This is a genomic window from Variovorax sp. Sphag1AA (assembly GCF_014192575.1).
Taxonomy (GTDB): domain Bacteria; phylum Pseudomonadota; class Gammaproteobacteria; order Burkholderiales; family Burkholderiaceae_C; genus Variovorax.
The window spans coordinates 1-51920 of the sequence record NZ_JACHYC010000016.1; the positions used below are offsets into that span (position 1 = coordinate 1).

At 63.2% G+C, this 51920-nt stretch carries 57 protein-coding genes and 1 pseudogene; 39 read left to right on the top strand and 19 right to left on the bottom strand.

The genetic code is table 11. The features are described from left to right. The 5 genes from FHW64_RS33835 to FHW64_RS33855 all read left to right on the top strand — a co-directional run. Nucleotides 1–618 (top strand): IS3 family transposase (locus FHW64_RS33835; protein ID WP_184533826.1); only part of this gene is annotated, 618 nt, incomplete at its 5' end. A 643-nt stretch (nucleotides 619–1261) separates the two neighbouring features. After that, nucleotides 1262–1891 carry a DJ-1/PfpI family protein gene (locus FHW64_RS33840; RefSeq protein ID WP_184533829.1) on the top strand — a complete coding sequence of 210 codons (630 nt, stop codon included), beginning with the start codon at nucleotides 1262–1264 and terminating at the stop codon, nucleotides 1889–1891. Between the two features lie 145 nt (nucleotides 1892–2036). Then, complete coding sequence (locus FHW64_RS33845; RefSeq protein ID WP_184533831.1) at nucleotides 2037–2618, top strand: hypothetical protein; 582 nt, start codon at nucleotides 2037–2039, stop codon at nucleotides 2616–2618. Between the two features lie 121 nt (nucleotides 2619–2739). Continuing rightward, nucleotides 2740–3228, top strand: coding sequence for a hypothetical protein (locus tag FHW64_RS33850; RefSeq protein WP_184533833.1), 489 nt, complete (start codon nucleotides 2740–2742; stop codon nucleotides 3226–3228). 97 nt (nucleotides 3229–3325) lie between these two features. After that, entirely contained in the window at nucleotides 3326–3490 is a 165-nt protein-coding gene (locus FHW64_RS33855) for a hypothetical protein (RefSeq protein ID WP_184533834.1), read from the top strand. Between the two features lie 119 nt (nucleotides 3491–3609). Here the strand turns inward: FHW64_RS33855 and FHW64_RS33860 are convergent, their stop codons facing one another. Next, a complete protein-coding gene (locus FHW64_RS33860; protein ID WP_260306561.1) occupies nucleotides 3610–4218 on the bottom strand; it encodes a CocE/NonD family hydrolase in 609 nt (202 codons plus the stop codon). 500 nt (nucleotides 4219–4718) lie between these two features. Further along, nucleotides 4719–5579, bottom strand: coding sequence for a LysR family transcriptional regulator (locus FHW64_RS33865; RefSeq protein ID WP_184533836.1), 861 nt, complete (start codon nucleotides 5577–5579; stop codon nucleotides 4719–4721). A gap of 132 nt (nucleotides 5580–5711) precedes the next feature. On the opposite strand from FHW64_RS33865, the gene FHW64_RS33870 reads away from it, so the two are divergent. The 9 genes from FHW64_RS33870 (at nucleotide 5712) to FHW64_RS33910 (ending at nucleotide 14122) form a co-directional block, all read left to right on the top strand. Next, entirely contained in the window at nucleotides 5712–6011 is a 300-nt protein-coding gene (locus FHW64_RS33870; RefSeq protein WP_184533839.1) for an EthD family reductase, read from the top strand. 8 nt (nucleotides 6012–6019) lie between these two features. Next, the gene (locus FHW64_RS33875; protein WP_184533840.1) at nucleotides 6020–6877 is read left to right on the top strand and encodes an NAD(P)-dependent oxidoreductase; all 858 of its coding nucleotides are present in this window, start codon (nucleotides 6020–6022) and stop codon (nucleotides 6875–6877) included. A 43-nt stretch (nucleotides 6878–6920) separates the two neighbouring features. Then, the gene (locus FHW64_RS33880) at nucleotides 6921–8339 is read left to right on the top strand and encodes an MFS transporter (protein WP_184533842.1); all 1419 of its coding nucleotides are present in this window, start codon (nucleotides 6921–6923) and stop codon (nucleotides 8337–8339) included. Nucleotides 8340–8395: 56 nt separating this feature from the next. Continuing rightward, on the top strand, nucleotides 8396–8998 hold the full coding sequence (locus FHW64_RS33885; RefSeq protein WP_184533844.1) for a DUF308 domain-containing protein: 603 nt from the start codon (nucleotides 8396–8398) through the stop codon (nucleotides 8996–8998). 212 nt (nucleotides 8999–9210) lie between these two features. Beyond that, a complete protein-coding gene (locus FHW64_RS33890) occupies nucleotides 9211–10308 on the top strand; it encodes an ABC transporter ATP-binding protein (protein WP_184533846.1) in 1098 nt (365 codons plus the stop codon). Further along, nucleotides 10305–11243, top strand: coding sequence for an ABC transporter permease (locus FHW64_RS33895; RefSeq protein ID WP_184533847.1), 939 nt, complete (start codon nucleotides 10305–10307; stop codon nucleotides 11241–11243). The genes FHW64_RS33890 and FHW64_RS33895 overlap by 4 nt, the downstream gene beginning before the upstream one ends. Next, the gene (locus FHW64_RS33900; protein WP_184533849.1) at nucleotides 11236–12066 is read left to right on the top strand and encodes an ABC transporter permease; all 831 of its coding nucleotides are present in this window, start codon (nucleotides 11236–11238) and stop codon (nucleotides 12064–12066) included. Before FHW64_RS33895 ends, FHW64_RS33900 begins: the two co-directional genes overlap by 8 nt. 78 nt (nucleotides 12067–12144) lie before the next feature. After that, nucleotides 12145–13251, top strand: coding sequence for a TauD/TfdA family dioxygenase (locus FHW64_RS33905; protein ID WP_184533850.1), 1107 nt, complete (start codon nucleotides 12145–12147; stop codon nucleotides 13249–13251). A 109-nt stretch (nucleotides 13252–13360) separates the two neighbouring features. Further along, nucleotides 13361–14122 carry a GntR family transcriptional regulator gene (locus FHW64_RS33910; RefSeq protein WP_184533852.1) on the top strand — a complete coding sequence of 254 codons (762 nt, stop codon included), beginning with the start codon at nucleotides 13361–13363 and terminating at the stop codon, nucleotides 14120–14122. A gap of 198 nt (nucleotides 14123–14320) precedes the next feature. On the opposite strand, the gene FHW64_RS33915 is transcribed toward FHW64_RS33910, so the two are convergent. Continuing rightward, on the bottom strand, nucleotides 14321–14719 hold the full coding sequence (locus tag FHW64_RS33915; RefSeq protein WP_184533853.1) for a RidA family protein: 399 nt from the start codon (nucleotides 14717–14719) through the stop codon (nucleotides 14321–14323). Between the two features lie 24 nt (nucleotides 14720–14743). After that, on the bottom strand, nucleotides 14744–15340 hold the full coding sequence (locus tag FHW64_RS33920) for a nitroreductase (RefSeq protein WP_184533855.1): 597 nt from the start codon (nucleotides 15338–15340) through the stop codon (nucleotides 14744–14746). Nucleotides 15341–15420: 80 nt separating this feature from the next. On the opposite strand from FHW64_RS33920, the gene FHW64_RS33925 reads away from it, so the two are divergent. The 10 genes from FHW64_RS33925 (at nucleotide 15421) to hemC (ending at nucleotide 25734) form a co-directional block, all read left to right on the top strand. Further along, the gene (locus tag FHW64_RS33925) at nucleotides 15421–16473 is read left to right on the top strand and encodes an extracellular solute-binding protein (RefSeq protein ID WP_184533857.1); all 1053 of its coding nucleotides are present in this window, start codon (nucleotides 15421–15423) and stop codon (nucleotides 16471–16473) included. Between the two features lie 8 nt (nucleotides 16474–16481). Further along, nucleotides 16482–17300 carry an alpha/beta fold hydrolase gene (locus FHW64_RS33930; protein WP_184533859.1) on the top strand — a complete coding sequence of 273 codons (819 nt, stop codon included), beginning with the start codon at nucleotides 16482–16484 and terminating at the stop codon, nucleotides 17298–17300. Nucleotides 17301–17358: 58 nt separating this feature from the next. Further along, nucleotides 17359–18465 carry an amidohydrolase family protein gene (locus FHW64_RS33935; RefSeq protein ID WP_184533861.1) on the top strand — a complete coding sequence of 369 codons (1107 nt, stop codon included), beginning with the start codon at nucleotides 17359–17361 and terminating at the stop codon, nucleotides 18463–18465. Further along, entirely contained in the window at nucleotides 18462–19784 is a 1323-nt protein-coding gene (locus FHW64_RS33940; RefSeq protein ID WP_184533862.1) for an amidohydrolase family protein, read from the top strand. Before FHW64_RS33935 ends, FHW64_RS33940 begins: the two co-directional genes overlap by 4 nt. Nucleotides 19785–19792: 8 nt before the next feature. Then, complete coding sequence (locus tag FHW64_RS33945; RefSeq protein ID WP_184533863.1) at nucleotides 19793–20797, top strand: PDR/VanB family oxidoreductase; 1005 nt, start codon at nucleotides 19793–19795, stop codon at nucleotides 20795–20797. A gap of 109 nt (nucleotides 20798–20906) precedes the next feature. Beyond that, nucleotides 20907–21695, top strand: a complete 789-nt coding sequence (locus FHW64_RS33950) for a fumarylacetoacetate hydrolase family protein (RefSeq protein ID WP_184533864.1) — start codon at nucleotides 20907–20909, stop codon at nucleotides 21693–21695. Continuing rightward, a complete protein-coding gene (locus FHW64_RS33955) occupies nucleotides 21692–22669 on the top strand; it encodes a tripartite tricarboxylate transporter substrate binding protein (protein WP_184533865.1) in 978 nt (325 codons plus the stop codon). The genes FHW64_RS33950 and FHW64_RS33955 overlap by 4 nt, the downstream gene beginning before the upstream one ends. Nucleotides 22670–22808: 139 nt before the next feature. Further along, the gene (locus tag FHW64_RS33960) at nucleotides 22809–23780 is read left to right on the top strand and encodes a tripartite tricarboxylate transporter substrate-binding protein (RefSeq protein WP_184533866.1); all 972 of its coding nucleotides are present in this window, start codon (nucleotides 22809–22811) and stop codon (nucleotides 23778–23780) included. Nucleotides 23781–23806: 26 nt separating this feature from the next. Continuing rightward, nucleotides 23807–24814: an isopenicillin N synthase family oxygenase gene (locus FHW64_RS33965; RefSeq protein ID WP_184533867.1), complete on the top strand. Its 1008-nt coding sequence runs from the start codon at nucleotides 23807–23809 to the stop codon at nucleotides 24812–24814. Further along, nucleotides 24811–25734, top strand: coding sequence for a hydroxymethylbilane synthase (gene hemC / locus FHW64_RS33970; protein WP_311733434.1), 924 nt, complete (start codon nucleotides 24811–24813; stop codon nucleotides 25732–25734). The genes FHW64_RS33965 and hemC overlap by 4 nt, the downstream gene beginning before the upstream one ends. 15 nt (nucleotides 25735–25749) lie before the next feature. On the opposite strand, the gene FHW64_RS33975 is transcribed toward hemC, so the two are convergent. Further along, on the bottom strand, nucleotides 25750–26340 hold the full coding sequence (locus FHW64_RS33975; RefSeq protein ID WP_184533869.1) for a nitroreductase family protein: 591 nt from the start codon (nucleotides 26338–26340) through the stop codon (nucleotides 25750–25752). 205 nt (nucleotides 26341–26545) lie between these two features. Between FHW64_RS33975 and FHW64_RS33980 the strand changes: the two genes are divergently transcribed. Next, nucleotides 26546–27592: a TauD/TfdA family dioxygenase gene (locus FHW64_RS33980; protein ID WP_184533871.1), complete on the top strand. Its 1047-nt coding sequence runs from the start codon at nucleotides 26546–26548 to the stop codon at nucleotides 27590–27592. A gap of 43 nt (nucleotides 27593–27635) precedes the next feature. Next, nucleotides 27636–28610 carry a tripartite tricarboxylate transporter substrate binding protein gene (locus FHW64_RS33985; protein WP_184533873.1) on the top strand — a complete coding sequence of 325 codons (975 nt, stop codon included), beginning with the start codon at nucleotides 27636–27638 and terminating at the stop codon, nucleotides 28608–28610. A gap of 338 nt (nucleotides 28611–28948) precedes the next feature. Here FHW64_RS33985 and FHW64_RS33990 read toward each other — a convergent pair whose 3' ends face one another. Continuing rightward, nucleotides 28949–29869: a patatin-like phospholipase family protein gene (locus FHW64_RS33990; RefSeq protein WP_184533875.1), complete on the bottom strand. Its 921-nt coding sequence runs from the start codon at nucleotides 29867–29869 to the stop codon at nucleotides 28949–28951. Between the two features lie 57 nt (nucleotides 29870–29926). Continuing rightward, nucleotides 29927–30739, bottom strand: coding sequence for an SDR family oxidoreductase (locus tag FHW64_RS33995; protein WP_184533882.1), 813 nt, complete (start codon nucleotides 30737–30739; stop codon nucleotides 29927–29929). A 122-nt stretch (nucleotides 30740–30861) separates the two neighbouring features. Here FHW64_RS33995 and FHW64_RS34000 point away from each other — a divergent pair, with 122 nt between their 5' ends. Together FHW64_RS34000 and FHW64_RS34005 are read left to right on the top strand one after the other, a co-directional pair. Next, complete coding sequence (locus FHW64_RS34000; protein ID WP_311733435.1) at nucleotides 30862–31812, top strand: AraC family transcriptional regulator; 951 nt, start codon at nucleotides 30862–30864, stop codon at nucleotides 31810–31812. A 3-nt stretch (nucleotides 31813–31815) separates the two neighbouring features. After that, a complete protein-coding gene (locus FHW64_RS34005) occupies nucleotides 31816–32796 on the top strand; it encodes a LysR substrate-binding domain-containing protein (RefSeq protein WP_221210637.1) in 981 nt (326 codons plus the stop codon). Nucleotides 32797–32814: 18 nt separating this feature from the next. Here FHW64_RS34005 and FHW64_RS34010 read toward each other — a convergent pair whose 3' ends face one another. The 8 genes from FHW64_RS34010 to FHW64_RS34045 all read right to left on the bottom strand — a co-directional run bounded on the left by FHW64_RS34010 (nucleotide 32815) and on the right by FHW64_RS34045 (nucleotide 39238). Continuing rightward, complete coding sequence (locus tag FHW64_RS34010) at nucleotides 32815–33465, bottom strand: flavin reductase family protein (protein WP_184533886.1); 651 nt, start codon at nucleotides 33463–33465, stop codon at nucleotides 32815–32817. Nucleotides 33466–33468: 3 nt separating this feature from the next. Continuing rightward, nucleotides 33469–34200, bottom strand: coding sequence for an ABC transporter ATP-binding protein (locus tag FHW64_RS34015; RefSeq protein WP_184533888.1), 732 nt, complete (start codon nucleotides 34198–34200; stop codon nucleotides 33469–33471). Further along, nucleotides 34197–34940, bottom strand: a complete 744-nt coding sequence (locus tag FHW64_RS34020) for an ABC transporter ATP-binding protein (RefSeq protein WP_184533890.1) — start codon at nucleotides 34938–34940, stop codon at nucleotides 34197–34199. The genes FHW64_RS34015 and FHW64_RS34020 overlap by 4 nt, the downstream gene beginning before the upstream one ends. Before the next feature lie 16 nt (nucleotides 34941–34956). Next, nucleotides 34957–35904 carry a branched-chain amino acid ABC transporter permease gene (locus tag FHW64_RS34025; protein WP_184533892.1) on the bottom strand — a complete coding sequence of 316 codons (948 nt, stop codon included), beginning with the start codon at nucleotides 35902–35904 and terminating at the stop codon, nucleotides 34957–34959. Nucleotides 35905–35908: 4 nt separating this feature from the next. Further along, entirely contained in the window at nucleotides 35909–36823 is a 915-nt protein-coding gene (locus FHW64_RS34030) for a branched-chain amino acid ABC transporter permease (RefSeq protein ID WP_184533894.1), read from the bottom strand. Continuing rightward, entirely contained in the window at nucleotides 36820–37398 is a 579-nt protein-coding gene (locus FHW64_RS34035) for an NADPH-dependent FMN reductase (RefSeq protein WP_184533896.1), read from the bottom strand. Before FHW64_RS34035 ends, FHW64_RS34030 begins: the two co-directional genes overlap by 4 nt. A gap of 20 nt (nucleotides 37399–37418) precedes the next feature. Further along, nucleotides 37419–38591 carry an ABC transporter substrate-binding protein gene (locus tag FHW64_RS34040; RefSeq protein ID WP_184533898.1) on the bottom strand — a complete coding sequence of 391 codons (1173 nt, stop codon included), beginning with the start codon at nucleotides 38589–38591 and terminating at the stop codon, nucleotides 37419–37421. A gap of 107 nt (nucleotides 38592–38698) precedes the next feature. Continuing rightward, nucleotides 38699–39238, bottom strand: a complete 540-nt coding sequence (locus FHW64_RS34045; RefSeq protein WP_184533901.1) for a DUF4863 family protein — start codon at nucleotides 39236–39238, stop codon at nucleotides 38699–38701. A 256-nt stretch (nucleotides 39239–39494) separates the two neighbouring features. On the opposite strand from FHW64_RS34045, the gene FHW64_RS34050 reads away from it, so the two are divergent. The 9 genes from FHW64_RS34050 to FHW64_RS34090 are packed head-to-tail and all read left to right on the top strand — an operon-like array spanning nucleotide 39495 to nucleotide 47218. Beyond that, complete coding sequence (locus tag FHW64_RS34050) at nucleotides 39495–40976, top strand: 2-hydroxymuconic semialdehyde dehydrogenase (RefSeq protein WP_184533903.1); 1482 nt, start codon at nucleotides 39495–39497, stop codon at nucleotides 40974–40976. A 9-nt stretch (nucleotides 40977–40985) separates the two neighbouring features. Further along, complete coding sequence (locus FHW64_RS34055) at nucleotides 40986–41423, top strand: RidA family protein (RefSeq protein ID WP_184533905.1); 438 nt, start codon at nucleotides 40986–40988, stop codon at nucleotides 41421–41423. A 23-nt stretch (nucleotides 41424–41446) separates the two neighbouring features. Further along, complete coding sequence (locus tag FHW64_RS34060; protein ID WP_184533907.1) at nucleotides 41447–42016, top strand: 3-hydroxyanthranilate 3,4-dioxygenase; 570 nt, start codon at nucleotides 41447–41449, stop codon at nucleotides 42014–42016. Between the two features lie 36 nt (nucleotides 42017–42052). After that, entirely contained in the window at nucleotides 42053–43054 is a 1002-nt protein-coding gene (locus FHW64_RS34065; protein WP_184533909.1) for an amidohydrolase family protein, read from the top strand. Between the two features lie 26 nt (nucleotides 43055–43080). Then, entirely contained in the window at nucleotides 43081–43890 is an 810-nt protein-coding gene (gene mhpD / locus FHW64_RS34070) for a 2-keto-4-pentenoate hydratase (protein WP_184533911.1), read from the top strand. Continuing rightward, a complete protein-coding gene (locus tag FHW64_RS34075; RefSeq protein WP_184533919.1) occupies nucleotides 43887–44654 on the top strand; it encodes a 2-keto-4-pentenoate hydratase in 768 nt (255 codons plus the stop codon). Before mhpD ends, FHW64_RS34075 begins: the two co-directional genes overlap by 4 nt. A gap of 45 nt (nucleotides 44655–44699) precedes the next feature. Then, nucleotides 44700–45659: an acetaldehyde dehydrogenase (acetylating) gene (locus FHW64_RS34080; RefSeq protein ID WP_184533921.1), complete on the top strand. Its 960-nt coding sequence runs from the start codon at nucleotides 44700–44702 to the stop codon at nucleotides 45657–45659. Beyond that, nucleotides 45656–46714 carry a 4-hydroxy-2-oxovalerate aldolase gene (gene dmpG / locus FHW64_RS34085; protein ID WP_184533923.1) on the top strand — a complete coding sequence of 353 codons (1059 nt, stop codon included), beginning with the start codon at nucleotides 45656–45658 and terminating at the stop codon, nucleotides 46712–46714. Before FHW64_RS34080 ends, dmpG begins: the two co-directional genes overlap by 4 nt. A gap of 9 nt (nucleotides 46715–46723) precedes the next feature. Continuing rightward, nucleotides 46724–47218 (top strand): Ohr family peroxiredoxin, encoded by a 495-nt coding sequence (locus FHW64_RS34090; protein ID WP_184533925.1) that lies wholly within the window; start codon nucleotides 46724–46726, stop codon nucleotides 47216–47218. A gap of 422 nt (nucleotides 47219–47640) precedes the next feature. Here the strand turns inward: FHW64_RS34090 and FHW64_RS34095 are convergent. From FHW64_RS34095 to FHW64_RS34110, 4 genes and pseudogenes are all read right to left on the bottom strand, one after another. After that, a pseudogene (locus tag FHW64_RS34095) lies at nucleotides 47641–48260 on the bottom strand (tyrosine-type recombinase/integrase). A 612-nt stretch (nucleotides 48261–48872) separates the two neighbouring features. Beyond that, the gene (locus tag FHW64_RS34100) at nucleotides 48873–49088 is read right to left on the bottom strand and encodes a DUF3606 domain-containing protein (protein WP_184533927.1); all 216 of its coding nucleotides are present in this window, start codon (nucleotides 49086–49088) and stop codon (nucleotides 48873–48875) included. 131 nt (nucleotides 49089–49219) lie between these two features. Continuing rightward, nucleotides 49220–49468 (bottom strand): hypothetical protein, encoded by a 249-nt coding sequence (locus FHW64_RS34105; protein WP_184533929.1) that lies wholly within the window; start codon nucleotides 49466–49468, stop codon nucleotides 49220–49222. A gap of 242 nt (nucleotides 49469–49710) precedes the next feature. Then, the gene (locus FHW64_RS34110) at nucleotides 49711–50559 is read right to left on the bottom strand and encodes a ferredoxin--NADP reductase (protein WP_184533931.1); all 849 of its coding nucleotides are present in this window, start codon (nucleotides 50557–50559) and stop codon (nucleotides 49711–49713) included. Between the two features lie 205 nt (nucleotides 50560–50764). On the opposite strand from FHW64_RS34110, the gene FHW64_RS34115 reads away from it, so the two are divergent. Further along, nucleotides 50765–51145 carry a hypothetical protein gene (locus FHW64_RS34115; protein ID WP_260306562.1) on the top strand — a complete coding sequence of 127 codons (381 nt, stop codon included), beginning with the start codon at nucleotides 50765–50767 and terminating at the stop codon, nucleotides 51143–51145. 19 nt (nucleotides 51146–51164) lie between these two features. Then, complete coding sequence (locus FHW64_RS34120; RefSeq protein WP_311733436.1) at nucleotides 51165–51530, top strand: PspC domain-containing protein; 366 nt, start codon at nucleotides 51165–51167, stop codon at nucleotides 51528–51530. The last annotated feature ends 390 nt before the right edge of the window (nucleotides 51531–51920 follow it).

Genomic DNA, 51920 nt, shown 5'->3' on the forward strand with positions numbered 1-51920 from the left:
AAGCGGGTCTATCGCCTGTACCGGCTGGAGGGATTGCAGCTTCGCATGAAGGTCAAACGCCGCAAGCGAATCAGCCTGCTGCGCGGCCGACCGGCGCCGGCCACGGGGCCGAACCAGCACTGGAGTATGGACTTCGTCCACGATCAGATGCTCGATGGAAGAGCGTTTCGTGTGCTTACGGTGATCGATCAGTGGAGTCGCGAAAGCGTATCTCTAGAGGCCAACTTCCGGCTGACAGGTCGCTGCGTGGGGAAGGCCCTGGACGAGGCTGCGCAGCAGCGCGGCTGGCCCAAGGCGATCACGGTGGACAACGGCACGGAGTTCACCTCCAAGGCGCTCGATGAATGGGCCTGGCGACGCGGCGTGAAGCTGGACTACACCAGGCCCGGAAAGCCCACGGACAACGGGCTGATCGAGTCGTTCAACGGTCGTCTGCGCGATGAGTTCCTGAACGTCAACGAGTTCACTACGATGCAGGATGCGCGGGAGAAGTTGAAGGCTTGGCAACATGACTACAACCATCACCGCCCGCACAGCTCGCTCGGCCACCTGACCCCGAGTGAGTTCGTCAAAAAGAGGTCAGAGAACGAAGCCGGAAGCCGCCCGACTCCAGTTTAGAAATGACCGGATTCGGGGGAGACGTCAGGACTCCTTCATCCATAAGGATCGGGTGTCCGCGAAATCGGGTCAACTTCAGTATGGCCTCTCGGGGCACGAGACCTTGACGGTTGAATCGTCGACTGCCGTTGTTCAGCAAGCGCGGTGCCTCAATCCGCGCTGAGCATCCTGTTGTGTGCGAAGTCGTACAGTGCGGCAGCCGGCAACGGCCGGTAAGCCGACCTGTTTTGTCGCGAACCTTACTTAGGTTCGTTCGACCAAGGGTTTGATCAGAAGGGCCGGTGTCGGAAGTTCCATCTTCTGCTTGTAATTTCGCCTCTGTGGTGTCACTGCAGGCCGCGCCCGACGGTTCCCGGCGTTGCTGGTCAATGCTCGAGCGCCATTCCGAAGCAGATGGTTGCCTTTGGCTTTCTTCGCGAGAAAGCATGTGAATGATCTCGACGAGGTCGTTGCAGTGGGCCATGGCGGATTTCCGTTTTCGCCGCTGATCTTTCGATCAGCCAGCGGCCGGTCGAGCGCGGGGCTCTACGCTAGGAAGCAGCCGTCCGATGCCGAGTAAGAGTTCGTGCTGCCGGCTACAGTTGGGCCAGCTGACGATGCTTCCAGCTCGCGTAGCGCACTCAAGCAACACAAGGGCTTCTCGATGAACTTCGGTATCTTGGTTTTCGACGACGTGGAGGAGTTGGACTTCGTGGGACCGTGGGAGATGCTCACCATGTGGAGCAAGGTCGCCGATGGTCCGAGCCAATGTCTGGTAGTTGCGCAGTCCCCGGGTCCGGTGAAGTGCGTCAAGGGACTGTCCATCAATCCGCATGTCTCCTTTGCCGACTGCCCGCGCCTCGACTATTTGCTGGTTCCAGGCGGACAAGGGACGCGCAGGGAGGTAGCCAACCGGGCGTTGCTGGAGTTCATCGCAGCTCAGGCGAGGACATGTAAGGCCGTGCTGTCCGTATGCACGGGCTCGTTCGTACTGCACGCAGCAGGCCTTCTCTCCGGAAAGAAGGCCACTACGCATTGGGCCTCGCTTGAGCGGCTGCGCGCGCTCGGCGATGTCACGGTCGTCGAGCAGCGATACGTGCAGGATGGAAACATCTGGTCGTCTTCCGGGGTGTCGGCAGGCATCGACCTCATGCTGGCGTTCATCGCCAGCGTGGCCGGTGACGATGCCGCCGGGAAGGTGCAGTTCTCTGCGGAATACTATCCGTCGGTCGCTCGATACGGAGGTTACGAGGGGCATGCCCAGGCACCCGCCTATCTTCGGTCGACGACTTGAGTGCGCGCTAGGACCAGTCGTTCGCCGGCGTCCTCCAATTCGCTGCATGGCGGACATTCGCGGCCTTCTCGCACTGGGCGTGGGATAGGCGCGCTTCAACCGAAGCGCGTGCACACAAACTGGCAGGCATGAACAATCGCTTCATGTGACCATGAAGAATTGCCGACTTGCGCTTTTGCTCGCGACCCTGGTTCTGGGAATACCGCTCCGTGGGGCATCCGGGGAGCGCATCACAGCGTCGGCTGACCTGAACTTCTCGCTTGGCGAAGTCACATTGCCAACGAGCGAGATGGCGAAGATTGCATCCAAGCTCGAGAAGATTCGGCAAGCTGATTGGTGCCCGTTCGACACCGTAGTCCTTACTGCATCCGCAGCGACTTCTGAGGGCAGCGTGAACGTGCGTCGAGTCCTTGCGGAACGACGCGCCGACTACGTGCGCGGCCTGTTGAAGAGCCATGGTGTTCCCGAAAACATCATCCGCACGGCGAACGCTCCCCCTAGTCCCGTCGAATTCAAGAGCCGCGCAGACTACAAGCGAGCAGTGCTGAGGTTCAACACCGGCTCCGATAAGCTGTACGTCCCTAGCGAAGAAGACGAGCGCTCTTCTCCGCCGGCAGAGTCGCCGTCGTTTGCAAGGGTTGAGCTGGACCTGGTGGGCGGTGGTGGTGGCACTCCATGTCCGTACGCCAAGAGCGCCGACGGATTTCACGTTCCACCAACGCGATAGGAGCCGGTGCCGGCTGGTTTTGACTACCACTGTCCGGCCTTGTCACCGTCCTGCAGATATGTTCCGACTTCTTCGTGTGCTGCTACTTGTGGCCCTACCTTGCGTCCAGTGTGCCTGCGTGGTGAATCGCGTTCATCCGTTTGCCCCTGGTGCGACGCGGCAAGACCGAGCGTCGGTCGTCGTCTACGGTGTGGGAGTAGAGGGCGAATGGAAGTTCCAGAAGTTCGGAGTCCAACTCGACCAATATGACATGGAGCGACAAGAGCTATCCGGTGATTGCTATCGATTCAACAGAATGGAGGCAACGGTTTCCGCGCTGCCCGGTCCAGTGCGCCACTTCGCATTTGAAGTTCCAAGCGGCTACTACGCCTATAGCGGATTCAACGGAGCACGGCTCGCGCAGGACGCGACCGCCTTCGCCGCGGCGGAGGCGAGCGTTGTGTACGTCGGGGATTTCGTCTACGGGCGTGACTGCAAAGTGGCGTTGCGTCGAAATCTTGACGGTCTGAACATGTGGATGAACACGCAGGCGCCAAATTTCGGGAAGGCGGTTGAGGTGGCGGAGACCGTCCCCGTCAGGCCGCCGAACATATTTGTCTGTACGCCTTGAACAAGATGACGGAACCCCGACAGACTGCCGTCGGGCCACAACCAGTCATTCCCGTGTACGGCAGAATTCGCCCAACCTCGACCTTCGGAGGAACCTGATGAAGTTCGTTCACATTTTTTCGCTAAGCAGTGTTGTTGCTGCGGTTGTCCTGCTTGTCGCCGGAGCCTCCGGGGCTGCTGCGGGCGTGTTTGCGCTCGGGGTTCTTGTTGAAATCATTGGCTCCGCGCTGACCGGAAAACAGTCGAACGAAGGCATGCGCTAAGGGCCTGCTTCCGGCCAGGAGCCGTCCTTCGGCAACCGGCCTTTGAATGGCCGGTCTTCGCCACCAAGCCGCCGATAACCGGAGTCATGCAGCTCGGCGTGTCAGTGCCCTTTGCGGTCCTACCGTAGCTTGAAAAACTTCACATCCCGGCCAATACGTGGCCGTTCGACGACGAGCCAGCGCCGCGACCCGGACCTTTCCCATACACAGATGGCAGCAAGATGCGGAGGCCGCAGTGCGGCCACGCGCCACTGAGTAGTCGCGTAGTAGGAAATACCGTTCAGCCCGATCTTGCCGTTGCTCCTGGTCTGCGCCGCAGCCCACTCGATGCATTCATGGAAATCCTGGATCTCTCGCGAAGACGGCGTATCAAGCACGCCAGGAGATCGACCTGCGCCGCGGCTGTCGAAACGAACGCACACGAAGCCGTCGGGCACCCACTTCTCGGGGTCCACGACTTCCCAGCTTTGGTACTTGCCGGTCGAGCCCTCCAGACTGTCAGGTGCGGCGGCGACCATGCGCGACCATTGGCTTTTGTAGCCGACCTGAAGCGGCAGTCCCTTGCCGTACGGACCGTAGGACATGATCGCGCCATAGCGCCGGGTGCTTCCGGCAGGAAGATCTCGGCGCGCAGAACGACGCCGTCGTTCATCGCGATAGGCGCGTCCCAAAGAATGCGCATTCCATCCGCATGCGCCCCGCCGCTTCTGCGCCTTCAGAATTGCCAACGTTTTTTTTGGTCGCCATCTCTCTCGATCTCCGGTAGCTCGGAATGTTTGGTAGATGAGGGGAACCCAGGTCCGCCTCAGCGCAACAGGGATTTCATGGCCTATGAAGTCCATGCCACGCGTATGTCACTGCCTGATGGAACCGCCTGGAGCATTGCGAAGATGGAAATGGATCTTCCGGCGAATGTGATCAACGAAATGTCGAAAGCGCATGAAAGGCGCGGGTAGCGGTTGACATGCTCGGAAGCTGCGTTCATCGGGGTCTCCTTCGTGGACCAATTGTGGGAGGGCAGGGGGTCTACGCGAGCGCCCCGATCGCACGTGTGTGGAACCTGGCCTCCACTCCGCGCGTTGGGCCTAAGCTTTATGAGCTTGGGCGACATCGGCGCCATCGCAGCGTGGCGCACTTTGGATCGTCCGATCGCACCACGACAGTCATTTCGTGCGGCACCCCAGGGCATCGCCTCAAGGCGGTTGCGCCACCAATGAGGACGTCTGCGTCACGAATAGTGGCTTCCTATGTGACCGGTCACGGTGGCGATGAATGCGCGCAAGCGGTTGAGCCGTCGCAGATCACGGTGATACCCCATCCATATGTCTCTCGAAGGCGGATCGTCCGGAAGATGTAGCCGCCTCAGGCCGGCCATCTGCGCGCCGACCACCTGCGGAAGCACGGCGATGCCGATGCCATGTGCACACATCCGCCCTTGGACGTTCCGGTTGTTGGACGCCATGATCGGCTTGGCGTTGGGGAAACTGGCCTTGAGCCATTCGATGTCCGGAAATTGACCTGTTGAAGTGTCGTGGGTGATGAGCCGAAAGCCGGATCCATCGCCGAACACCGGATTGGCAGAGTCTTCAGCGGCGTAGACACCATAGGGCAGCCGGACCAGCCGTCTCTGCACGACATCGGACGCATTGAATGGGACGATCCTGAAAGCGACGTCGGCCTCCCTTTGTGCCAGGTTGAACAGGCGAGTCCCTGTGAGGATCTCTACATCGACGTGTGGGTAGGCCCTCGTGAAGTCCGAAATGACAGGCGGGAGCACGTACGCGCCGAACCAGTCGGCAGACGATATTCGCAAGCGCCCTTGTAGTTTGCTTTCTCGCCCCGTGAGGCGCCGCTCCATCGTGAGCGCCCCTTCTTCCATCTGCTCCGCAAGCGGGACGACGCCGGCGCCCTCATCTGTGAGAACGAAGCCATCTGCGGTCCGCTGAAACAGCGTTTGGCCGATGGCCTGTTCCAGCGCCCGGATACGACGCCCAATCGTTGGATGACTCAGATGCAGTGCGCGCGCAGCACCACCCAGACTGCCCGTACGCGCCACGGCCAAAAAAATTCTGACGTCACTCCACTCCAAGTGCCGGTACCCACAAAAATGAACGCACAGCGTACAGCATTGTCAGTTGTCGAACAAATTCAACTCGCTAAATTCCCTTTGTATCGATGCCGAGGGGCGTCGGTAGGACATCTCCAACCCAAGGACCTTCTGATGATTTCCATGTACGTGACTTACGCCGGCAACGCCGACACGCCGTTCAACCGAGAGCACTGGATCAACGTTCATTTCCCGCTCGTGCGGCAATGCTGGGGGCCTTATGGACTGGAGCGCCTCGGGGGCTTCTTTCCCCAAGGCGACGACAGCGGCCTGATCGCGATCGCCCACTGCGTCTTCCGGGACGAAGCGGCCATGAGAGCGGCCTTGTCCTCGCCCGAGACGGCCCGGGTGATGGCTGATGTCGATCTCGTGACCGCGGTCAAGCCTCAGCGCAGCCTGGCGAAGCCGCTTTGAGGACGGCGATGGACATCGGCATCATTGGCCTGGGATCGATGGGCTCCGCGATGGCGAAGAACCTCGCCGCTGCGGGTCATCGGGTGCGCGCCTGGAATCGCTCGGGTGGCTGCGTCGAAGGTGTCGACATGCTGGGCGACCCGCGAGAAGCGTTCAATTCGGATGCGGTCCTCACCATGCTTTCGGACGACGCCGCGATACGAGACGTGATCCTCGATGCGGGTCTTTTGGCTTCCGCACGCCCCGGGCTTGTCCACGTCGTGTCTTCGACCATATCGCTCGCTTTTGCCAGGGAACTGGCGTGCGCGCACCAGGCGGCAAGCGTCGGCTTCGTGTCGGCTCCCGTGCTCGGGCGACCGGATGTCGCCGCCAGAGGGGAACTCAATGTCCTGGTCAGCGGCGCGCCGGAGGCGATCGATCGCGTGCGCGCCCCGCTCGAGGCGATCAGCGGGCGCATCTGGCTGTTAGGTGATGACGCCCCCGCGGCGAACGCAGCCAAGATCGCCTGCAACATGATGATCGCCATGGCTATCGAGGCGATGGCTGAAGCCGTGGTACTGACGGAGGCCAACGGCGTATCGCGGGAGAGCTTCTTTGAGTTGATCCTCGGCACCTTGTTCAACAGCCGGCCTTATCGAACCTATTCGGCAAGCATCTCGGCAGGCGCCTACGAACCGGGCTTCAAGGCCGCACTGGGTCTCAAAGATCTTCGTCTGGCCGTTCAAGCCGCAGGCGCAGCGGACCGGACGCTGCCCGTGCTGGAGGCCACGCGGGCCCGCATGGAGGAGGCAGTCAACGCCGGATGGGGCGAACAGGACTGGTCGGCAATGGCGAAGTTCACGATCGAGGGCGGACGGCGCCCATGAACGCGGCAAGTGAACACGCCTTGGCCGCAACACATGCAATCTCATGAAAACTGCAACAGCGATCTCCCCGCCTGATCGAGCTGGACACGATTCCCGTCGATGGATGGCCCTGGCTGTCCTGCTGGTCGGCACTCTGCTGCCGCCGCTGGACTTTTTCATCGTCAACGTCACGCTGCCCGTCATCCAGGCTGACCTTCACGCGACATCCTCGGTGGCCCAGTTGGTCATATCCGTGTACGCAGCGGCTTATGCGGTCACGCTCATCCTTGGAGCACGCCTGGGTGACCTCTACGGGCGCAAGCGAGTCTTCATTGCCGGGATGATGGGCTTTGGCGCAGCATCGGCCATGTGCGGATTCGCCACCTCTGCGGGGATGCTGGTCGCGGGACGGCTGTTGCAGGGCATCACTGCCGCGGTGATGGCCCCACAGTCACTGGCATCCATCCATGCCATCTTCCCGGCCCACGAGAAGGCACGCGCGCTCAGCATGTATGGCGCCACGTTCGGATTGGCGTCCGTGGCCGGGCAGCTGCTGGGCGGGGTGCTTGTCTCGAGCAATCTGCTCGGTCTTGGGTGGCGCGCCGTGTTTCTCATCAACCTTCCGATCATCGTATTCGCCGTTCCGGCAGCGTTCGCATGGGTACGCGAGAGCCGGTCGGAAAAGAGAGCTCGCCTAGACGTCGCGGGCACGCTGCTGCTCGCAGCGGGCTTGCTGGCGGCGGTCGTACCCCTCATCGAGGGGCGCGAACGTCAATGGCCTTGGTGGTGCGTCGGGGTGCTGACCCTGAGCGCACCGCTGCTCGTCGCATTCTGGAAATATGAGGAACGCAGGGAGCGAAACAACCGTATGCCGCTGGTCGTGCCTTCGCTCCTTGTCGCGCCGGGTCTGCGGCGCAGCCTTGCAGCCACCTTCTTTTTCTATTCCATCGCGCCCTTCTTCCTTGTATTCGCGGTCTATCAGCAGGCGGGTCTGGGCCGCGAGCCGCTTGCCGCGGGGCTGGCGATCCTCCCTCTGGGCATCGGCTTTCTGCTCGGGCCAATTTGCAGCCCCACGTTGGCACGACGGCTGGCCTCCAGCACGGCAGCCTTCGGCATGGCCCTGGAGGTCGCCGGGATGCTGGTTGCCGCTGCCTTGGCGTGGTCGGACGCTCCCGCTTGGCTCCCGGTGCCCCTTTTCCTCATCGGCATAGGACAAGGAATTGCATTGCCGGCACTTGTGCGGTTGAACGTGGACCAGGTGGACGCGCGTTGGGCAGGACTGGCGGCAGGCCTGGTCAATGCCACGCTGCAGATCAGCGCGGCCGTCTCGACGGCGGTCATCGGTGGCCTGTTCTTCAGCCTCGCATCGGACGGTGATGGCGCGGGTGATGTGAAGGCCGCGTTCTCGATCGCGTCGCTCGCAATCGGTGGAGGTCTGGCGCTGGCAGCGGTTCTCAGCCGAAAGAAACTGACCGCGTCTTGATCCGGGGTCTAGCCCGGCGCGAGCATGAAACATGCAACTTTGAATGAGGAATGAACATGACCGAAATGACACTAAACCCGAGGGCTTCCGCATCAGGAGGCGATTGGCTGAAGCGGTACTACGTCGCACGCGCAGCGTTCTCCATCGTGTGGGTCGCGGCTGCCATCGTACTTGGCACAAAGATGCCTTTACTCGGCGCGGTGCTGCTCGTCGTCTATCCGGCCTGGGATGCGCTGGCCAATTGGGTGGACGCCCGCCGCAACGGCGGACTCACGCAGAACTACAGCCAGGCGCTCAACGTCGCCGTGAGCAGTGGGGCCACCGCGGCCGTAGCGATCGCGCTTCCGATCAGCATGCATGCGGTGCTAGGCGTGTTCGGCACATGGGCGATCCTGGCTGGTGCGTTTCAGCTTGTCACGGGCGTACGCCGCTGGAAGGTGCATGGAGCTCAATGGGCCATGATCCTCAGCGGAGCTCAGTCCGCGCTTGCGGGATCCTTCTTCATCATGCGGGCGGGTGGAACCCAGGTGCCCACGATTGCCGACATCGCGCCCTACGCAGCGTTCGGCGCCTTCTATTTCCTTGTCTCGGCTGTTTCGCTCGTGCTGTTGGACCGGCGCATCCGGAAGCAGTCGCTGGGCGTGGCGGGTCCAGGTTGAATCGAACGTCCCCGCCATGGAATTCGCGCGTGTGCGCGCGATGTGCTTCACCAGCCGAAGGCGCGGGCATCCGCACATGCGCTATGCGCCAGCCGCTGGTGCTGCTGGGCCGACAGGGTGGCAACGGTCGTTGACAGTCGTAGGCAATCCGGTAGTATTTGCATATGGCATACCAATAATGGATGCCAAAAATACTGGATCGGAGTGTGGATATGAATGCACGAACCCTTCCTCCGGTCCTGGAGGTGCAGGGCGTTGACATACGCTACGGGGGCAACCTCGTTGTGTCCGGCGCGTCCTTCGACGTTCGGGAGGGTGAGTTCGTCACCCTGCTGGGCCCCAGTGGCAGCGGCAAGACCTCCCTTCTGCGAACGATTGCGGGCTTCATGCCGGCAAGCGCCGGCCGGATCAGCCTGCGCGGTGAGCCAATGGAAAACGTGCCCGCCTACCAGCGCGACGTGGGGCTGGTTTTTCAGAACTACGGACTTTTCCCCCACATGACGGTGGAGGGAAATCTCAGCTTCGGGCCGCGGATGATGAAGGTGCCTGCGGCTGAGATTGAGGCCCGTGTCGCGGAGGCGCTGGCACAGGTCCGGCTCGAGCGTCTTCGGGCGCGCTATCCCCATGAGCTCTCGGGTGGGCAGCAGCAGCGCGTGGCGATCGCGCGGGCGTTGGCCATGCGCCCGTCGCTGCTGCTCCTCGACGAGCCCATGTCTAATCTCGACGCGAGGCTGCGCTCGGAGATGCGAGTCGAGTTGGCTGCCCTTCTGAAGCGCCTGGGCGTAACTGCGGTAGCGGTTACTCATAACCAGGAGGAAGCCCTGGGCATGTCAGACCGCATCGTGGTTATGGCCGAGGGTGGTATCCGCCAAGTCGGCACCCCGTCAGACATCTATCTGCACCCGGCGGATTCCTTCGTCGCGAACTTCGTCGGTGACGCGAATGTCGTGGATGCCGAGCACGTCGGCGTCGCAGCGGACGGTGAAGCGCTCTTCCGAACTTCCAGCGGGATCGTGATCCGCGGGGGAGCCTCCGCGGCACACGGGAAGGTCGCCAGCCTTCTTATCCGGCCGGAACTCATTGAAGTGGACGTCTCCAGCGGAGCTGTCGGATCCGATTCAAAGACCGGCCTGGCTGCCGAGGTCGTCAGTGCCGCCTACATGGGGTCCTTCATCGAGATCCGCGCTAAGGTCGGGTCGCATCGGCTTCTGGTCAAGCTGCCCGCAGGTCCCAATCCTCCGCTGCTGGAGGCGGGCCAGCCCGTGCTTATGCGTTGGGCGCCCGAGGCCGTCAAGGTGCTGCGGACATGAGCAGCGCGGCCACCCCGACTGTTCCCGTCCAGTCCGGAAGCGAACCACAGGGCGAGGTGCCTTCGGTTCGGGTGCCGCGGACGGCGATCAGCCTGCGCAAGTGCATGCTGCTGGCGCCAGCCCTGTTGGTGCTGGGCGTCTTCGCAGTCGCGCTTCTGGATCTGCTGAACTGGAGCTTCTATAGCGAAGGAAAGCTGGGCGCCGAGCGCGTTGGCAGCATCGGCTGGACGAGCTATGCCCGCATCCTTCGCGATTCGCTCTACATGGGCACGATCCTCGCAACAGTCCGCCTTTCTGCCGTGGCCACGATATGTAGTCTGGCGCTGGGCCTGCCGGTGGCCTACTGGATCGTGCGGACCGAATCGCGCCGAGTCAGAGCATTGCTGATCATTCTCGTCGCAGTTCCGTTCATGACCAGCCTCATCGTGCGCCTGTATGCGCTGTTACTGGTGCTGGGCAACAGTGGTCTCGTCAACACCTTGCTGCAGGCCGCTGGCTGGATCGCAGAGAACGACTTCATTGCGCTGGTACGCAACGAGGTCGGTGTCTCCATCGGGCTGACCTACTTCGTCTTGCCGTTCGTCATCTTCACGCTCGCCGGCAGCTTCCGTCGATATGACCGAACGCTGGAGGACGCGGCGCAGAACCTGGGCGCGGACGAGGTAGTGACCTTTCTGCGGATCACGCTACCGCTACTGGCGCCCGGGGTTCTGGCTGCCTGCACGCTCGCCTTCGTGCTTGCGGGCACGGCCTTCGCCACGCCTCTGATTCTCGGCGGCAGTGCGGTCCGCATGGTCGGCAATGTCATCTACGACCAGGCGATGTTCGCGCAAAACATGCCGATGGCGGCTGCGCTGAGTGTTCTGGCCCTGCTTTTCACGGTCGCCTGTCTCTACGCGGCTGGTCGTCTCTCTCAAAGGAGGAGTCATGCGTAACCACCGCAACAGCATGCATCGCGCGCGTCTCTCTCTGGCCTTCTTCGCCGTTTGGGTGCTGAGGGCAGCCGCATTCGGCTTGCTTTTTCTTCCGATCTTGTTGGTGATCCTGTTGTCCTTCTCGGGCGACTCTTACACCACGTTGCCGCCGCAGAGTTATTCGCTGCGGTGGTATGCAAACGCGTTGTTGCGCGGCGAGTTTGTGGACAGCTTCATCACCAGCGTGCAGGTCGCCGTGCTCGCGACGCCGGTTTCGGTGGCGATAGGAACTCTCGCGGCCTATGGTCTCTGGAAGTATCCGGGTCCGGGGTCCCGTGCCTGGGAGTCCGTGCTGATGGCGCCGATCCTGTTGCCGCTCGTGGTGACCGGGCTTGCATTGCTGGTGTTCTTCAGCCGGGGGTTCTTCTACGACGGGCTGTGGAACATCGTGCTCGCACATGTCATCGTCACGTTCCCGTATAGCTTCCGATCTGTACTGGCCTCGCTCGCGCGCTATGACAAGCAACTCGATGAGGTCGCGGCATCGCTGCGGGTTCGACCGGTCGTAGCCTTCTGGCGGGTGACGCTTCCGCTGATTCGTCCGGGGCTCTTCGCCGGTGCGCTGTTCGCCTTCGTGATGTCCTTCGACGACTTCGCCACCACGATCTTCCTGATCACCCCCGGAACGAAGACGTTGCCCATCGCCATCTACCAGTACATGGAATTCAACCTCGATCCCACCGTATCCGCGGTATCCGCAATGCTGGTCCTGCTGTCAGTTGCGGGAGTGCTGGTCATCGACAGGGTCGTGGGCATGGATCGCTTCGTGGGCCTGCGGGCCTGAAAGACCCGAGGGAACCGCTGCGTTTCGTGGGCGACGGAGCGAGAGCCACCAACCAACATTGAGACAAGGAGTAAGCATATGGAGCAATCGAACCTGACCGCCATGGAAGGGCCGTATGTCTGGACTGGTACGCAGATGCAGACGGCGACCGGCTGGAGTTCTACGTTGAGTCCCTCTGAAGCCACAGAGCTGGTGCGAGCCACACGGGCCGTCGTCGAGAGTGGAAGACCCTTGGAGGCGCTGCGCCGTGAAGACTACCGGCTGCCACAGCTTCAGTTCCGCTGGGGCCAGGTGGCGCGCGAGGTGGAGCACGGGTGCGGCTTTTCGCTGATCCGGGGCGTTCCGGTTGAAGATCTGTCGGATGAGGAATGCACGTTCCTGTTTTGGGGCATCGGACTGCAGCTGGGCGCCCCGGTGTCGCAGAGTCGGCTCCAGAACTACATTGCCGAGGTCAAGGACATCGGCGAGAGGATGGGGCAGGCCACCACACGGGCCTATCGCGCCGGCGGACCCCTGCGTTTCCATACCGACCAGTGCGACGTGCTCGGCCTGTTGTGCGTTCGCGAGCCCATCTCGGGCGGAGATAGTCGCGTGGTCAGTTCGGCAGCCATTCACAACGAGGTTCTTCGGCGCAGACCCGACCTGCTGCCGGTGTTGCGCGCGCCGTTTTTCTTCAGCCGCCAAGGCGAGGAAGTCGAAGGTGAAATGCCGTGGTACGGGCGGCCCGTCTTCGACTGGAGCGCGGATGGCCGGTTCACGAGCATCTTCTCGCTCTCTTTCATCGAGAGTGCGCAGCGGTTGGAAGGCGTGCCGCAACTGACCAAGGCGCAGCGTGAGGCGCTTGAGCTGGTGGCGCAACTGGCCGATGAACTGAGTACGACGATCGCGCTGCGCCGAGGCGACATGCAGTTCTTCAATAATCACGTGGTATACCATTCGCGCACCGACTACCAGGACCATGAGGATCCTGGGCTGAGAAGGACGCAGTTGCGCTTGTGGCTGGCCACGCCCGATAGTCGCCGTCTACCCGACGATGCGGTGTCGATCTTTGGCCCGACCCAAGCAGGCGTGATGCGAGGCGGGGTCACGCCGCCGTCGGGGCGACGATTCGCGTTTTCCGATTGGCACGACGCGGGCTGGACGGACGCCGATCTGGGCAGGTTCCGAGGTGGCGATCGTGCTTGAAGTGTTGGGCGTGTGTGGCGTCGAACCGAAAGAAGGTGCGGAATTTCGCGATAGACTCGCTGGGCACCCTTATCAGTCCCCACTGCGGCAAGCAAGTCGCACACGTACCATGAGCAAATCCACGGAAGCCGATCGTGTCTTTAGCGGCATTGTCACGGACATCCTTGCCGGTGCGATTCGACCTCGTGATCGGCTTTCCGAGCGCGAATTGGTATCCCGTTTCGGTGTGAGCCGAACGCCCGTTCGAGAGGCAACGAAGCGGTTGCTGGAGCGTGGCTTCGTCGAGACCGGCCCAAGGGGGGTGGCCGTTGTCGTGGATATCAGCCTGGAAGATCTGCGTCAGCTCTACGCGCTGCGCCTGCAGCTGGAGAGTACGGCCGCGCGAGAGATCGTGGCGCACATCACGCCGGCGGAAATTGATGCCCTCAAGCAGATCAACAAGGAGTTCAAACTTGCCCTCGAGCAGCGCGATCTCGTAAGGATGCTCGAGGTTCGCGCGGACTTTCACGCTACTCTGAGCGGCGCCACGCGCAATCGATGGCTCCAGGAGGTGCTGGTCATGCTGCGCGACAAGGCCTATGTCGTTCGCCATTACCATTGGCAGGATTTCGGTCGTGCTTCCGCAACGCTGGACACCCATCAGCAGATGATCAAGGCGCTCGAGCGCCGGGATGTTGCCGGTTTCGTGCAACTCGTTTGCCAGCAAATCAGTGCCGCAATCTCAACCTACGAGAATCGTCTCCAGGTCCCATCCTGGAGCGTGTCCACTAATTCGCGGCCCGCTCCGGCTGTGGCATCGCCCAAGCGAACGTCGAACCACGGTGCGGCGAAGCCGGCGAAAAAGGTCGCGCGCGGGAAGGCCGCGGCGTAAGCCCTCCGGGCGCACGAGCGTCTCTCGAACTCGGCGCGCCGCATTCTTCAAATGTCTGGGCCTGCAGGTGCGGCCCGGGTGCACACCCACGGTGTACCTTGGCTCGCTTGCGAGGATGCGGCCTTTTGCTTCTGTCTGCTGGCGAACGCCGGGCCGTGCGGGTGCTACCGCGTCCCCCGTGCAGCCCGCCCGCATCGCTCAAAGCGCGGCAGTCGCCTGGAACTCAATGAGTAGTCCAGGATCTGCGAGGTGGTTGACCTCCACGATCGTGCTGGTTGGCAGCCTGTCCTTGAAGAATTCCATCCGCGCTGCCACGATCTCCTTGAACTGCCGCACATCCGTCGTGTAGACCACGAGGGAGACGATGTCCTCGAGGGAGCCGCCGGCTGCCTCCAGCACGGTGCGCATGTTCCGGATGCACTGGCGCGTCTGTTCGGCCATGTCTCCGGCACCGACCAGCTTGCCCTGGCCGTCCCGTGCCAGCTGCCCTGAAAGGAAGATCAGGGACGAGGGGTTGTCGACGCGAATGTAGTGGTGATAGACGGTCTTGCGTACATTGGCAAGGCTGGGGGGATCGCCGCGGGTGATTTCGCTCATGTTCAGTCCTTTCTAGGTAGGGATTCAGTCTTCGTTGATCCAGCGGACCACGCGATCCAACTGGGTATGGGGCCGCGGGGGAATTGGCCGTTGCGGATTCGGGTAGCCCACGTTAATTACCCCGACTACACGTGCGCCAGGGTCGTTCAGGCCGACCAGGGCCGCAACTTCGGGTGACTCTGCCAACGCGCCGGTGGTGAGCAGTGAGCCGACTCCGGCGTCCGCGAGCGCCAGCAGGAAGTTCTGGACCGCTGCGGCGGTCGCGAACTCCTCCTCGCGGAGGATCACGCGTGGGTTGTCCTGTGTGGGCACGCACGCCACAACAACGTTGATCGGTGCGTCATTAGCGCGCTGCGCGGCCCGCATCACATCCCGTTCCATGCGTCGCGCCGCGCCTTGATAAGCGCTTTGCAGGCGGTGGCGCGACTCGCACGTGATGACGAAGAAGCGCCAGGGCGCGGTCCGATGATGGTTGGGGGCCAGCACCGCGGAGGCGAGCGCGCGCTCGATCACGTCACGGGGTACAGGTTCGTCGAGATAGGAATAGACCGAGCGGCGGCGCTGCGCGAGTTCGCCGAAAGAGGCGGGTGCCGGCGGGTTCGGATTGACATAGTCGGTCATAGAGTTCAGGATATCTAATTGGTATGCCAATCATACATACCAAATATCGGAACTGTCTACTTCATGACGAGGATCCCACCATGAACATGAATGCCCGCCTGCCGCGATCGACCATCGCGCTCGCAGCAGCCCTTGCCCTTCACTGCACAGCCGATGCCGGAGAGGTTGTGCTCGCCACGTGGGGAGGAACTTGGGGCAAGGCGATCGCCGAACAGGCCATCGCACCCTTCGAGAAGGCGACCGGAGTGAAGGTGAAGGTCATCTCCGGGGTATCTCTCGCGAACATCCAAATGCTCTCGGCTCAGCGCGCCAGCCCGAAGATCGATCTCGTGATGGCGACATCTCAGGACGCCGTCACCGCCTACGACGATGGCTTGCTGGCCACGCTCGATTCCAAGGAAATCCCCGTGTTGGCGACATTGCCCCCCAATGGACTGCGGCGCGATGCGAATGGTGCGATCAAGTTCGCGGGCATGTGGGTCTACCCCTACGGCATCGTCTACCGCACTGACAAGGTCAAGAACGAGGTCAAGTGCTGGAAGGACCTCTGGCGGCAGGACTTGCGCAACAAGGTCGCCGTCTCTTCCCCCAAATACATGAACGGCTACTTCCTGCTCATGGCGAACAAGCTCGCCGGTGGCACGGAAGCGGATGTCAGGCCCGGGCTGGATCTCGTGAAGACGATGGGCCAGAACCTGGTGGCCGTGGTGGATGACTCCGCCGGACAGCAGCGTCTTCTGGCGCAGCAGGAAGTATGGGCAGTGCCGATGGTGTCGAGCGCTGCCTACAAGATGATCGATGAGGGCGTGCCGGCAAAGTTCACCATTCCCTGCGAGGGCGCGCCCGCGGGCATGGATGTCGTCGCCTTGGTGAAGAACGGGCCCAATGCGCAGGACGCAAAGAAGTTCATCGACTTCTACCTGAGCCCGCAGATCATCGCCAACGTCACGCGTGAACTGAAGATCACGCCCGTCAATCGAGACGCGAAGATCGATGCCGAGCACGCGCGCTACACGCTCTCGGACGCGCAATTCCAGAAGTTGGTCGTCTTCGATGAGCAGGCGACGGCGACGGGCCGCGCGAAGTGGCAGGACACGTGGGATCGTGAGATCGCTCACATGACTCGTCGATGAGGCCGGCCATGCCTCACGTCATCGCCAACGGGGTGCGGACCTTCTACCGCACGATGGGGGACGGCCCGCCCCTGCTGCTGATTGCCGGCAACGGCATGGGCCACACGACATTCGACGAGCAGTTGCCGGCCTTCGCGCGGCACTTCCGCTGCATCGTCTACGACCTGCGCGGCATCGGCGCTAGCGATGTGCCCGATTCCGGCTACACGCCGGCCGAGATGGCAAAGGACGCATGGGGGCTGCTGTCGGCCTTGGACATCACGGAAGTTCACCTGGCCGGCTACTCGCTCGGTGGCGCGATCGCGCAGGAGATGACCTTGGGCCAGCCGGCGCGAGTGCTCTCGCTGTCACTGTATGCGAGCTACGAGCGGCCGTTGCCCTACATGCGACTGCGCTACGACATCCTGGTCAAGGTCGTGGAGGAGGCTACCCCCGAGCTGTGGGCGATGTACAGCGCGTTCTCCGCGTTCGGACCGGAGTTCATCAATGCACACCACCAGGCACTTCGCGAGGAGATCGCGAAGCGCATCGCCCGTTGGGAACGAGGGGATGCTCCGTCGCGAGTGGGTCTGGCCGGTCACTACCGGGCCATCCTGGCACATGACACGGCCGACCGCCTTCACGGCATCGCCTGCCCGACCTGGATCGCGGTGGGATCCAACGATGCAGTGACGCCGAGCGTTCACTCGCAGCGCATGCACCAGCTCATTCCCGCATCCGGTCTGCGTGTCTTCGAAGGCAAGCCGCATCGCCTGCTCAACTTCGAGGCGGAGGAATTCACCGGCTGCGCGCTCGATTTTCTTCTGCAGCAGAAGAAACGTGCTTGATTGGCATACCATTAAGGTATATAGTTAATTCCGTCATCCACCACGAAATCTGACAACCATGGACGAAATCATCATTTCCTCGGACTCCCACGTTTTCGAGCCGACCGATCTCTGGAAGAAGACCTTGGGCGACCGCTTTGGCGACAAGGTCCCGCATGGCGTGAGCCAGTTCGAGGGGCACGAGGGCAACTTCTTCTACGTAGGGCGGCCCGGCGAGGCGGCGCGCCTGGAAGAACTGGTATCCGATGACGGCAAGGACCGTCGCCTGGACGATTTGGCCAAGGCGGGTGCAGATCCGGTCTATCGCCTGCAACTCATGGACAAGGATGGCATCCACGCCGAAGTTCTGAACCCGACGTGGGGCCTGTGGATCCCGCGGATGGCCGATGGCGCCGCTCGCAACGCTTGCGCGGAGGTCTTCAACGACTGGATCCAAGAGTACTGCTCCGAGAACCTGAAGCGGCTGCTGGCGGTGGCGATGATCCCGATCGTGGACGTCGACTGGGCCGTGAAGGAACTGGATCGCGTCGTGAAGCGTGGCGCGCGCGCCATCATGATCGGCACCAATCCCGTTGACGGCGCCGCCCCGTACCGCGATCGGAAGTACGACCGCTTCTGGGCCGCCGCTCAGGAAGCGGAGCTTCCTGTCACGCTGCATATCGTGACCGGCCGCGTGCGCGATCCGTTCACGCTTCACGGCGACAAGGAGCGCGAGGATGTCCCTGCCAGCTTCCTGGATCTGTTCTACGAAGCGCAGCCCGCGCTTGCCAATGAGTTCATCTTCGGCGGCATCTTCGACCGGTTCCCGCGCCTGAAGATCTTCCTGTCCGAATACGACGCGTCCTGGCTGCCGATCCTGAAGTACCGCCTGAACCGCATCCAGACCTTCCCGGGCTTCGATCACCTCCAGAAGAAGCCTGCGAGTCGCTACATCGAAGAAAACATCTACGCCGGCATCATCAATGACCCGCTTGCCGCAAAGCTGCGCAACGAGATCGGCATCGATCGGATCATGTGGGGCTCAGACTTCCCGCATCCCCCGTGCCCGTATCCCAACACCACGCAGAACATCGACCGGATCCTGAGTGATCTCTCGCCGGAAGATCGCTTCAAGGTGGTGGCGGGCAATGCGGCCAGGCTCTTCAAGATCGACCTGCCGCGATGAGCAAGATCTTTGAAATCGCGGGCTGCACCCTGATCGACGGTACCGGGCGTGAACCGCTGCGCGACGCGACGCTGCGCGCAGTCGACGGGCGGATCACAGCGGTGTGGACGGGTGAAGACCGCCCGCCGGCCGCGCGCTGCCCCGCAGACGAGTTCGTGCAGGCCGGTGGCCGCACGGTGCTCCCCGGTCTCATCGATTCGCACTGCCACATCTCCTATGGCGAGGGGAAGACAGCGGAGGAGGTCGACATTTACGGCGGCGCTGAATGGGCGGCCGTGCGGGCGGTATGGAATGCCCAGAAGGTGCTGCATAGCGGCTTCACATCGTTCTGCGATCCGGGATCGACCTGGAACGTTGCAGTGACATGCCGGGATGCGATCAACAACGGCATGTTCGACGGGCCGCGCATCTTCGCCGCAGGACGTCACATCAGTGCCGACGGCGGGTTCGCTGACTACTTCCCAGGTTGGCTTGGCATGCCGGTGTCCGCCGAAGGGGTGCTCTGCCCAACGCCCGATTCGATGCGAAGCGAGGTCAGGCGACAGGTCAAGAACCGCGTCGATCTCATCAAGATCAGCGGCGACAGCCAGGCGCAGGACTCGCGCCCCGATGCCGGCCCCTGTTTCACGGCCGACGAGATGGCCTGCATTGTCCAGACCGCGCACGGTCTGGGCCGCAAGGTGACGATCCATTCGCGATACGCGAAGACCGTCGCCGCCGCCGCGCGCGCGGGGGTGGACTGGGTCATTCACGCCTCCTACATGGACGCCGCAGACATCGGTCTGCTCAGGGATCTGCAGATTCCGGTCTGTCCCACCATGACCTACACCGCGAACATCGTGCAGCACGGTCGCGAGGTGGGCGTCGATCCAAACTACATCGAAGTCAAAAAGCGCGAGCTCGATTCGCTCGTGAAGGTGCACCGGCGTTCGATCGAGGCCGGCATTCCGATGATGGCCGGATCGGAGGCGGGCTTCTCCGTGACGCCTTACGGTCTATGGCACGCCCGTGAGATCGAGTTGATGGTCGAACTACTCGGCATGAGTCCACTCATGGCGATCAGCACGGGTACCTACAACAACGCCAAGGCGTTCGGCTGGGACAACGACGTCGGGAGTCTCCAACCAGGGCGGTGGGCTGATCTGCTGCTGCTCGAGTCGGACCCGCTACAGGACATCCGCGTGCTGGGATCGCGCCGCAGCATCGCTGCAATCTACAAGGGTGGTGAACGCGTCGAAAAGCCCGATGCGCCGGCTGTGCGGCGCAGGCTCGGCCATGAGCGCTCGCTCGCGGTGTCCACCCTTCCTCTCACTCGATAGGCAAATCCATGGAAGTCGTCGAACTCGACTCGTCGCGTACGGACGAGAAGAAGGCAGTGTGGCTGCATGCCGTAGTCGTCGCTGCCGAGACCGTGGCGTCCGACATCCTGCTGCTTCGATTGGAGTCGCCGAATGACGAGGTGCTTGCGGCTTACGAACCGGGTGCACACGTCGCCATCCAATGCGGTACCGAGGCCGTGCGGCACTATTCGCTCACGGGCCCGGGACGAGAATCCGGCGTCTACGAGCTTGGCATCAAGCTCGCGCCCGAGGGGACGGGAGGAAGCCGCTGGCTCTTCGAGCACGCGACACCGGGAACGCGCATCGCGCTTTCCGTTCCGCGCAACCACTTTCCGCTGGTCGATGGAGCGGGCCCCTTCCTCTTCATCAGCGGGGGGATCGGCATTACGCCGATCATCTCGATGCTGTATGCACTCAAGGCACGCGGCGTGCGGGCCCGCCTGGTGCATCTCTGCCGTGACCCCGCATCGCTTGGGTTTGGTGCATGGCTCTCGGAGCTAGCGAGCTTCCATCAGATTCATGTGCACCATGACTCGCAAGCCACGGCACTCTACGATCTCGAAGCCGAGATCTGGCAAGCGCCAGAAGGCGCGCATGTCTACTGCTGCGGGCCCTCGGGCCTGATGGATGCGGTGCGCGAAGTCGGCGAGGCCGCTGGGTTGACCGAGCGATTGCACTTCGAGTTTTTTGAGGCGCCGGTGACCACTCGCGACATTTCGCAGGATGCGGAATTCACAGTGGTGCAGCACAGCACGGGGCGCGAGATTCCTGTCGCGCCTACCCAGACCATGCTTGGTGCCATCCGCGAAGCCGGCATCGTCATGAAGAGCGAGTGCGAGTACGGCGTGTGCGGCTGGTGCGCCGTCGACGTGGTGGACGGCATGCCGGCGCACTTCGACTCATACCTCACCGACGCAGAGAAGCGCGCCAACAAGCTGGTGCTTCCCTGTGTGTCGCGCTGCAAAAGCGCGCGCATCACGCTGGACATTTAAGAGGACACGAAAAATGCGACTTGCCACATTCGAAACGATCCAATCCCCCGGGCGCGCTCGGGTTGGCGCTCTCCGCGCGGGCCGACTCCTTGAACTGGACGTCGGTTCCATGAAGGCGCTGCTCGGCCGCGGCCCGGAGGCCTTGCAGGAGCTGGCCGGACAGCTCGAAAGTATTCAGGCTCCAACGCACGCACTCTCGGATGTGCGCTTTCTGCCTCCGGTGCCCGATGCAGCCAAGTTCCTCTGCGTGGGCAAGAACTACCGCAGCCATCTGGAGGAGCTCAAGCGCACCGATCTCATCAAGGAACTGCCACAGGAGCCCACGGGTTTCGTGAAGCTTAACGACTGCCTTACCGGCCATGACCGTGATGTCGTACGCCCGCCCACCGTGACACATCTCGACTACGAGCCGGAGATGGTGTTTGTCATTGGCAAACCGGCCTATCAGATCAAGCCGGAAAACGCGCTTTCCTACGTTGCCGGCATCACGATTCTGAACGACCTGACCTGCCGCGATACCCAGAAGCGCGAGGTCGCTTCTGGCTCGCGGTTCTGGACCGCGAAGAACGCACCTGGCTTTGGGCCTTTGGGACCGTTCATCATCACGATGGATGAGGTTGCCGATCCCTATGACATCTGGGTTACCTGCAGCGTGAACGGCGAGCAGCGCATGCGCGTCAACACGAACGAGCAGATCTGGCGCCTGGCACGCATCATCGAGCACTTCTCCCGGCTGGTCCCGCTGGAAGTTGGCGACATGTTCTCCACGGGCGCGCCGGGTGGAGTCGCCGTCGGGAAGGCCAATGCAGAGGCTCTGTTCCTCAAGCCCGGCGACGTCGTCGAGTGCGCCTTCGAGTCGCCAGCGATGGTGCTGCGCAACCGGATCGTGGCGCCATGAGCCGGCATCGCAAGTCGGGCAGCACCTCGCGCCGCGCGTTCATTGCTGCCACGGCGGCCAGTCTGGTGGTCGCCGCTCCGTGGGCGCGCGCGCAGCAAGGCTTTCCTGGAAGAACGGTGACGCTGCTTGTCCCTTTCCCGCCGGGCGGTGGCGCCGACACGCTGTCCCGCATCCTTGCGCCGTCTCTTGGAAGGACCTGGCATCAGTCCGTCGTGGTCGACAACCGACCCGGTGCGAGCGGCAAGATCGGCGCGTCCGCCGTGGCGCGTGGGACCGCGGATGGCCATATGCTGCTGATGGCGTCGACCGGCGCGATCGACGAGAGCAATTCCGCCACGCTCGCGCCGGTGGCTCTGGTCTCCGCATCGCCATACATCGCCGTGGTGCACCCGTCCCTCGGAATCAAGAGCGTTCGCGACCTGATCGCACGTGCAAAGTCCCAGCCAGGCAAGCTCTCCTTCGGGTCGTCCGGCGAGGGCTCTGCTTCCCAGCTTACCGTGGAACTCTTCAAGCAGATGGCTGGCGTGGACATGCTGCACGTGCCGTACAAGGGCACCGGCCAAGCCGTGACGGACCTGTTGGCCGGCACCATCCAGCTCATGTTTGCACCAGGACAGGCGGTGCTTCCCCATGTTGCATCCGGAAAACTGGTGGCCATCGCCGTCACGAGTGCCCAGCGTGCCCGGGCTGCACCGGCGCTGCCGACCATCGCGGAATCGGGCGTGCCTGGATACGCGGCCTCGGGCTGGTTTGGACTTTTTGCGCCGGCTTCGACGCCTGGACCGGTTGTCAATCGAATCTCGGACGATGTGAACGCGCTCATGCAGACGCCGGAGATCATCGACGCGATGCTCAAAGTGGGGGCTGAGCCCGCTCTGGGCAAGCCGGCGCAGTTCGCCCACTTCGTACAGGAAGAGCTGGCGAAGTGGAGCCGCCTGGAGGCCCAGCTGGCAGCTAGGCAAAACCCACGTTGACAAGGTGCCGGATGTGTCCTCGAATAGATCGGCGTGCGCAGTCGGTATGCCGTCGGATGGAATAGACATCAAACGTGTGGGACACATTGGTCTACTTCCTGCTTCCGATCCTATTAATTACCCCACGAAGCTGAAGACCATGCAAATCGACTCCACGCGACGCGCGCTCGTCGCCTTCGCCGCTACGCTTCCGTTCGGCCTCGTGCATGCGCAGGACGACGGCATGCTTCGCTTCGTTGTGCCGTTCGCCGCCGGCTCGACGATCGACGCGATTGCACGCCTGTTCGCGAACAAGCTTCCGGAAGTCTCCAACAGGTACAAGGTCGTCGTTGTCGACAATCGCGTCGGCGCCGCCGGGATCATCGGCACTTCCTTCGTCGCCAAGGCCAAGCCCGATGGCCGAACCATCCTCATTCAGGCGAACGGCCTCACCACGACTCCGTCAGTGCGGGACGACCTGCCATATGACCTGCAGAAGGACCTGACGCCCATCACCCTCATCGGTGTTGCGCCTTATGCACTGGTCGTGCCGGGCAACTCGCCCGCGAAGTCGCTGACGGACCTCTTCGACCAGGCCCGCCAGGCGAAGCAACCCGTCACCTTCGGTACCAGCGGGTCGGGCAGTCAGAGCGAGTTCGTCATCGCGCAAGTGGCCAAGACCGCCAAGGTCGAGTTTCTCAAGGTGCCCTTCAAGGGGCAGGCAGACATCATGCTCGCAGTGATGGGTGGGACGGTCCAGTTGGCAATGATCAACATGCCCTCGGCGGTCAAGCAGGCCCACGATGGCAAGGTGCGGATCCTCGCCACGATGACAGACCGCCGCACCGCAGCGACACCGGATGTACCCACGCTCGCCGAGGCTGGCGTGCCGGGCATCAACGAGGGTGCCTGGTATGGCTTGATGACCGCCGCTGGGACGCCTCAGGCCATCGTGGAGGCCATGACGAAAGACTTCCAGGCGGTGCTCGCCCTGCCGGATGTCCGCAACCGGCTGGCTGACCTGGGGATTGACGTCGTGGGCAATACGCCCGCGCAATTCAACGAACGGCTAAGTGCCGAACTCGTGCGCTACAAGCGAATCGCAAAAGAAGAGAACATGAAGGCCGATTGAATCGGCAGATATTCGGAGACCTTTCCATGAGTATGTCCACCGCTACCCGAAACACCCAGAAGATCGCCGTCGTCGACCTGACCGACCTGCGCAGCAACGATCCGGTCGTGCGTCGCCGACTTGGAGAGGAAGTGGCGCGTGCCTGCAGCGAGGTTGGCTTCTTCTACATCGTCAACCACGGCATTCCCGAGGTGCAGATGGCGCGCATGTTCGAGCTTGCCGAAGAGTTCTTTCGCTTGCCCCAGCAGCAAAAGCTCGAGCTTTCGATGGCAAACAACAATGCCTATCGGGGCTACCTCCCGATGAAGACCACGGGCGGCGACCCCGCGATGAAGGGCCTGCTTCTGGAGAGCTTTCATGTGTGGCAATCCGGCTCGCCCGGGGACGGACAGGATGCTGCCGTAGTGCAAAACCCTTGGCCCGTATCCATGCCGTCGATGCAGGAAGAAGTGCTGGACTACTGCGCGCGCGTGAGCGACCTCGCTCGAGGTCTGCTTCGCGTGGCTGCGTTGGGCATCGGCCTTCCGGAGGACACGTTCCTGCGCTACTTCGACGATCCCCTGTCGCTGCTGCGCCTGATTCACTACCCCCCGCAGGAGCCGTCCGAGGCCGAGGGCCGCTTCGGCACGAGGCCGCACACGGACAACTGCGCGTTCACGATCCTCGCGCAGGACGAGACCGGCGGCCTGGAGATTCTTGGCGAAGGGGGTGAATGGTTGGGCGTGCCACCACTCGAAGGAAGCTATGTCATCAACCTCGGCGAGGTCATGAAGATCTGGACCGGGGGAATGTTCATGGCGACTCCACATCGCGTCATCAACCGGTCTGGTCGGGAGCGCTTTTCGATTCCGTTCTTCATGAATCCAACGCGTGACGCGGTGATTCGTCCAATTCTCGAGCGGGCCGCCTCAGGCAAGGCAGAGCCGGTGTTCCATACGACCGTCGGCATCGAGGAAGGCCTGACAAGTGAGGAGATCCTCATGCGGCTCTACAGGCGCATCTGGCCTTCGCGGGCGGGGCAGTTGGTCAGTTGAGCGCCGCGAGGCCGCTGGTCATTGCCACGCGCGGAAGTCCGCTTGCGCTGTGGCAGGCCGAGGAGGTGCGCCGGCGCCTGGAGCGCCTAGGGCATGCGGCACGCCTGGAGCGAATCGTGACGAGCGGCGATCGCATCCTTGATCGGACCCTTGACAAGATCGGCGGCAAAGGGCTTTTCACCAAGGAGATCGAGATCGCGTTGGCCGAGGGGCGTGCCGATCTCGCGGTGCACTCCCTCAAGGATGTGCCGATGGCGATGCCGGACGGATGGACGCTCGCGGCGGTCCTCGAACGCGGCGACCCCCGCGACGCCCTAGTCTCCGCGAGTGGCGCAGCGCTTGAGGCGCTGCGGCCAAATGCCCGAGTAGGCACATCGAGCCTGCGGCGCGCCATGTTGCTTGGGCGACTGCGGCCCGATCTGGAGATCACCTTTCTTCGAGGAAATATCGACGGCCGTCTCGCCAAACTGGATCGGGGCGACTTCGATGCGGTAGTCCTGGCCTTGGCGGGACTGCGCCGCTTGGGACTCGAAAGCCGGGTGACCGAGATCTTTCAGACCGATCGGATGCTGCCCGCTGTCGGTCAAGGTGCAATCGGTATCGAGATCGCCACCGATCGAACCGACATTGCACAGAGGCTCGCGCCGCTGGTCCATGTTGAGACGACGCAATGCGTCACAGCGGAAAGGACCGTGGGCCACGAGATGCGCGCCGGTTGCTCGCAACCCTTTGCTGCTCACGCATGGCGTGAAGATGGATGGCTGACGCTCCGGGCCATTTCGGGTGAGCCAGGCTGCGCCACTCCTGTGCAGGGTCAGGCTAGCGCAAGACTGGCGCTCACCGACCTACAGGGAGCGGTGGCCTTGGGTCGCGAAGTGGCTCGACAACTGCACGCCGCTGCTATCTCGTCGGCGCCCTGAGGTTGCAGAAAGTGCCTAGCGCCAGTGCACGACGCCCGAAATGTCGGGGCGTGGCCGCTTGAACAACTCGCGGGTAGTGTCCCGGTAACCGACCTGAAGCACGCCAATCACGCGGCCCGAGACGATGCCGGCGGCTCTCTCCACCTCCCTTGAGACCTGAAGGGGGGACGAACTCAGCGCCGACGCGAGATGCATGGAGGTCAATGCCAGCATCAGGTTCTGGGTGGCCGCCGCTGAGGCGAACTCCTCCTCCAGCGGGCGGACCCTGGGGTGCCGGACGTCGGGGACGCAGCCGATCACGACCGTGACTGGTGCATCGAATGCGCGGGATCGTGCCCGCAAAGGATGCCATCCCATACGCATTGCCGCCTTCTCGTAAGCTGCTGCGAGCTCGTTGCGCGCGCTGCCGGCGAAGACCGTGAAGCGCCAGGGCCGCGTGTTGAAGTGACTTGGGGCGAAGACCGCCAGCTCCAGGGCTTGTTCCAGCAGATGCCTTGGCACGTCTCGGTCTTCAAAGAAATAGACGGTGCGGCGGCGGCGGACGATGTCCTCGAAAGTGGAGGGCAGCGTGGTCGAGTGGACAGCTTCGTCGGCGGCAATGTTCATCGGATGCTCCTGATATGGCGTAAAAAAGTACCGTAATGGTATACCAAATAACTTGAAAGAATGGCCCTTCGATGAGTTGACGATGCCATATATGTAGCCCACAATGGCATACCAAATAAACGAAGCGAGGGCCGCGCCACAGGGTGCCCGAAAAATGCAAGCGTGTGCCCGCACGAGACTGGATCACCTCAACACTGGAGTAACCATGGAAGTTCTAAAGGAAGCAATTCGTGATGCGAGTGCCTGGAAGGGCAGTGACTTTCGCTCGAAGGAGGACATCACGCTGCATTTCGAGACCGAACATCTCGATGAGATCGATGCAACTCTCAAGACGGCGCGAGATGCCGGTCTGGGGTTGGACACGCTGGAGCGCCGGCACTTCGAGTTGCCCCGCACAACCGCATTCCTTCAAGACGCACGTGAGGAGCTTCGAAGCGGGCGAGGTATCGCGATCCTGCGCGGCATTGATGCCAGCCGCTACAGCGTGCCTGAACTGGAGATGATCTATTGGGGCATCGGCACGCACTTCGGCGTGGGTGTTTCCCAAAGCGTGCTCGGCGATCGGCTAGGACACGTCAAGGACACGACAGCCACGGATCCCCATGCGCGCGCATACCGCAACAAGCAGGAGCTGACTCCGCACACGGACACCTCCGACATCGTCGGCCTCATGTGCGTGCGCACTGCGCGTCACGGTGGGGTGTCCATTGCGTCTAGCGTGGCTGCGGTGCATAACGTGCTCCTGGAGCGATTTCCTCAGTATCTCGAGCCGCTGTACGAAGGCTTCCCGTACCACCGTCGCGGCGAGAACCTGCCGGGCGAGGCGCCGATCACTCCGCACCGCATTCCCGTCTTCTCCTACGTGCAGGGGCAACTGAGCACGCGATACGCGCGCTCGTACATCGAAACTGCCGCGCGGGAAAGCGGCAAGCCGTTGAATCAACTACAGATCGATGCACTGAACTGCCTCGAGCAGTTGACGTATGAAGTCGCTTTTGAATTCCAGCTGGACCCGGGCGAGATCTATCTGCTGAACAACTACGCGGTATTGCATGCGCGCACGGCGTTCGAGAACTGGCCCGAACCTGAGCGCGCGCGGCTCTTGCTGCGACTGTGGTTGACCGCTGACGACTGGCGACATCTCGATCCACGTATCGAAGCAACGCGTGGCGGAATTTCGGCGCAGGCAGGAAAGCTGCCTTCGTTCGAACGCGCCTTCGGTTCGGGCCGGATCGCGACCCAGTCCAAGTAAGGATTCGCGTGCCCCGATCCCAAGTTAAAAGAAGGAGTTCCCCATGAGAGTGAAACGCGTCTTCAGCGTCTTGGTTGCACTCGTTGTGGCCTTGGGCGCACCCGTCGGCGCCGTCGCCCAGACCTATCCCAGCAAGCCAGTGACGATGATCAATCCCTTCGCAGCGGGCGGCTCGCTCGACATCATGGCGCGCCTGCTGGCCGAGCAGCTCTCGCAACAATTGGGTCAGCCGGTGCTGGTGGAGAACCGGCCTGGTGCCGGAAGCGCCATCGGTACCGCTGTGGTCGCGCACGCGCGCCCCGACGGATACACCTTGCTGATCACTGCAGGCAACATCGTGTCGGCACAAGCGCTGGGAGCGCCGGTCAACTATGACTGGAGAAAGGACTTCGTTCCGATCACGTTGCTTGGAACGATCGCGCAGGTCGTCGCGGTGCCGGAAAACTCACCTGCCAAGAGTATGAAGGATCTGGTAACTCTAGCGAGGTCTAGTCCTGGCGGGTACAGCATTGGCTCACTGGGCGTGGGCAGCGGCGGGCACATCAATGGCAAGCGGCTGGAGCAAGTCACGGGGATCACGCTCACGGACATTCCGTTCAAGGGAATGGCGGAAACGATGACCGCGCTCGCCGGCGGACACATCCAGCTCGCCTTTGGCAATCTGCCGGAAGTGCTGACGTATCAGCGCGGCGGCCGTATTCGACCCATTGCGGTGGCGATGCCTACGCGGTCGGAACTGGCCCCGGACCTTCCGACCCTGGCTGAGGCGGGCTACCCCAGCGTGGCCATTGTTCCTTGGTATGGTGTGCTCGCGCCTGCCGGTACTGCGCCGGATGTACTGGCGAAGCTGCAGAAGGCTTTTGTGGCAGCCTTGGGAAATCCAGCCCTCGCTGCACGCCTGAAGGAGATGGCTATCACGCCGGTCGGGAGTTCGCCTGAAGCGTTCCGGCAGCAGCTCGAGTCCGATCATGCGATGTATGTCAGTATCGGCAAGGAGATGGGTATCAGCTTGAAGTAGGAGAGTGCTATGTGTCGCGCGAAGGAATGAGCTTGGGCTATCCGACGGGAATCGGGTTCCAGGCTGATAAAGGGCACCCCGCCGCTTTGGATTGAGCTGCCGAATAGCCGCAGTGCAGCGAGACCGGCCGAAGAGGAGGACAGGGTGGATGGGCGGGTCAGTGCCCTTTCCGGTCGGGGCAAGCGTAAAGAGAACGACTGGTTACTGACATCAAGTGATCCCATCAAGCTGGTAGTTTTTTGCGCCTGCACACGCTGCGCATCGATGCCCGAGAGTGGCTCGAAGAATCCATCCGTGGCAATCGACAATGCGATCGGGCGCCCCTTGTCGACACGGACTCACTGCAGAGCGGTGCTCTCGGACTTCCCTGTGCCGCGGCCGTCTAGTAGGTCGAGGATTGTGGGAATTGCAGCCCGCGCCATCGTGTATCCGGCGAGGATCGCATCGTCGCGTTGCGTGATGCTCTTCATGTCCTTCACGCTAATGCTGGGCGCGATGACAACATCCGCTTCAGCCGTCTCGGCGTGACTCACCAGACAGGTCTGCGTTTGGGCCACCTTGGTGAGCGTTGTGAGGAACGACATTCCGGATGCACGCGGGCTATTGCAGTAGATGTCCACGCCAATCACCACGTCAGCGCCCAGCGCCCGCGCGAAGCGCACTGGAACCAGACTCGAGATTCCGCCATCGACGAGCGGACCATGCGGCGAATCCACCGGCTGCATGGCGCCTGGCACAGCCGCCGACGCGCGCACGGCCATTCCTGCGTCGCCGCCGTCGAGGAGAAGGGGCTCACCGCTATCGATGGCCGCGGCCACCGCTCCGAAGCGGCGTGGCATCGATTCGATAGGCCGCGTCATCGATGAGACCCATCGGGTCAGGGCATCGCCACGCATGAAGGAGGCTGAGCTGATGTGCCAGTCCGTCAGGCTTGCTACATCGAGGTTTTCTGCCAGATTCCTGATCTCCGCCGGGCTCTTGCCGCTGGAATACAGTGCGCCGATGACAGCACCTACGGAAGTGCCCGCCACGACCTCGATGTCGATCCCGGCTTCGTCGAGCGCCTGAAGTACGCCAACGTGGGCATAGCCGCGCAACCCGCCGCCGCCCAGCGCAAGGCCCACCACCGGGCGGGAAGAAGGCGCCTTGGCCTTGCGCAGAGTATCTCCGCGCACTTCCTCCAGCGTACGTACCGAAGCTGCTTCGGCGGCCTTCGTCTCATGAAGCGAACCGCATCCCGCAATCAATGCGGCCGCCAAGGCGACGACCGAGCACGCGAATCCGTTGGGTAGCTTCATTTGCGTTTCGGCGAGGCATCAAGCCTTCGCGCGAAGCATCGACCGCATAGCGGCAAGGAACTGCTCATCCGTGCTGTTCCAGCGCGCGTTGGCAAGGTGGTCGCTGTCCGGGCCGGCGGGGAAGCGCAGTCTTTCCGTCTCGTCGGTTGCCGCGGCGAAGACCGCTGCCGCGACCTGGTCCGCGACAGTCACGGCGCCCGGGCTTTCGAACTGCGCCAGCAGTTGTCCGGCATAGGCCTGGTAAGGCGCGGAGACGAGCCCGTTCATGCGTTCCATGCCGTTGGCGGAGAACGCCGTTCCCGGACCGTAGCCCGGCTCGACGAGCCGCACACGGATGCCCAGCGAGTCGAGCTCGAAGAACAGTGATTCGGTGAAGCCTTCGATGGCCCACTTGCTCGCGGCGTACGGCGCGACCATCGGCATGCCTGCGAAACAGACGCTGGAGGTCACATTGATGATCGTGCCCTCGCCGCGCTCGCGCATGTGCGGAATGACGGCCTGCGTCATCGCCATCGTCCCGAAGGTGTTCGTCTCGAAGATCTCGCGGATGGTCTTCCTGGGCGTGACCTCGAAAGCCGAGAGCAGGCCGATGCCGGCGTTGTTCACCAGCACGTCGATCTTGCCGAAGGCGGCAATGCTGTGGCGGATGGCGTGGTCGATGCTGGCATCGTCGGTCACGTCGAGCTGGACCACGCGCAGGCGGTCGTGTCCGGACATGCCGGGATCGGGCTGGCGCATCGTGGCGATGACCTTCCACCCCTGCTCCAGGAAGTGCTCCGCAGTTGCCTTGCCATAGCCCGAAGAGCAGCCTGTGATCAGTACGGTTTTCATGTTCGATCCTTCAAGGAGATAAATGGACAGTCGATGGAAGGGACCGATGCTAGGAGGCTTGACCAAGACGATCAATGGCGTTTAGTCTTTCAATCATGCGAGATCGTCTAAACGCTGACCCATTGGCCGCCATCGTTGCCTTGCTCCGTCCACAGACCGTCCTGTCGAAGTTCGTCAGCGGTTCGGGCAGTTGGGCTGTGCAGTACCCCAACTATGGCCAGCCCAGTTTTGCCCTCATGCTGGAGGGCTCCTGCTGGCTCGCCCTCGAATCCAACGAACCCTTCCTGATGGAGCCCGGCGACTACGTGCTTATGCCGGCCACGCCCGGCTTCCGGATGGGGAGCGACCTCGAGGCGCTGGAGCGGCCCACCATGCGCATCGCCGAGGCCACCCCGGCCCGCGAGGTCCGGCACGGCATCCAGGAAGACGAGGCGGCCGTGCGAATGCTGGGCGGGTACTTCGTCTTCGACCCGACGAACGCACCGCTGCTGGTTGGCCTGCTGCCGGCCGTGGTCCACATCAAGGCCGACGATCCCGGCGCGGAGCGACTGACGTGGATCGCCCGCGCCATCGGCGAAGAGAGCTCGACGCAACGGGCGGGCGGCGACGCCATCCTGACGCGGCTCGTCGAGGTCATGCTGATCGAGGCCTTGCGCTGGCGCCCGGTGCACGAGGACGCTGCCGCCCCGCTCGGCGGTCTTCTCGCGGGACTGGCAGATGTCCGCATGGCGAAGGCGCTTCGGCTCATCCACGAGGACGTGGCGCGCCGCTGGACGATCGAGGGCCTCGCGGACGAGCTGGGCATGTCGCGCGCCGCATTTGCCGCCCGCTTCATGCAGGTGATGGGCGTGCCGCCCATGGAATACGTCTTGCGTTGGCGCATGGCCCTGGCGAAGGACATGCTGTGGCACGACGGTCTCTCGCTCGGGGAAGTCGCGCATGGCATCGGCTACCAGTCGGCGAGCGCCTTCAGCGCGGCCTTCAGCCGATCGGTGGGCGTCTCGCCGAGCGCGTTTGCGCGCGCAGGGCGCGTCGATGCCTTGCCGACGACCCAGAACCAGACCGGAGCTTGACCCATGAACGAACGCATCAATGCCAGACCGATCTCCACGATCAACCTGAGTCGAAAGCTCAAGCTGAGCCAGATGATGGTGTTCGCGCGGGTGCTCGACACCGGATCGTTCATTCGCGCCGCCAATGAGCTTGGATTGACGCAGCCCGCCATCTCGAAGGCCATCTTCGAACTCGAGTCGTTCTTCGATGAAGAACTGTTCAACCGATCGAACCGCGGCGTCACACCCACCGAGTTCGGACTCATGCTCGGCCGCCGCGTGCGATCGCTGATCGCGGAGCTTCGCTTCATGACCGACGAGGTCCACGCATTCCGCAAAGGCGACACGGGGCACCTCATCGTCGGAACGCTGATCGCGGCTTCGGCCGTCCTGCTTCCGAGAGCGATTGCGCAATTGCAGGACGAGGCACCCGGCGTGCTCGTCACGATCCAGGAGGGGACTGCGGCGCAGCTGTTTCCAAAGCTCATGACGGGCGAGATCGACATCGTCGTCGGGCGCCTGCCCGAGCGGGATTCGCAGCTCTACACCTCGCTTCCGATCAGGCATGAGGAGCTCTACGGCGAAGAGTTCAGCGTGGTCTGCGGTACGGACCACCCGCTTGCCGGACGAGAGGATGTGGCCGTCGCCGAGCTCGCGGACGCCGCATGGATCTTCCCCTTGCCGGAGTCCCCCGCCCGGATGGCGGCCGAGAAGATGTTCCACGACGCGGGCATCCCGGTGCCAATACCGAGGGTCGAGTCGCTGTCCCTGCTCGCCAACCTGGGGCTGATGCTTCACAGCGACCTGCTTTCATTCATGCCGCGTGCCGCAGCGGTTCAATTGATGAGGGTCGGCAGCCTGTCGATTCTTTCGATGCCCGCGATGCACAACGCGGGGCGCGTCGGGTTCTCGATCAGGGCGGACAAGGATCTTGCGCCGTCCTGCAAGCGATTCCTGATGTGCCTCAGGCGGGCCGCCGTCGACCTGACCCAGGTTTCGGAGTGACGCGCCGACTTCGCACGGCTACTCCCTCGGTGCGCCGACCGAAGGCAGGAAGGTTGGAACCCGCAGTTGAACGCGATCGGTGGTTCGCACGTAGTTGGGGCCGCCCAGCCGCCCGTAAGGGGCAAATCGGTCGACGTGAACGCGCATGCGGTCTTCGTCGAGCAGTTCGTCCCTGAAGGCCATCGAAACGATCTCCCCGAAGACCAGCGTCCGGTGCTCCGAGAACTCGATGGTCCTGAAAAGCTCGCACTCCCAGGAGATCGGTGCCTCTGCGATCCTCGGTACCCGTACGATCTTGCTGGGTGCGAGGTCCAGGCCGACGGCCTGCGGCTCCGACACGCGCGCGGGGTAGTCGGTGGCGCAACGGGCCATGCGCTCCGCGATCGACTCGTCCACCATGTTCACGACGAACTCTTTCCGGTCGAGGATGTTGATCAGCGTGTCCTTCCTCTCGCGTGGCCGATGGCTTTCTTCTCCGTACCGGTCGATCGCGATGACGAACAGCGGCGGCTCTTCTCCCATGTAGTTGAATGCGCTGAAGGGGGCGGCATTGCACAGGCCGTCTGCGCCGAGCGAGGTCACCAGGGCGATCGGACGCGGCCCGATGCTGCCCGTGATGAGCCAGTACTTCTGCATGTTGCCGAGGTGCGCCATCGAGACGTGCTTCATCGTTCACACCCCGATGTAGCGCTGCCAGAGCTGCGGGTCGGACGAAAGCTGCCCGGAGGAGCCTTGCCACGCGACCTGCCCGCGTTCCACGATCGTGTGCCGGTCCGCGATCTTGACGAGCCTGTCGACGTACTTGTCGATCACCAGCACGGTCTGCCCGGCAGCCCTCAGGAGTTCGAGGCAGCGCCAGATCTCTTCGCGAATGAGCGGAGCCAGGCCTTCGGTCGCCTCGTCGAGTATGAGCAGGCGCGGATTGGTCATCAGCGCGCGCCCGATCGCGAGCATCTGCTGCTCGCCACCGGAGAGCTGGTTGCCCATGTTCTTCTCGCGCTCTCGCAAGCGGGGAAAGATCGCGTAGATCCGGTCGAGCGTCCATCGATCGCCGTCTGCGCCACGGCCCCATGACTTGGCGCCGGCGCGCGCGAATGCGACTAGGTTCTCCCTGACCGAGAGATTGGGGAAGATCTGCCGCCCCTCGGGCACGAGCGCGATGCCGAGCCGGCCCACCTTGTCCGCGGACAGTTTGTCGATGCGCTCGCCGAGGAAGCGGACCGCGCCGCCACGGCAAGGCGTGAGGCCGAAGATGCTGCGCACCGTGGTCGTCTTGCCCATGCCGTTGCGCCCGAGCAGCGTGTGCATCTCGCCGGCCTCGATGTCGAGTGACACACCGAACAGCACCTGGCTGTCGCCGTAGAAGGTCTGCAGCGCTTCCACTTCGAGAATGCTGTTGCTCATGCCGTGGCCTCCTCGCCGAGATAGGCTTTCCGAACCTCGGGGCTGACGCGAATCTCGTTGGGGGAACCCGATGCGATCACGCGTCCGTAGACGAGCACCGAGATGCGATCGGCCAACCGGAACACGGCGTCCATGTCGTGCTCGACGAGCAGCATGGTGACCTCGCCGCGCAGTGCTTCCAGCAGTGCCACCATTTCCAGCGACTCGTCGGGGCCCATTCCCGCCATCGGTTCGTCGAGCACCAGCAGCTTGGGGCTGGTGGCGAGGGCAATGCCGAGTTCGAGCTGCCGCTGTTCCCCGTGCGCGATGCTGCCCGCGAGGTCGTCGGCGCGCTTCGCCAGCCCGATCCGCTCGAGCACCGCGAGCGCTTCGTCGAAGATCTGGCGCTCGCGGCGAGCCGCGCTGAAGAAGGAATAGCTGGAGCCGCTGCGTGCCTGCACCGCCAGCGCGACGTTGTCGAGCACCGAGAAGTTCCGGAAGGTGTTGGTGATCTGGTAGGAGCGTGCCAGGCCGAGGCGCACCCGGTCGTGCATCGACATGTGCGTCACGTCGCGCCCGTCGAAGGTGATGCTGCCGGCGTTCGAGCGCAAGGTGCCCGAAATCTGGTGCAGCAAGGTCGTCTTGCCGGCGCCGTTCGGTCCGATCAACGCATGGATGTCGCCGGCCTGAACCGCGAGATTCGCATGGTCGGTCGCCACGAGGCCGCCGAAGCGCTTGACCAGGTTCTGGATCTTGAGCATGGTGTGTTCCTCCAGTTCAATCGTGCTGACGTCGCGACAGAAGGCTCGCGATGCCGTTGCGCGAGAAGATGACGATGCCGAGCAGAAGCACTCCGAGCGGCAGTTGCCAGTAGATCGTGTAGGTCGCGAGGATCTCTTCAAGAAGCAGCAGGATGAACGCGCCGAGGATGCCGCCGTACACGTAGCCCACGCCGCCGACGATCACCATCACCATCAACGCGCCCGATTGCGTCCAGAACATGAGGCTCGGGCTCACCATGCCGTTCTGGTTGGCGATCAACGCGCCACCGAGGCCGGCGATCGCGCCTGCGATCACGAAGGCGATGAGCTTGTAGCGAAAGACCGGGAAGCCGATCGCTTCGGTGCGCTGCTCGTTCTCCTTGGTCGCCTGCAGCACACGGCCGAAGCGTGAGTTGACGAGGGATTGCACGAAGGCCAGCACCGTCAGCAGCAGGGCCAGCACCACGTAGTAGAAGACCGTGTCCTGCGAAAGGTCGAGCCCCGAGGTCATCGACGATCGCTGGCTGATGGGCAGCCCATCGTCGCCACCGTAGTCCGCCAGCGAGACGAACATGTAGTGAAGCATCTGGGCGAACGCCAGCGTGATCATGATGAAGTAGACGCCATGCGTGCGAAGGCTGATCGCCCCGATGATGGCTGCCGCCAGTGCGGCGACGAGCATGGCCAGCGGCCAGGCGAGCCATGCTGCATGGAACCCGTGGTGAGCGAGGATCCCCACCGCGTAGCCTCCCAGGCCGAAGAAGGCCGCATGCCCGAAGCACACCATCCCGCCGAATCCGATGAGAAGGTTGAGGCTCGTCGCGACGATGCCGAAGATCATGATGCGGGTGAGCACGCCGACGTAGAACTCATGGTCGAGCGCCGATGCCGCGAAGGGCATGACGACCGCGAGAAGCAGCAGCCCTGCGGCCAGCGGAATGCGGACGGATTGATGAAGCGTCATGGTGTCATCCCCTGGCAGGAAAGAGGCCGCGTGGCTTGAAGAAGAGCACGGCAGCCATCAGCACGTAGATCAGCATGGACGCCGCCGTGGGGCCGAGGCCCGATGCCACCGTGGGCGAGAAGAAGACGCCGAACAGGGCGGGCAGGGCGGTGCGCCCGACGGTGTCGACCAGCCCCACCAGCAGGGCGCCGACGAGCGCACCCCGGATCGAGCCGATGCCGCCGATCACGACCACCACGAACGCGAGGATCAGGATGCTTTCGCCCATACCCACCTGCACGGCCAGCAGCGGACCGAGCATGGCGCCGGCCAGGCCGCAGAGCAGCGCGCCGAACCCGAAGACATAGGTGAAGAGTCGCCTGATGTCCACGCCCATCGCGGTCGCCATCTCGCGGTTGGATGCACCGGCGCGCACCCACATGCCCATCCGGGTGCGCGCGACGATCAGGTAGAGCGCGATCGCGACCACGATGCCGACGCCGATGACCAGCAGCCGGTAGGCGGGGTATGAAACGCCGCCGCCCACGGCGATCGGTCCCGAGAGCGCCTCGGGAATGTTCAGCTTGATCGGTTGCGCACCCCACACCAGCCGTACGACTTCGTTGCTCACGAGAATGAGCGCGAAGGTCGCGAGAACCTGCGACAGGTGGTCGCGTCGGTAGAGAGTTCGCAGCACGGAGACCTCGAGCAGCATGCCGATCGCGGCCGTGGACAGCAGCGCGACGGGAACGGCGACCAGGAAGGAGCCCGTTGCATTGACGAGGGTCGCCGTGAGGTACGCGCCGAACATGTACAGCGATCCGTGCGCGAGGTTGATCATGTCCATGATGCCGAACACCAGCGTCAGCCCGGCGGCCAGCAGGAACAGCATCAGGCCGAACTGGAGTCCGTTGAGCGAGGATTCGTACAGTGCGCTCATGGTGCGTCGCTCCTGCGGGCGCTCGCCACGAGCTGGGTCATCAGCTGAACCGTCAGCTTCTCCGAGAGGGCGTTGGTCAGCCTTCCGGATTCGTCGAAGGCATGCTGTGCACCTGCCACCAGGACCTCGTCCGCCAACACGTGCGCGCCCATCTTGCTCAGGATGCCGCGCAGATGGGCCACCGAACGCACGCCGCCGAAGGGCCCGGGCGATGCGGCCACCAGGCCCACCGTCTTGCCCCGAAAGAGCGTGAGGCCGTCGAGGCCGTCCGCCGGGCGCGAGGCCCAGTCGAGCACGTTCTTCAGCAGGGCGGTGACCGATCCGTTGTGCTCCGGCGATGCCACCAGGAATGCCTGGTGCTCGCCGAGGAGCGCGCGAAACCGGATCGCAGCCTCGGGCAATCCGTTCGTTGCTTCGTCGTCGCCGTCGTAGATCGGCATGGGGAAGTCCCGCAGGTCGACCAGCGTCACGTCGGCGCCCATGGTGCGCCCGTGCTCGGCTGCTACCGCCGCGAGTTGCCTGTTGAAAGAGCCGGTGCGCGAACTGCCGGCAAACGCGAGGATCCTGGGTTTCATGATTCGTTTCCCGCTGCCGGTCAGAGCGGCTTCATCTTGCATTCGCCGGCGTAGCTGTCGGTGTGCGAATCGATGATTCGCGAGACGGTCTTGTTGGTGACGACACCGTTGGCATCCTTCTGGATCTGGCGCAGGTAGAAGCTGTTGATCGGGAACTGGTTCGAGTTGAACTTGAAGCTTCCTCGCGCCGAGTCGAAGCGAGCCGCCGCAAGCGCCGCGTGCAGTGCCTTCTTGTCTTCGACGTTCCCCTTGACGTCGCCGACCGCGCGATCGATGAGCCGCGCGACGTCATAGCCCTGGAACGCGTACATCGAGGGCGTGCGCTTGTACTGGGCCCGGAAGGCCGCCACGAACTTCCTGTTGGCGGCGTTGTCGAGGTCCCAGGCCCAATGGGAAGAGTTGTAGAGGCCGACCATCGGATCGCCGACGGCCTGGATCGTGTCCTCGTCGGCGGAATAGCCGGGCACGAAGTAGGGCAGGTCCTTGCCCAGGCCCGATGCGTTGAACTGCTTGAGGAAGTTCGTTCCCATCGAGCCGGGGAGGAAGAAGAAGACCGCATCCGGCTTGGCTGCGCGGATCTGCGACAGCTCGGAAGCGAAATCCAGTTCGCCGAGCTTGACGTACGACTCCTGCGCGATCTTGCCCTTGAAGTAGCGCTTGAAGCCGGCGAGGTTCTCGCGACCGCCGGCGTAGTTGGGCGCGAGGATGAAGACGTTCTTGAACCCCTTCTCCGTCATGTACGTGCCCATGGCTTCGGCCTGGCCGTCGTTCTGCCACGAGAGGCCGAAGAAGTACGGGTTGCACTGTGCGCCTGCGAGGGACGCGGGGCCCGCGGCTGCACTGACGTAGAAGGTCTTGGCCGCGAAGGTCGGTGCGCCCACCGCGAGCATGACGTTGGAGTAGACGACTCCCGTCATGAAGTCCACCTTGTCGCGCTTGAGCATGCGATCGACGATCTGCTTGCCGACGTCGGGGCTTGCCTGGTCGTCGCCTTCGACGACTTCCACGGGCAGGCCGCCGATCTTCCCGTCGGTCTCCTTGAGTGCGAGGCGAAAGCCGTCCCGTATCTCGATGCCGAGCCCGGACAAGGGCCCGGAGAGCGTGCTGACAAAGCCGATCTTGATCTTGTCGGCAGCCTGTGCGCTGAAGGAAAGAGCAAGCAGGGCGGGAAGGGCGAGCGGTGCGAGCTTCATGGTGTGTTCCTGATGGACGAGTGGAGACCTGCGGAGCCGATCCGCAGCGCGTGTGAAAAAGGGTGCTGATGGATGCGCCCGGTCAGGACCGGGCGGAGGCGCAGTGCCTAGGGGGCAGGCGGGTCCGTGTATTCGATCTCGCCGCCTGGCAGGAAGAAGAGCAGCGTGACCGTGCCGCCGGTGACGGTCGGGTAGTGGCGGCTGTGGGGTGGGAAGACCCTCCAGCCCGCGCCATGCCCGCAGAACTGGCCCGTGGCGTCGACGGGGCCGATCATGTTGATCTCGCCGCGAGGGTGCCGGTGGTAGTTGCCCAGCACGTTCCGGAGCTTGCCGCTCTCCACGGTGAAGCCGTGTGTCAGTGGAGAGGCTTCCGCAATGCGGCCGCGACGATAGTCGGGGCCGGTGATCTCGCTGTAGCAGGCCCAGCCTTCGTCAATGCCGTGACGCAGGAGCTTCAGCAGCGTGGCGAATCGCTCGGTGTGTGGACCGTAGTGGTCGTTGATGCGCGATTCGAGTTCGGGGCCCAGCGGCTGGTCGCCGACGAAGGCGAGGAACTCGTACGCCGCCTGCAGCATGGCGGCCTTGTGAGGGCCCGTCGGCAATGCGGACGTCCCGTGGCTGGTGGCGCTAAGTTCGTGTGGATTCATCCTGGGCCTCTGCTTCATGACAGTTCGGCGGAAGCATAAGAGGCCATCCGTGCCGGTGGTAATGAATGTTCGGGCCGTGGATATTCCAAACGCTCATGGCAAGGCGCGCGGGGCGATGAAGCGATGCGGATCCGGTATGAAGGACGGTTATAGACGATCGCGAGAGATTGATTATCCAGAGCCGGTCTGCGTGACTAAAGTTTCTTCCAACCGCGATCCACTCCAGCCAGAGAGCGGTCACCAAGAGAACTTCACCATGCAACAGACTCTGACCCTACCTGCCTCGCTCAGCCCGACGTTGAACTATGTGAACGGCGAGTTCGTCGCCACGGACAAATGGTTCTCGAACAGATCGCCCGTCAATGGCGAGGTGATCGCGGACGTCAGCGAAGCCGATTCGGCGCTCGTCGACCAGGCGGTGCGCGCGGCACGCGCGGCACTCGATGGCCCGTGGGGCGCTTTCTCGCCCGCGGAGCGCGCCGCAATCCTGCAGCGCGTCGCCGACGGCATCGAGCGCCGCTTCGACGACTTCATCGCTGCCGAGGTCGCGGATACCGGCCGCCTGGTCGAGCAGGCGCGAAGCCTGGATGTCTACCGCGGCGTGGCCAACTTCCGTACCTTCGCCGACCTCATGAAGGTCGCCGGCGGCGAGACCTTCGAGATGCGAACCCAGGAAGGCGAGCTGCTGAACTACACCGTACGCAAGCCGCACGGCGTCATCGGCATCATCTCGCCGTGGAACCTGCCGCTGCTGCTGCTGACATGGAAGGTGGCGCCGGCCCTGGCATGCGGCAACTGCGTGGTCGTCAAGCCTTCGGAGGAGACGCCGTCCTCCGCGACCTTGCTGGCAGAGGTGATGCACGAAGCGGGCGTGCCCAAGGGCGTCTTCAATCTGCTGCATGGCTTCGGGCCAGATTCGGCGGGCGAATTCCTCACACGGCATCCCTTGGTGGACGCCATCACGTTCACCGGCGAATCGCGCACCGGCGAAGCCATCATGAAGGTGGCGGCCGAAGGCGTGCGCGAAGTGTCGTTCGAGCTTGGCGGAAAGAACGCGGCGGTCGTCTTCGCGGACGCCGACTTCGAGGCGGCCGTCAACGGTGTGTTGAAGTCGAGCTTCACGAACTCGGGGCAGGTCTGCCTGTGCTCCGAGCGCGTCTTCGTCGAACGGCCGATCTTCGGTCGGTTCGTGGCTGCCCTCAAGCAGAAGGTGGAGTCGCTCGTGATCGGGTATCCGGACGAACCCGGCGTCGGCATGGGCTCGCTGATCTCGCATGGCCATCGGCAGAAGGTGCTGTCGTACTTCGAGCTCGCCGTGCAGGAAGGTGCCACGGTGGTCACCGGCGGCGGCGTGCCCTCGTTCGGTGATGCGCGGGACAACGGTGCCTACGTGCTTCCGACCATCTGGACCGGGCTCCCGGACAGCGCGCGCTGCAATGTCGAGGAAGTCTTCGGGCCGGTGTGCCACATCTCGCCCTTCGACACGGAGGAAGAGGTGGTCCGCCGCGTCAACGACAGCAAGTACGGATTGGCCGCGAGCGTCTGGACCACGAGCCTGAAGCGCGCACACAACGTGTCGCGGCGGCTCCACGTGGGCATCGCGTGGGTCAACACGTGGTTCACACGCGACCTTCGCACGCCTTTCGGCGGTGCCAAGCTTTCGGGCCTCGGCCGCGAGGGCGGGCGGCACTCGCTCGATTTCTATTCCGAGATCAGCAACATCAGCATCCAACTCTAGGACCCCATCATGAGTGCCATCCAGAGCCAGGTCGTCGAAGGAAAAGCCAAGCCTCGCGGCCGCTTTCCGCACTTTCGCCGCGCGGGCGATTTCATCTTCGTTTCCGGGACCAGTTCGCGCCGGCCGGACAACAGCTTCGAAGGCGTCGCGGTCGATGCGTTGGGGACCACGTCGCTCGACATCCGCGCGCAGACCCGCGCGGTCATCACGAACATCGAGGATGTGTTGCGAGCGGCCGGCGCGTCCTTGTCGGACGTGGTCGAGGCGTGCGCCTACCTGGTGAACATGAACGACTTCGGTGGCTACAACGAGGTCTACGGCGAGTTCTTCGACGAGAGCGGGCCGGCACGGACGACCGTGGCCGTGCACCAGCTGCCGCATCCGCATCTGCTGATCGAGATCAAGGTCGTCGCCTGGAAGCCGGTGGGCACCGACGCGAAGGTCTGAGCAACTTCCACACGAGGTCAACCATGTACAAGTACGGACACCCTCTCAACTTCCAGCGCTGGATCGACGACAACGCGCACCTGCTGAAACCGCCGGTCGGCAACCAGCAGATCTGGAAGGACAGCGATTTCCTGGTCACCGTCGTCGGCGGGCCGAACAAGCGAAGCGACTTCCATGACGATCCGATGGAGGAGTTCTTCTATCAGTTCAAGGGCAACGCGTATCTGCTAATCCTCGACCGGGGGAAGTACGACCGGGTCGACCTGAAGGAGGGCGACATGTTCCTGATGGCGCCGCATGTGCTGCACTCGCCGCAGCGGCCCGAGGTCGGGAGCGTGTGCCTGGTGGTCGAACGTCAACGTCCCCAGAACGACATCGACGCCTTTCAATGGAACTGCGCCTGCTGCGGCCATCTGGTCCAGCGGTACACGGTCCAGCTCAGGAGCATCGTCGCGGACCTGCCTCCGACGTACGAGCGCTTCTACGCGTCATCGGAGGCGGATCGCACCTGCCCGAACTGCGGCGAGGTCCACCCTGGGCGTGATGCCGCCGCGTGGCATCACACGCTCACCAGCCACCACGCGCTCGGCTAGTCGCAGGCATGTATGAAAACACGCAAGAAGATTGACATGCATGCGCATCACTTTCCGCGGCTCACGCGGGAGGAAGCGAACTTGCTGAGTGCCCAATCGGGTCCCTGGTTGCATATCGACGCTGGCGGCGATCACGGCCAGATCATGCGGGGCAGCGAGCCGTTCCGGCCGGTCGATCGCGTGCTGTGGGACGCACACGCACGTCTCGAAGACCTGGACCGGCAAGGCGTCGAGATCCAGATCAGTTGCGCAACGCCCATCATGTTCGGCTACAGCGCCGAACCCAATGTGGCTGCCGACTGGTGCGCGCGGATGAACGACCATGCGCTGACGTTCGCCAGCGCCGACCCCTCGCGGCTCAAGGTGCTCGCGCAGGTGCCCCTGCAGGACCTCGACCTAGCGTGCATCGAGGCGACACGCGCCACGCGCGCCGGACACGTCGGCGTCCAGATCGGGAACCACCTGGGCCATCGGGACATGGACGACGAACGGCTGGTGGCGTTCCTCACGCACTGCGCGCAGGAAGGCATCGCTGTCCTGGTCCATCCGTGGGACATGATGGGCGAAGGCCGCATGAAGAAGTGGATGCTGCCCTGGCTGGTCGCGATGCCGGCCGAGACGCAACTGGGCATGCTCTCGCTGATCCTGTCGGGTGCGTTTGAGCGCATTCCGAAGTCCTTGAAGATCTGCTTTGCCCATGGCGGCGGTGCATTCGCGTTCCTGCTCGGCAGGGTCGACAACGCGTGGAAGCACCGCGACATCGTTCGGGAGAACTGCCCGAACCTGCCGTCTTCCTACGTCGACCGCTTCCATGTCGACAGCGCGGTCTTCGAGCAGCGCTCCTTGCGCTTGCTGACGGAAGTGCACGGTACGAACCGCATCCTGCTCGGCTCCGACTACCCGTTCCCGCTGGGCGAGGCCCGTATCGGAACGCTGATCGAAGAGGCCGACTTCCTTTCCGAAGCAGATCGTTCCCGCATGCTCGCCGGCAACGCAGAAGAGTTCTTCTCGCTGTCCGATGCGTACGTGGAAGCGTGAATGCCGCCATCCCAGAGAGACCACAAGTGACGACTGACCAACTAGCCACAGCCGCCCGTTCGCTGCGCGATGCCGCCGCGTCCGGGCAATATCTACCGCCGTTGCGCGAGACCTATCCGACGCTGGACGCGAAGTCCGCCTACGAGATTCAGCGCATCAACACCGAGCATCGTGTCGCCAGCGGGCGGCGCATCGTCGGCCGCAAGATCGGATTGACCGCGCGCGCCGTGCAAACCCAGTTGGGCGTGAACCAGCCGGATTTCGGCGTCCTGTTCGACGACATGGGCTACGGCGACGGGGAGCCCGTGCCGTTGCTCGCGCTGCAGCAGCCGAAGATCGAGGCGGAAGTCGCTTTCGTGCTCGGCCGTGACCTGGACATGCCCTCGCCGTCCCAGGTCGATGTGATGCGTGCGATCGACCATGCATTGCCCGCGCTGGAAATCGTGGGCAGCCGCATTGCCAACTGGAGCATCAAGTTCGTCGACACCGTCGCGGACAACGCTTCGTCGAGCGCCTACGTGCTCGGCAGCACGCCCCGGCGTCTATCGGATTTCGACCTGCGGCTGTGTGGCATGGTGATGACCCGTCGTGGCGAACCTGTCTCCGTGGGCGCTGGTGCAGCCTGCCTTGGCAACCCGATCAACGCCGTGGTCTGGCTTGCACGGACCATGGCGGCGCTTGGCGAACCGCTGCGCGCCGGGGACCTGGTGCTGTCCGGCGCGCTGGGGCCCATGGTTCCGGTACTGCCTGGCGATGTCTTCGAGACACGCATCCACGGGCTCGGCGGGATCAAGGCCGTCTTCGAAGCGGCAAGCAACACCAAGGAGCAAGCATGAGCCGCATCCAGAACGTGGCGGAACTGCTGGACGACGCGGCACGTGCCGCCGGGTCGGTGTTCCAGATAGATCCTGATGGCCGGCTGTCGGTCGCCGATGCCTATGCAATCCAGGCCGCGTCGATCGAGCGTCGCGTGCAACGCGGCGAGCGACGCGTCGGTGTCAAGATGGGCTTCACCAGCCGCGCGAAGATGATCCAGATGGGCATCGACGATGTCATCTGGGGCCGCCTGTCGAGCGGCATGCAGGTTGAAGAAGGTTCGATGGTGAAGCGCTCCCGCTTCATCCATCCGAGGGTCGAGCCGGAGATCGCCTTTGTGTTGAAGAAGGAACTCGCCGGCGATGTCACGGCCGCGGAAGCCTTGGCCGCTGTCGAGGCGGTGGCCCCGGCGCTGGAGATCATCGATTCACGCTATCGCGACTTCAAGTTCAGCCTGACGGACGTGATCGCCGACAACGCATCTTCCAGTGGATTTATCGTCGGGGCCTGGAACGATCCGCGCCAGGACTTCAGCAACCTGGGGCTGACGATGAACATCGACGGTCGCACGGTGCAGGTCGGATCGACCGCGGCCATCCTTGGGCATCCGCTGCGCTCGCTCGTCGCCGCAGCGCGCCTGTCCGCCGCCGCCGGCGAGCCGCTCCGGGCGGGCTGGATCGTCATGGCAGGAGGTGCAACGCCCGCCGAGTGGATCGAGCCTGGCCAGTATGTCTCCATCGAGGTGGAGCGACTGGGCGTGGCCGGCTTTCATGTCGGGGAGTAGCTGCTCCCTAGCGCTCCGACCCACCCCTAAACCGAAGGAATCTTTGTGACTCAGAAACTGAAGGCCGCGATCATTGGTCCCGGTAACATCGGCACCGACCTGATGATCAAGGTCATGCGCAACAGCAAGCACCTGGAGATGGGTGCGATGGTCGGCGTGGATGCCGCGTCCGATGGCCTCGCGCGTGCAGCGCGCCTGGGCATCGCCACAACGTCCGACGGGCTGGATGGTCTGCTGAAGCTCGACGTCTTCGATGACATCGACATCGTGTTCGATGCGACCTCCGCAAACGCACACCAACGCCACAACGACGCGCTGGCGGCCCATGGTGTCCAGGTGATCGACCTGACGCCGGCGGCGATCGGACCGTACGTCATTCCCGCGATCAATCTGGATGCAGAGAACGCGAGCAACATCAACATGGTGACCTGCGGCGGGCAGGCCACCATCCCGATGGTCGCGGCCGTGTCGCAGGTCGCGAAGGTCCACTATGCCGAGATCGTCGCATCGATCTCGAGCAAGAGCGCCGGACCGGGGACGCGTGCCAACATCGACGAGTTCACCGAGACCACGAAGGCGGCCATCGAGAAGCTGGGCGGGGCCGAGCGCGGCAAGGCAATCATCGTGCTGAATCCTGCGGAACCGCCGCTGATCATGCGGGACACCGTGTTCGTCCTCTCCGAGCTGGCGGACCAGGCTGAAGTCGAGGCGAGCATCGCGAGGATGGTCGCCAAGGTCCAGGCGTACGTGCCCGGCTACCGGTTGAAGCAACGAGTGCAGTTCGACGTCGTCCCTGCGGACTGTCCGCTCAACGTGCCGAAGCTCGGGCCTCGCCATGGCCTCAAGACCTCCGTCTTCCTGGAGGTGGAGGGGGCCGCGCACTACCTACCGTCCTACGCCGGCAACCTCGACATCATGACCTCCGCCGCGCTTGCCTGCGGCGACATGATGGCCCAAAGACGCATCGCCGACGGCACCGCCCGCGGCCTCAAGGAGAAGGCATGAGCAACAACGAGCAGGGCATCGGCAAGAAGCTCTACATCAGCGACGTGACGCTGCGCGACGGCAGTCATGCGATCCGCCACCAATACAGCATCGCGCATGTCAAGGCCATCTCGGCCGCATTGGACGCGGCGGGCGTCGACAGCATCGAGGTCGCCCATGGCGATGGTCTGGAGGGTTCGAGCTTCAACTACGGCTTCGGCGCACACACGGACGTCGAATGGATCTCGGCAGTGGCCGAGACCGTCAGGACGGCAAAGGTCGCGACGCTCCTGCTGCCGGGCATCGGAACGACGCATGATCTTCGCAACGCATTCGACGCGGGAGCCCGGGTGGTTCGCGTCGCGATGCATTGCACCGAAGCCGATGTGTCCCGCCAGCATCTGGAGTACGCGCGCCATCTTGGGATGGACCCCGTCGGTTTCCTGATGATGAGCCACATGACCACGCCGCAAAAGCTGGCGGAGCAGGCGCGTCTCATGGAGAGCTACGGTGCGACCTGCGTCTATGTCGTCGATTCGGGCGGTGCGCTGGGCATGAGCGACGTGCGCGACCGATTCCGTGCGTTCAAGGACGTCCTGAAGCCAGAGACGCAGACCGGCATTCATGCGCATCACAACCTCAGCCTCGGCGTTGCCAATTCCATGGTGGCGGTGGAAGAGGGCTGCGACCGGATCGACGCGAGCCTGACCGGCATGGGCGCAGGAGCGGGCAATGCCCCGCTCGAGGTGTTCATCGCCGCGGCAGAGCGGCAGGGTTGGAATCACGGCACCAATCTCTACATGCTGATGGATGCGGCCGACGATCTTGTGCGCCCGCTCCAGGATCGGCCGGTGCGTGTCGACCGTGAAACGCTCGCGCTCGGCTACGCCGGCGTGTATTCGAGCTTCCTGCGGCATGCGGAGGCCGCGGCCGAGAAGTACGGCCTCAAGACCGTCGACATCCTCGTCGAGCTGGGCGCCCGGAAGATGGTGGGTGGGCAGGAGGACATGATCGTCGACGTAGCGCTCGACCTGCTGAAGTCCTCTTCATCAACCAACAAGCATCAACTTCCCTGACGCAAGTCCATGACCAAGCTCACCACACCTCCCGTATCGCTGCTCGATCTCTACCAGGGCGACACCATACTGCCTCTTTACTCGACCACCGTCGTCGTCGGCGGCGGCGAGGCGCGCCATGCGCGCTCCTCGGGGGTTGCACGGTCGGACGATGGAGAACTCGATCTCGTGTTGCGCCTGCCTAAGCAATTGGGTGGCAACGGAGGCGGGACCAACCCTGAACAGCTCTTTGCCGCAGGCTACGCGGCTTGCTTCCACGGCGCAATGACGTTGGTCGCCTTGAAGCGGAAAGTCCGATTGCCTGCTGATCTGGAAATCAAGGCTACTGTAACGTTCGGCCGTGATCCTGGGGACGGCTTGTTCCTAATCACCGCTGAACTCCAGGTCGCACTTCCTTCGATGAATGACGAAGAAGCCGATGAGCTCATCTCGGAAACTGAGAAGATCTGCCCTTACGCAAAGATGGCGAGTACCGGCTACCAGTCGAACATCAGGCGCATATAGGTCCGGGTGAAGTTGCTGAGCTCATCGGTAGTTCCCGTATCGGGCCATCCTCCGCTGGCGTTGACTCGGGAGAGAACGCTTGAAGGGCCGAGAGAGGGGCAAACGGCTGCCCTTCGGCAGCCGCATTGATAGGCGCGTCATGGCCCGGTATCGGCCAAGGAACTGAAGTGCTTGCGTACGTCTCGGTCGGTCATCGACGAAATACGTACGGCAAGGCTAGTTTCTTTGATGGGCAGTAAAGGCGGCTACGACGGACAGGAAGCCGCTCTCCCGTCCGATGACTGCTCAACTCAACCCAGCCGTTTCGATGATTGAGCTCTCCAATGCCGTTGTGCATCGGGTGCGGCCAGTTTGACAGGAACCACCTACTACTCCTGTCCGCCGCGAAGCGGCTGCGAACCGACCGCGCCTGACACGACGACCTACACGTCGAGCTGTTCAGCAATATCCAAAGCGTCGTCGACCTCGATGCCAAGGTACCTGACCGTGCTCTCAAGCTTGTTGTGACCCAACAAGATCTGCACCGCTCGCAGGTTCTTCGTCTTCTTGTAGATCATGGACGCCTTGGTGCGACGCATCGAGTGGGTGCCATACGCCGTCGTGTCCAGTCCGATTTCCTCTACCCAGCCATGAACGATCCTGGCGTATTGCCGGGTGCCAAGGTGAGAAGAGTCGTCAATCCGACTGGGAATACAAAGTCGTCGGGACGTAGGTGCTTGGAGCCAATCCACGCTATCAAAGAGTCGCGAGTTGTCTGGGTGATCTCGAACTGAACCGGCCTGTGAGTCTTCCGTTGCATGACCGTTACGCGATTGGCCACTCGGTCGCCATGGCAGACGTCACGCACGCGCAGCGAGACTAGGTCACAGCCCCGCAGCTTGCTGTCGAAGCCGAGGTTGAAAAGTGCCAGATCCCGGATACGTTTGCGTATCTCCAAGTGTGTTCGAATGGCCCAGACTTCTTTTGCCTTGAGCGGTGCCTTCTGGCCAATCAGCTTTCCCTTGTTCCAAGGTCCATGGGCGGAGGTGTCGTGCGATTCCATGATGCACTCCTTCTCAAAAGGATGGCAATGCCATCCTCCACCGAGGCCGCAGCCACCTGCGGCTGCTCACTGGAGCCGTCCACCATGTTGAATGCTACAGAGAGGCCCCGGGCAAGGGGCGTCGCCGCCACGTGCTCACCTTAGCTGAGCTAGGCAACGCGACGCGGTAAGCACGCTGAGGCCGGGCACAGCGGTCCGCTCACGAGCGGTGTGGCGCACAACCAGCGGCCCACGCACCTGGGGCAGCGTTGTTGGCAGTGGCATGCAGGGACGCGGCATGGGACAGGGCCGTCACTCAGACCCGGACTAGCAGCAGTGGCGCAATGAGCAGCTTCAGCGTTTCGACGACGACTTCGAGGCGTTTCGACGCGAGCGATACGGGAAGTTTGCCAGTGAGTTCGACGCTTGGCGCAGCAATCGCGCGAGCCAGAATCCCTCGATTGAAGGCAGCCCGCCGGCAGCCAGACAGGAACGCCCGCCGCGAGCGGCAACGCTTCCGAAATGGTCGGTGGACGCTCGGAAGACTCTTCCTCGTCGAAGCAGCACGGTTAAGCGGCGTTCGGAGCGCCACTCAGCCACGGATCTACGCATGATGAGCGCAGACTCAAACGCCTAGACGTGACGCGGGAGTTGGCCCAAACCCCGCGCCCATCTGCGTTTGGCCAAATGCCTTCGTACCTTTTCCGCCGAAGATCCAACGGCGGCAACCGCTTCGCGCAGTTCTCTTTCCGAACAGCCCAACGATCTCGTCCAAGTACATACGTCTTGCTCGTCGTCGAGCGTGATCCGCTGGCCCTTCAGCGGCTTGTTATCGGGAATTTCGTGCATGGTAGTGGTTCGATTCAGCTCGCGTGTGCGCCCATTGCGCACCCCGGCGCAACCCAGGAATTCGACGCGCTCAACGGCGTTTCCTTCGAGACAAGCGTGTCTTCCCGCATACTCGCAAGACCCGCTGACATTCAACTGGACGTCGCGGGGTGACGCGAAAGAAAGTCGCGTATCCAACGACGACCTTTGTCGGCGAGCACCGTTCGCGCCGAGGCATCGTCACCGACGCTCTTGGCAATCGAAAGCCGGCACATGGTGGCTCCGGCGAGCGCGATCACGGCCGTGTAGTACGGGCTTCCGTCCCGGATGACCTCCATCGTCCAATCTTCGGGCGCGCGCAACTCGGGCCGCGGTGCAGGCCCCGTTTTGTCGAGATTCAAAGTGTTTCCCTCCGCGGGCAATCGCGCCCGCATATGGACCATCGGAGCCGGCCATGAACAGCGTGTGAACATGGACTCAGCTATGAGGACATTGAGGGCTGCTGTGTTGCGCGGGCGCTGCCCGTTGCCGGCCGTCATCCAGGAGGATATTGATGTTGTGGCAGCCGCTGCCGACGTCGCGAGCATTGCATCGTTGCGGCCCTCCAGCACGTCATGCGAAGCCCCTCGGATGCACTGCGTGCCTACTTGTCGACGAAGGCACGTTCGATCACGTACTGCCCTGGCCGGCTCATGTTGCCTTCGGCACATCCGAACTTCTCGAGCACTGCCCGGGTGTCGGCGAGCATCGCCGGGCTGCCGCACAGCATGAAGCGGTCCCCCCCGCGGTCAATGGGCGCAAGGCCGAGGCGACGGCTCAGTTCGCCGCTCTCCAAAAGGCCCGGAATCCGGCCCTGCTGAACGAACGGCTCGCGTGTCACGGTGGGGTAATACAGGAGCCGGTCGATGACCGCCCCGCCGATCCATGGATCTCGCGGGAGCTCCTCGTCAATGAGTTGCCGGTACGCCAGTTCCGCGACCCGGCGGCAGCCGTGCACGAGCACGATCTTCTCGAACAGGGAGTAGACCTCTGGATCTCGCACGATGCTCATGAAGGGCGCGAGGCCAGTGCCGGTGGCCAGGAGGTAGAGCACCCGACCGGGCAGCAGGTTTTCCACCAGCAGGGTGCCCGAGGGCTTGCGTCCGACCAGCACCGTGTCGCCGCACTGCACATGCTGCAGCCGCGAGGTGAGGGCGCCGTCCGGCACCTTGATGCTCAGGAACTCGAGCGTGTCGACATAGGGCGAGCTTGCCATGCTGTAGGCGCGCAGCAGCGGCCGGCCGTCGACATCGAGCCCGATCATGGTGAACTGCCCGCTATGAAATCGAAAGCCCGCGTCGCGCGTGGTGGTGAACGAGAATAGGCGATCGGTCCAGTGATGGACCGACAGCACCTTCGCCTCGTACAAGTTGCCAGGGCTTGCGCGAGTCGCGGCGCGCGGCGCCCGAGCCACTGCTGTTGGCGTCGACTGCTGGAGATTGGCTTGCGTCATGCTTGGAGCTTCCGTCTCCCGACGCGCTTGCGCTTTGATGCTGATCAACGATGACGCAGAGTGGATCGGGTGCCGCCCGCGTCGCTTCCATACTGCACGAAGACGAAGATCACCCGTTTAAACGGATTCGGAATTGCGAGGCGCGTATCCTGATCCAGTAGCCACTCGTTCCGATCGAGCTCGATGCTCCGACCGGACTGATCAAATGGGCGCGCGACCTTGCCTGTTCGCACCCGCCTCCACGCGGGCTTGGGCAAAGGCGGTCGCGAGCCACATGGATCTCGTGCTGTCGCCCCTCGAAGAACGCGAGTTCGAGGATGGTGAGCACAAGTCACTGTGTTTCGATGATTGTGCTGCCATCCCCCAAGGGCGCGACCGGCCCCAGAGGGTGGATGAACTGCCCGTCGAAGGCACTCAGTGCGCGCACCAGGTTCCGCTAGCGGGTTTCGAACGAACGCCTTCGCACATCGCGCTGCTCGAAGACTGGTTGCGCAGCTACCAGCCTGCGGAACTCTTTGACGAGTTGGCACGCGGGTTGGCGCTCATGCGATGGGCGCCGACCCGCTGGGTCGCGAGCCAGCGTTGACAGCGCGCAATCCGCCGATATGAGCGAGGGGCATCATGAAGGCGTCGAAGATTTTGGCGGAGAGATCATGTCCCTAAGTGAAGAAATCGACCGTTTGGCTGAATTGCACGGGCGCGGCGTGCTTTCGGACGAGGAGTTCGCGCGCGCCAAGTCGCACTTGTTGGGTGCCGGGAGCCGGGCATCCGGACAATCGTGGGCGTCGGCCGTCAATGCGCTGCGCCGTAGCCGGAGCGAGCGCTGGATTGCCGGCGTGTGCGGTGGCCTGGCTCAGGCGACCGCCCTGGAGGTCTGGGTATGGCGACTCATCTTCGCCGCGCTGTTGTTCTGCGGCGGCGCGGGGCTGGTGGCGTACTTGCTGCTTTGGATCTTCGTGCCAAGCGAGTGATGATCAACCACGGCACGCCTCCCGCCAACCTTCACACTGGACCCTTTGCCAGATCGAGTGCTTGCAACGGCCCGAGCGAACACGCACTGTCGCAACCGGGCGGGACGTGCCCTTCTTTATTCGAGACGGCAACCAACGGGTGCACGGGGTCAAGGCCACGCGCCCGGCTGTGTCAGCACAGGCCCGCACGGGTCGGAGATTCGATGCGAGGATGCGCTGGCACCGATCGACGGCGGCCCGCTTCCAAGGGAGATGGTGAACGTTGCACCGTGCGGATCGTGCAGCTCTGCCTCAATGACCTGCCCCCTGCCGCCGTGCCGTTCATAACGAGGAAGTCCGGGGTTGCAAGACTAATTGATCTCTGTGGTGATTGAAGTGGTTTGAGCTGAA

Excerpts from the sequence above, each read along its gene's own strand:
- FHW64_RS33840 (WP_184533829.1), top strand. The coding sequence starts at position 1,262 with ATGAACTTCGGTATCTTGGTTTTCGACGACGTGGAGGAGTTGGACTTC.
- FHW64_RS33855 (WP_184533834.1), top strand. The coding sequence starts at position 3,326 with ATGAAGTTCGTTCACATTTTTTCGCTAAGCAGTGTTGTTGCTGCGGTT.
- FHW64_RS33870 (WP_184533839.1), top strand. The coding sequence starts at position 5,712 with ATGATTTCCATGTACGTGACTTACGCCGGCAACGCCGACACGCCGTTC.
- FHW64_RS33875 (WP_184533840.1), top strand. The coding sequence starts at position 6,020 with ATGGACATCGGCATCATTGGCCTGGGATCGATGGGCTCCGCGATGGCG.
- FHW64_RS33880 (WP_184533842.1), top strand. The coding sequence starts at position 6,921 with ATGAAAACTGCAACAGCGATCTCCCCGCCTGATCGAGCTGGACACGAT.
- FHW64_RS33885 (WP_184533844.1), top strand. The coding sequence starts at position 8,396 with ATGACCGAAATGACACTAAACCCGAGGGCTTCCGCATCAGGAGGCGAT.
- FHW64_RS33890 (WP_184533846.1), top strand. The coding sequence starts at position 9,211 with ATGAATGCACGAACCCTTCCTCCGGTCCTGGAGGTGCAGGGCGTTGAC.
- FHW64_RS33895 (WP_184533847.1), top strand. The coding sequence starts at position 10,305 with ATGAGCAGCGCGGCCACCCCGACTGTTCCCGTCCAGTCCGGAAGCGAA.
- FHW64_RS33900 (WP_184533849.1), top strand. The coding sequence starts at position 11,236 with ATGCGTAACCACCGCAACAGCATGCATCGCGCGCGTCTCTCTCTGGCC.
- FHW64_RS33905 (WP_184533850.1), top strand. The coding sequence starts at position 12,145 with ATGGAGCAATCGAACCTGACCGCCATGGAAGGGCCGTATGTCTGGACT.
- FHW64_RS33910 (WP_184533852.1), top strand. The coding sequence starts at position 13,361 with ATGAGCAAATCCACGGAAGCCGATCGTGTCTTTAGCGGCATTGTCACG.
- FHW64_RS33915 (WP_184533853.1), bottom strand. The coding sequence starts at position 14,719 with ATGAGCGAAATCACCCGCGGCGATCCCCCCAGCCTTGCCAATGTACGC.
- FHW64_RS33920 (WP_184533855.1), bottom strand. The coding sequence starts at position 15,340 with ATGACCGACTATGTCAATCCGAACCCGCCGGCACCCGCCTCTTTCGGC.
- FHW64_RS33925 (WP_184533857.1), top strand. The coding sequence starts at position 15,421 with ATGAACATGAATGCCCGCCTGCCGCGATCGACCATCGCGCTCGCAGCA.
- FHW64_RS33930 (WP_184533859.1), top strand. The coding sequence starts at position 16,482 with ATGCCTCACGTCATCGCCAACGGGGTGCGGACCTTCTACCGCACGATG.
- FHW64_RS33935 (WP_184533861.1), top strand. The coding sequence starts at position 17,359 with ATGGACGAAATCATCATTTCCTCGGACTCCCACGTTTTCGAGCCGACC.
- FHW64_RS33940 (WP_184533862.1), top strand. The coding sequence starts at position 18,462 with ATGAGCAAGATCTTTGAAATCGCGGGCTGCACCCTGATCGACGGTACC.
- FHW64_RS33945 (WP_184533863.1), top strand. The coding sequence starts at position 19,793 with ATGGAAGTCGTCGAACTCGACTCGTCGCGTACGGACGAGAAGAAGGCA.
- FHW64_RS33950 (WP_184533864.1), top strand. The coding sequence starts at position 20,907 with ATGAAGGCGCTGCTCGGCCGCGGCCCGGAGGCCTTGCAGGAGCTGGCC.
- FHW64_RS33955 (WP_184533865.1), top strand. The coding sequence starts at position 21,692 with ATGAGCCGGCATCGCAAGTCGGGCAGCACCTCGCGCCGCGCGTTCATT.
- FHW64_RS33960 (WP_184533866.1), top strand. The coding sequence starts at position 22,809 with ATGCAAATCGACTCCACGCGACGCGCGCTCGTCGCCTTCGCCGCTACG.
- FHW64_RS33965 (WP_184533867.1), top strand. The coding sequence starts at position 23,807 with ATGAGTATGTCCACCGCTACCCGAAACACCCAGAAGATCGCCGTCGTC.
- FHW64_RS33975 (WP_184533869.1), bottom strand. The coding sequence starts at position 26,340 with ATGAACATTGCCGCCGACGAAGCTGTCCACTCGACCACGCTGCCCTCC.
- FHW64_RS33980 (WP_184533871.1), top strand. The coding sequence starts at position 26,546 with ATGGAAGTTCTAAAGGAAGCAATTCGTGATGCGAGTGCCTGGAAGGGC.
- FHW64_RS33985 (WP_184533873.1), top strand. The coding sequence starts at position 27,636 with ATGAGAGTGAAACGCGTCTTCAGCGTCTTGGTTGCACTCGTTGTGGCC.
- FHW64_RS33995 (WP_184533882.1), bottom strand. The coding sequence starts at position 30,739 with ATGAAAACCGTACTGATCACAGGCTGCTCTTCGGGCTATGGCAAGGCA.
- FHW64_RS34005 (WP_221210637.1), top strand. The coding sequence starts at position 31,816 with ATGAACGAACGCATCAATGCCAGACCGATCTCCACGATCAACCTGAGT.
- FHW64_RS34010 (WP_184533886.1), bottom strand. The coding sequence starts at position 33,465 with ATGAAGCACGTCTCGATGGCGCACCTCGGCAACATGCAGAAGTACTGG.
- FHW64_RS34015 (WP_184533888.1), bottom strand. The coding sequence starts at position 34,200 with ATGAGCAACAGCATTCTCGAAGTGGAAGCGCTGCAGACCTTCTACGGC.
- FHW64_RS34020 (WP_184533890.1), bottom strand. The coding sequence starts at position 34,940 with ATGCTCAAGATCCAGAACCTGGTCAAGCGCTTCGGCGGCCTCGTGGCG.
- FHW64_RS34025 (WP_184533892.1), bottom strand. The coding sequence starts at position 35,904 with ATGACGCTTCATCAATCCGTCCGCATTCCGCTGGCCGCAGGGCTGCTG.
- FHW64_RS34030 (WP_184533894.1), bottom strand. The coding sequence starts at position 36,823 with ATGAGCGCACTGTACGAATCCTCGCTCAACGGACTCCAGTTCGGCCTG.
- FHW64_RS34035 (WP_184533896.1), bottom strand. The coding sequence starts at position 37,398 with ATGAAACCCAGGATCCTCGCGTTTGCCGGCAGTTCGCGCACCGGCTCT.
- FHW64_RS34040 (WP_184533898.1), bottom strand. The coding sequence starts at position 38,591 with ATGAAGCTCGCACCGCTCGCCCTTCCCGCCCTGCTTGCTCTTTCCTTC.
- FHW64_RS34045 (WP_184533901.1), bottom strand. The coding sequence starts at position 39,238 with ATGAATCCACACGAACTTAGCGCCACCAGCCACGGGACGTCCGCATTG.
- FHW64_RS34050 (WP_184533903.1), top strand. The coding sequence starts at position 39,495 with ATGCAACAGACTCTGACCCTACCTGCCTCGCTCAGCCCGACGTTGAAC.
- FHW64_RS34055 (WP_184533905.1), top strand. The coding sequence starts at position 40,986 with ATGAGTGCCATCCAGAGCCAGGTCGTCGAAGGAAAAGCCAAGCCTCGC.
- FHW64_RS34060 (WP_184533907.1), top strand. The coding sequence starts at position 41,447 with ATGTACAAGTACGGACACCCTCTCAACTTCCAGCGCTGGATCGACGAC.
- FHW64_RS34065 (WP_184533909.1), top strand. The coding sequence starts at position 42,053 with ATGCATGCGCATCACTTTCCGCGGCTCACGCGGGAGGAAGCGAACTTG.
- FHW64_RS34075 (WP_184533919.1), top strand. The coding sequence starts at position 43,887 with ATGAGCCGCATCCAGAACGTGGCGGAACTGCTGGACGACGCGGCACGT.
- dmpG (WP_184533923.1), top strand. The coding sequence starts at position 45,656 with ATGAGCAACAACGAGCAGGGCATCGGCAAGAAGCTCTACATCAGCGAC.
- FHW64_RS34090 (WP_184533925.1), top strand. The coding sequence starts at position 46,724 with ATGACCAAGCTCACCACACCTCCCGTATCGCTGCTCGATCTCTACCAG.
- FHW64_RS34100 (WP_184533927.1), bottom strand. The coding sequence starts at position 49,088 with ATGCACGAAATTCCCGATAACAAGCCGCTGAAGGGCCAGCGGATCACG.
- FHW64_RS34110 (WP_184533931.1), bottom strand. The coding sequence starts at position 50,559 with ATGACGCAAGCCAATCTCCAGCAGTCGACGCCAACAGCAGTGGCTCGG.
- FHW64_RS34115 (WP_260306562.1), top strand. The coding sequence starts at position 50,765 with ATGGGCGCGCGACCTTGCCTGTTCGCACCCGCCTCCACGCGGGCTTGG.
- FHW64_RS34120 (WP_311733436.1), top strand. The coding sequence starts at position 51,165 with ATGAGCGAGGGGCATCATGAAGGCGTCGAAGATTTTGGCGGAGAGATC.